The organism is Veillonella parvula (genome assembly GCF_032550495.1).
Lineage (GTDB): Bacteria > Bacillota > Negativicutes > Veillonellales > Veillonellaceae > Veillonella > Veillonella parvula_G.
Genome location: NZ_JAWFZJ010000001.1, coordinates 807,401 through 849,897, shown reverse-complemented (window position 1 = coordinate 849,897; position 42,497 = coordinate 807,401). Strand labels below are relative to the sequence as shown.

The 42,497-nt window shown below is 37.9% G+C and carries 35 protein-coding genes and 1 tRNA gene (1 of these 36 cut by a window edge); 28 read left to right on the top strand and 8 right to left on the bottom strand.

Annotated elements, in window-relative coordinates; genetic code table 11:
* Nucleotides 1–743 precede the first annotated feature (743 nt).
* Both E6X37_RS04150 and E6X37_RS04145 read right to left on the bottom strand, forming a co-directional pair.
* Nucleotides 744–953, bottom strand: coding sequence for a TOBE domain-containing protein (locus E6X37_RS04150; protein ID WP_004693239.1), 210 nt, complete (start codon nucleotides 951–953; stop codon nucleotides 744–746).
* 88 nt (nucleotides 954–1,041) lie between these two features.
* A tRNA-Gly gene (locus E6X37_RS04145) sits at nucleotides 1,042–1,115 on the bottom strand.
* A gap of 138 nt (nucleotides 1,116–1,253) precedes the next feature.
* Between E6X37_RS04145 and E6X37_RS04140 the strand changes: the two genes are divergently transcribed.
* From E6X37_RS04140 to E6X37_RS04045, 20 genes are all read left to right on the top strand, one after another.
* A complete protein-coding gene (locus E6X37_RS04140; protein ID WP_008600513.1) occupies nucleotides 1,254–2,585 on the top strand; it encodes a PepSY-associated TM helix domain-containing protein in 1,332 nt (443 codons plus the stop codon).
* A 97-nt stretch (nucleotides 2,586–2,682) separates the two neighbouring features.
* Complete coding sequence (gene nhaA / locus E6X37_RS04135) at nucleotides 2,683–3,840, top strand: Na+/H+ antiporter NhaA (RefSeq protein WP_004693243.1); 1,158 nt, start codon at nucleotides 2,683–2,685, stop codon at nucleotides 3,838–3,840.
* A gap of 35 nt (nucleotides 3,841–3,875) precedes the next feature.
* Nucleotides 3,876–5,048, top strand: a complete 1,173-nt coding sequence (gene nhaA / locus E6X37_RS04130) for a Na+/H+ antiporter NhaA (RefSeq protein WP_024060197.1) — start codon at nucleotides 3,876–3,878, stop codon at nucleotides 5,046–5,048.
* A 262-nt stretch (nucleotides 5,049–5,310) separates the two neighbouring features.
* Nucleotides 5,311–5,919, top strand: coding sequence for a peptidoglycan-binding protein (locus tag E6X37_RS04125; protein ID WP_024060198.1), 609 nt, complete (start codon nucleotides 5,311–5,313; stop codon nucleotides 5,917–5,919).
* A gap of 226 nt (nucleotides 5,920–6,145) precedes the next feature.
* Complete coding sequence (gene purR / locus E6X37_RS04120; protein ID WP_316584476.1) at nucleotides 6,146–6,964, top strand: pur operon repressor; 819 nt, start codon at nucleotides 6,146–6,148, stop codon at nucleotides 6,962–6,964.
* Nucleotides 6,965–7,095: 131 nt separating this feature from the next.
* Nucleotides 7,096–8,469 (top strand): bifunctional UDP-N-acetylglucosamine diphosphorylase/glucosamine-1-phosphate N-acetyltransferase GlmU, encoded by a 1,374-nt coding sequence (glmU, locus tag E6X37_RS04115; RefSeq protein ID WP_316584475.1) that lies wholly within the window; start codon nucleotides 7,096–7,098, stop codon nucleotides 8,467–8,469.
* Between the two features lie 127 nt (nucleotides 8,470–8,596).
* Nucleotides 8,597–9,550 carry a ribose-phosphate diphosphokinase gene (locus E6X37_RS04110; protein WP_287528690.1) on the top strand — a complete coding sequence of 318 codons (954 nt, stop codon included), beginning with the start codon at nucleotides 8,597–8,599 and terminating at the stop codon, nucleotides 9,548–9,550.
* 10 nt (nucleotides 9,551–9,560) lie between these two features.
* On the top strand, nucleotides 9,561–10,139 hold the full coding sequence (gene pth, locus E6X37_RS04105) for an aminoacyl-tRNA hydrolase (RefSeq protein WP_024060200.1): 579 nt from the start codon (nucleotides 9,561–9,563) through the stop codon (nucleotides 10,137–10,139).
* 57 nt (nucleotides 10,140–10,196) lie between these two features.
* Nucleotides 10,197–11,678, top strand: coding sequence for an aminotransferase class I/II-fold pyridoxal phosphate-dependent enzyme (locus E6X37_RS04100; protein ID WP_156697446.1), 1,482 nt, complete (start codon nucleotides 10,197–10,199; stop codon nucleotides 11,676–11,678).
* Nucleotides 11,679–11,680: 2 nt separating this feature from the next.
* Entirely contained in the window at nucleotides 11,681–12,367 is a 687-nt protein-coding gene (locus E6X37_RS04095; RefSeq protein WP_008600529.1) for a dTMP kinase, read from the top strand.
* Between the two features lie 75 nt (nucleotides 12,368–12,442).
* Entirely contained in the window at nucleotides 12,443–13,483 is a 1,041-nt protein-coding gene (locus E6X37_RS04090; protein WP_060919003.1) for a hypothetical protein, read from the top strand.
* Nucleotides 13,484–14,329, top strand: coding sequence for a PSP1 domain-containing protein (locus E6X37_RS04085; RefSeq protein ID WP_008713595.1), 846 nt, complete (start codon nucleotides 13,484–13,486; stop codon nucleotides 14,327–14,329). It begins immediately after the preceding gene.
* Complete coding sequence (locus E6X37_RS04080; protein ID WP_008713596.1) at nucleotides 14,322–15,047, top strand: tRNA1(Val) (adenine(37)-N6)-methyltransferase; 726 nt, start codon at nucleotides 14,322–14,324, stop codon at nucleotides 15,045–15,047. Before E6X37_RS04085 ends, E6X37_RS04080 begins: the two co-directional genes overlap by 8 nt.
* A complete protein-coding gene (gene rsmI / locus E6X37_RS04075) occupies nucleotides 15,037–15,885 on the top strand; it encodes a 16S rRNA (cytidine(1402)-2'-O)-methyltransferase (protein ID WP_008713597.1) in 849 nt (282 codons plus the stop codon). The genes E6X37_RS04080 and rsmI overlap by 11 nt, the downstream gene beginning before the upstream one ends.
* Before the next feature lie 34 nt (nucleotides 15,886–15,919).
* The gene (gene metG / locus E6X37_RS04070) at nucleotides 15,920–17,866 is read left to right on the top strand and encodes a methionine--tRNA ligase (protein ID WP_316689543.1); all 1,947 of its coding nucleotides are present in this window, start codon (nucleotides 15,920–15,922) and stop codon (nucleotides 17,864–17,866) included.
* Nucleotides 17,866–18,636 (top strand): TatD family hydrolase, encoded by a 771-nt coding sequence (locus E6X37_RS04065; protein WP_060919002.1) that lies wholly within the window; start codon nucleotides 17,866–17,868, stop codon nucleotides 18,634–18,636. The genes metG and E6X37_RS04065 overlap by 1 nt, the downstream gene beginning before the upstream one ends.
* Before the next feature lie 214 nt (nucleotides 18,637–18,850).
* Nucleotides 18,851–20,398, top strand: a complete 1,548-nt coding sequence (gene ppx / locus E6X37_RS04060) for an exopolyphosphatase (protein ID WP_105086592.1) — start codon at nucleotides 18,851–18,853, stop codon at nucleotides 20,396–20,398.
* The gene (locus E6X37_RS04055; protein WP_101928137.1) at nucleotides 20,398–21,963 is read left to right on the top strand and encodes a Ppx/GppA phosphatase family protein; all 1,566 of its coding nucleotides are present in this window, start codon (nucleotides 20,398–20,400) and stop codon (nucleotides 21,961–21,963) included. The genes ppx and E6X37_RS04055 overlap by 1 nt, the downstream gene beginning before the upstream one ends.
* Nucleotides 21,953–24,070, top strand: a complete 2,118-nt coding sequence (ppk1, locus tag E6X37_RS04050; protein WP_156697447.1) for a polyphosphate kinase 1 — start codon at nucleotides 21,953–21,955, stop codon at nucleotides 24,068–24,070. Before E6X37_RS04055 ends, ppk1 begins: the two co-directional genes overlap by 11 nt.
* 425 nt (nucleotides 24,071–24,495) lie before the next feature.
* Nucleotides 24,496–25,473 carry a 3D domain-containing protein gene (locus E6X37_RS04045; protein ID WP_004693280.1) on the top strand — a complete coding sequence of 326 codons (978 nt, stop codon included), beginning with the start codon at nucleotides 24,496–24,498 and terminating at the stop codon, nucleotides 25,471–25,473.
* Between the two features lie 122 nt (nucleotides 25,474–25,595).
* Here the strand turns inward: E6X37_RS04045 and msrB are convergent, their stop codons facing one another.
* From msrB to E6X37_RS04030, 3 genes are all read right to left on the bottom strand, one after another.
* On the bottom strand, nucleotides 25,596–26,534 hold the full coding sequence (gene msrB / locus E6X37_RS04040; RefSeq protein ID WP_316689541.1) for a peptide-methionine (R)-S-oxide reductase MsrB: 939 nt from the start codon (nucleotides 26,532–26,534) through the stop codon (nucleotides 25,596–25,598).
* A complete protein-coding gene (locus tag E6X37_RS04035) occupies nucleotides 26,535–27,656 on the bottom strand; it encodes a 5-methyltetrahydropteroyltriglutamate--homocysteine S-methyltransferase (RefSeq protein WP_316689540.1) in 1,122 nt (373 codons plus the stop codon).
* A gap of 253 nt (nucleotides 27,657–27,909) precedes the next feature.
* On the bottom strand, nucleotides 27,910–28,848 hold the full coding sequence (locus tag E6X37_RS04030) for a LysR family transcriptional regulator (protein ID WP_316689538.1): 939 nt from the start codon (nucleotides 28,846–28,848) through the stop codon (nucleotides 27,910–27,912).
* Nucleotides 28,849–28,954: 106 nt separating this feature from the next.
* Here E6X37_RS04030 and rnmV point away from each other — a divergent pair, with 106 nt between their 5' ends.
* Nucleotides 28,955–29,482 (top strand): ribonuclease M5, encoded by a 528-nt coding sequence (rnmV, locus tag E6X37_RS04025; RefSeq protein ID WP_316689536.1) that lies wholly within the window; start codon nucleotides 28,955–28,957, stop codon nucleotides 29,480–29,482.
* Between the two features lie 13 nt (nucleotides 29,483–29,495).
* Nucleotides 29,496–30,350: a 16S rRNA (adenine(1518)-N(6)/adenine(1519)-N(6))-dimethyltransferase RsmA gene (gene rsmA / locus E6X37_RS04020; RefSeq protein WP_316689534.1), complete on the top strand. Its 855-nt coding sequence runs from the start codon at nucleotides 29,496–29,498 to the stop codon at nucleotides 30,348–30,350.
* Between the two features lie 90 nt (nucleotides 30,351–30,440).
* Here rsmA and E6X37_RS04015 read toward each other — a convergent pair whose 3' ends face one another.
* Both E6X37_RS04015 and E6X37_RS04010 read right to left on the bottom strand, forming a co-directional pair.
* The gene (locus E6X37_RS04015; protein ID WP_105086586.1) at nucleotides 30,441–31,688 is read right to left on the bottom strand and encodes a sodium/glutamate symporter; all 1,248 of its coding nucleotides are present in this window, start codon (nucleotides 31,686–31,688) and stop codon (nucleotides 30,441–30,443) included.
* A gap of 445 nt (nucleotides 31,689–32,133) precedes the next feature.
* The gene (locus tag E6X37_RS04010) at nucleotides 32,134–33,729 is read right to left on the bottom strand and encodes a peptide chain release factor 3 (protein WP_316689533.1); all 1,596 of its coding nucleotides are present in this window, start codon (nucleotides 33,727–33,729) and stop codon (nucleotides 32,134–32,136) included.
* Between the two features lie 180 nt (nucleotides 33,730–33,909).
* Between E6X37_RS04010 and E6X37_RS04005 the strand changes: the two genes are divergently transcribed.
* Nucleotides 33,910–36,231, top strand: a complete 2,322-nt coding sequence (locus E6X37_RS04005; protein ID WP_316689531.1) for a DNA topoisomerase 3 — start codon at nucleotides 33,910–33,912, stop codon at nucleotides 36,229–36,231.
* 122 nt (nucleotides 36,232–36,353) lie between these two features.
* On the opposite strand, the gene E6X37_RS04000 is transcribed toward E6X37_RS04005, so the two are convergent.
* Entirely contained in the window at nucleotides 36,354–37,652 is a 1,299-nt protein-coding gene (locus E6X37_RS04000) for a DEAD/DEAH box helicase (RefSeq protein ID WP_024061223.1), read from the bottom strand.
* A 539-nt stretch (nucleotides 37,653–38,191) separates the two neighbouring features.
* On the opposite strand from E6X37_RS04000, the gene E6X37_RS03995 reads away from it, so the two are divergent.
* The 5 genes from E6X37_RS03995 to E6X37_RS03975 form a co-directional block, all read left to right on the top strand.
* Complete coding sequence (locus E6X37_RS03995; RefSeq protein WP_004697076.1) at nucleotides 38,192–38,425, top strand: FeoA family protein; 234 nt, start codon at nucleotides 38,192–38,194, stop codon at nucleotides 38,423–38,425.
* 9 nt (nucleotides 38,426–38,434) lie between these two features.
* Nucleotides 38,435–40,807 carry a ferrous iron transport protein B gene (gene feoB / locus E6X37_RS03990; protein WP_005387093.1) on the top strand — a complete coding sequence of 791 codons (2,373 nt, stop codon included), beginning with the start codon at nucleotides 38,435–38,437 and terminating at the stop codon, nucleotides 40,805–40,807.
* Nucleotides 40,808–41,038: 231 nt separating this feature from the next.
* Nucleotides 41,039–41,245 carry a FeoB-associated Cys-rich membrane protein gene (locus E6X37_RS03985; RefSeq protein ID WP_004697259.1) on the top strand — a complete coding sequence of 69 codons (207 nt, stop codon included), beginning with the start codon at nucleotides 41,039–41,041 and terminating at the stop codon, nucleotides 41,243–41,245.
* A gap of 104 nt (nucleotides 41,246–41,349) precedes the next feature.
* Nucleotides 41,350–41,610, top strand: a complete 261-nt coding sequence (locus tag E6X37_RS03980) for a DUF6110 family protein (RefSeq protein ID WP_004697111.1) — start codon at nucleotides 41,350–41,352, stop codon at nucleotides 41,608–41,610.
* Between the two features lie 16 nt (nucleotides 41,611–41,626).
* Nucleotides 41,627–42,497, top strand: partial view of a heavy metal translocating P-type ATPase gene (locus E6X37_RS03975; protein WP_024061222.1) — the start only. It continues 1,268 nt past the right edge of the window; the window shows 871 of its 2,139 coding nt (coding positions 1–871); it begins with the start codon at nucleotides 41,627–41,629; its stop codon lies beyond the right edge, outside the window.

Genomic DNA, 42,497 nt, shown 5'->3' with positions numbered 1-42,497 from the left:
GCTCATAAACGCCGAAAGTACTTGGCTGGAGACGGCCTGGGAGGATAGGAAGCCGCTGATTGACTAAAAGAAAAAGGTCTACCTAAAGGTAGGCCTTTTTCTTTTTGCTAGTCTTCGACTAGCTAACCCTACTAGAGCAGCCTCCAGCCAAGGTTGTAGAGGTTGTATCTATGTACGTGTCCGTGTAAGACGACCCTGGGAAAAGCAGGGCAGTAGAAGATGGAGGAGTGAAACGACGACAGATTCACTGCATCGCTTTCTTCCGAACGTAAGATTTACCGAGCTGCGAAGCAGAGAAGGGAAATCCACAGTGAGGAAGCAAGTAGGGCAACCGAAGAGGTCTTAGAGCTAAGCGACGCAGCCGAACCATATGAGTGCTTCCGAACGTAAGATTTACCGAGCTGCGAAGCAGAGAAGGGAAATCCACAGTGAGGATTGATAGGAAGCCGCGGCTAATGGTAGTATCTAACTAATCCATACGGTAACGAGGCACAACGTGCCAATGTTACCGAACCGTAAAGCAGTTGAGCTACTTTAAATATATGTAAATAAACTTTATCTAATCGATACCGCGGTGCGCAGCACCAATGGTATCGAACCGTAAACTAGTTGAGCAACTCCATATTTATGTAAATAACAAGCCCCATGATCACAAAATCATAGAGCCTATATATTAATAACAACTTATTAGGAATTTAATATATATACAAAAAAAGAGCTGCCTAAGCAGCTCTAATTCTTTATTATTCTACACCAACCATTACGCTAGTGGATTTGATAACAGCGACAACTTCTTTGCCAACTGCTAAGCCTAATTCTTTAACGGATTGAATAGTAATGTCAGCAGTAACAATATTATTATTACCTACGTTGATTTTTACGATTGCATTTACAGCGCCTTCTTGGATCTCAACGATAGTACCTTTTAATTGATTTCTTGCACTTAATTTCATGGATATCTCCTTAAAAAACAATACAAAAAGTATATATATTATAATATTTTGCATATAATTTGTGATATACATTACATCACAAATTATATGGAGCGGGCGAAGGGAATCGAACCCTCCTCTCAAGCTTGGGAAGCTCGCATTCTACCGATGAACTACGCCCGCACGATGTAAATATTGTATCATATATTTACATATACATTCAAGTAATCATAGATATATCTATGATTATACCTATAGTAGTAAATGTATTGAATTACTTTCAATCTAGATGTATAAAATAATAGAAAAGGAGGAATTCGTATGTCAAAAGTATATAAAGTTCATAAATGGTTATCTATCATTTCCTTAATTTTCTTCTTAATGTTTTGTATTACAGGATTAGTACTCATGTTTCGAACTGAGTTAAATGCATGGGCTCAAGGTGGAACAATACATCATTCATCAGCTATAATGTCGATGAATGAACATGAAGAATCTATATTTAAGTATGCTGATCAGGGGGCACTACTTGTTAAACAGAAATATCCATCAAAAGATATTTTGAATATATCCCCTGCTATGGGGGCTACACATATTTTACGGTATCGTATTATTGAATCTACGGCTACGGTAGCACCTCCAGCTCGCATGGGAATGGGTGGGGATTATGTTTTATATAATCCTATATCTAAAGAACTGATTACTTCACATAATGAGCCTCCTGTACATCCTTGGATTCGTAGTATGTTACATACTCTTCATCAATTACATACACGATTAGATTTAGGTAAAATTGGCATATATATTGTAACATTCTTATCATTTTTATGTAGTCTCACTATTATTTCAGGGATTTTTTTATATGGTCCATTTCGTAAAAGTTATTCTAAAGCCTCTGTTTTATCTAAGAAAATGAAAATAGGTGTATTACATCGTGAATTCTCAATAGTTGCAACGGTCTGGGGATTTATATTATGTATAACAGGTGTATGGATTGGGGGCTTTTTTATTGCAAATGATAACTATAATGCCGATGTACTTCATAATGCTAAACAGGAACTTTCGATTGGACAATCTGAAATATTGCAACCATCAGAAGCAATTTCTCGTATAATGAAAGTATATCCAGATCGACAAGTTATTTCTATGGATTATCCATCTAAGTTTAACAATTACCATTATGCATTTTATTTAGGTGCAGAAAATGATGATGATCCAGCTATGTTTCTTGGACAGCCTGTATATGCTAACTTGTATGTCGATTCTAGTAATGATAGATTTTCTACTAAAGCAGTTCCATGGTATTTTACAGGTATGACGACTATGATTAACCTACATATTCATAATCATAATACGATGGCTCTGAAGATATTGTGGGCTATATGGGATATTGTTCTCATTATTGGTATCGTGACTGGACTTATGATGACTATTATTAGAAAGTATAAAAAATCAGATGTAATTCTATCTAAAGTATCGGTAGAGGAAAAGCATATTTGGCGTACACCATTATTTTGTAGTATATCTGTTCTTATAGGATTGCTTCTACCACTTTGGCAAAATCCTGTTATGAATACGATTGCTGCTATTTGTTTAACTGTATCACTTATTGTATTTTTTATCTCTTTACTTAAAGAAAGTAAACAATATTGATTATTTTCGAACTGAAATGATATAATAATAAATATAGTTGTTTTTATATACATAAAAATACGTATTATTATTTATGACTCAGAAAGTGGTAGTTATTATGAATTTTATAAAAGCATTTTTCCAGTCAGAGTCTGCTGGTGGGATATCCTTGCTGTCCGCTGCTATTTTAGGCGTTCTTGTGGCGAACTCACCGATTGCAGCACAGTATTTTGCAGTCATGCAAATACACCTTGGTCCAATGACTATACTGGAGTGGGTAAATGATGCCTTAATGGCTCTTTTTTTCCTTTATGTTGGTATAGAGATCAAGAAGGAAATGATTTCTGGGGAGCTTGATACGAAGGCGAAACGTGTGCTTCCCGTATTAGCCGCATTTGCAGGTGTTATTACGCCAGCTATTGTGTATTATTTTGCGGCTGGATATATGCCAGAATATAGACATGGTTGGGGGATTCCTACCGCTACAGATATCGCTTTTGCTATAGGCGTTATTACAATGCTTGGTAATAAGGTATCTACAGCGATGAAAGCCTTTCTAGCTGCATTAGCTATTATTGACGACTTGATTGCCATAGTCGTTATTGCTCTCTTTTATGGGGCAGGCGTTAATTTTATGGATTTAATAGCTGCTGCGGCTGTAACTGGTTTACTGATTTATACTAATAAGCAAGGCTATTTAAGACCACTTCCGTATTGTGTTCTAGGATTAGTTCTTTGGTATTTAGTTTTAAAATCTGGTGTGCATGCTACCATTGCTGGTGTTGTACTGGCTATGACAATTCCTTTTAAAGGTAAAGTTATAGATAAGGTAGTATATCCTATGGAAGAATGGGCCCATGCTTTACGCAATTGGGTAAACTTCTTAATTATACCATTATTTAGTTTTTTAAATGCTGGTGTATCCTTTGCTGATTTTTCCATAGATAATTTATTCCATCCTGTAATCATAGGTGTTTCATTCGGTTTAATCTTAGGAAAACAATTAGGTATATTCTCTGCCGTCTACATTTTGGTTCAATCTAAGGCAATTAAGATGCCTACAAAAACGACGTGGCCTGAAATTTATGGGACAGCTATTTTGTGTGGTATTGGCTTTACTATGAGCCTTTTTGTTGCTACACTGGCTTTCCCACCAGGTATAACACAAGAAATGGCTAAGGTAGGTATCTTTATAGGATCAATCACGGCAGGCTTGCTAGGTGCGATTGTCCTAATTTTAGCTTATCAAATACGCAAGATGCGTGGTAAAATTTAATAAAATAATCTTTTGTAAGTATAGAAAGGATTCAAATGGAACGCATTTTTGTTTTCTTACGTTCTCCAGGTGCAGCTACATCTGTACTCCTAGGAGCAACAGTACTCGCTTTAATTTTAGCGAACTCTCCATCATCTGAACAATACTTTCAAATCGTTAATCACCATATAGGTAATCTAACAATTTTAGAATGGGTTAATGATGCATTGATGGCAATCTTCTTCCTTTTTGTAGGTCTCGAAGTTAAGCGTGAATTAGTATCAGGTGAGCTTAATACTAATGCTAAGCGTGTGATGCCAGGCATTGCCGCATTATTTGGTGTTCTAACGCCCGCTTTTATCTACTACTTAATTGCAGGTTTTCATTCTGAATATATACATGGTTGGGCAATACCAACTGCTACGGATATTGCATTTTCCATCGGTATTATATCTGCATTAGGCTCTAGAGTACCGAATTCAATGAAAGTATTTCTAACAGCTCTTGCCGTTATAGATGATTTGATTGCTATCATCGTAATTGCAATCTTCTATGCGTCAAGTATTCACATGATGTATTTAGGTGCAGCTGTCGTAGTTGTAGCTGCTTTAATCTATTGTAATAAGCAAGGATATGTACGACCTTTACCATATATCATTCTAGGGTTTATCCTTTGGTATTGTGTATTAAAATCTGGTTTACATGCAACTATGGCTGGTGTAATCTTAGCTATGACAATTCCTTCAAAAGGCAAACGAGGCCGTAAGTATGTTCGCCCAATGCAACATTGGGAACATTTATTGTCCAATTGGGTTAGTTTTTTAATTGTACCAATATTTGCATTCTTTAATGCTGGTGTAGATTTACGTAATGTATCTGTTAATGACTTAACGCATCCTGTAGTGCTTGGTGTTGCATTAGGCCTTATTATAGGGAAACAAATAGGTATTTTTGGTGCAGTATTTGCGATGGTGAAATGTGGCCTTGTACCAATGCCGACAGAAGCTAATTGGAAGCATGTATATGGTACTGCGATTGTATGTGGTATAGGCTTTACAATGAGTATCTTCGTATCTATCTTGGCATTTGAACCCGGTCACGCTCAAGAAATGGCAAAAGGTGGCGTTATACTTGGCTCATTAATCTCTGCATTATTCGGCTACATCTTCTTAAGACTTGTTGGTGCAAACCGAAAAGAATGTCATATTGGTGTATACCATAACTGCTAAAATTGAATAAAACTATTAAATCTCCATTATAGACTGAAGAGTATTTCCGACTTTAGAAGTAATCTAAGCGAATATTCTTGCAGGATATAATGGAGATTTTCATTGGTATCTTATAATTTTATGATATATATGTAATACACCCTTAAAACTATACTATAACTATAATTTAATATATATGAATTATTGATATTAATAGAACTTTTATGGTTTATAGATTATTTAAAACTGTATAGTATACTACTTAATGTAAGGTGAGGTGTATATGATAAAAAAAATAATTATTGCATGTACGCTTGTTTGTATGATTGTAATGGTATCCTCTGTATCATTAGCAAAAACTATTGATCGGGGGCAACGAGGGCATCACGTTAGTAAGGTGCAAACCATGTTAAAGCATCAAGGTTTTTTACATGATTCTATAGATGGCATTTACGGTCATAATACAGAACAAGCTGTTCGAAAATTTCAAAAATCTAAAGGGCTCGCTGTAGATGGTCGTGTTGGTCCTGCTACGATGAATGCTTTAGAAAAGATGGAGACTCGTTATGGTGGACATGGCACAGAACGCGATCATAATGGAGTGCCTAATAAATACTCTAAAGTTTTAACGATGGAGGCTAGTGGCTATTCATCTCAAGATCCTGGCAACGGAAAATATACAGCTACAGGCAGTCGTCTACGGAAGGGACTTGTATCTGTAGACCCTAAATTAATTCCTTTGGGAACGCGATTATATATTGAAGGTTATGGCTATGCTGTAGCTGACGATGTAGGTGGTGCTATTAAAGGGCATCGCATTGATTTAGCCTTTGATTCTCGTGCAGAAGCATTGCAGTTTGGACGTCAATCTGTAAAGGTTTATATTTTATAATGATAACTCTCTAGTTTTATATGATTATATGATAGATGTATAGACTACAATCATATTCTTGTATAAAATGCTAGAGAGTTTTTCTTTTACCGAATTATAATGTATTCAAAACCTCGAATATTCGGAAAATATGGTATAATAAATAATAGATATATGATGATGACTCATGATGTTAAATTAATAAGCATACTTAATAGTTATATGATGAATGGTAAAGGATAATCCTATGGATAAAGTACGGCGCGTAGAACGAATGGTGGCAATGACAAAACTGTTAGTTGATTCACCGCAAAAATTGATTCCTTTAAATTACTTTTGCGACTTTTTTGGCATGGCTAAATCAACGGTTAGTGAAGATTTAACATGTGTAAGGCAGTCTATGGAACACTTTCAACTGGGGACCTTAGAAACGGTGGCCGGTGTAGCTGGTGGGGTACGATTTATTCCGCATCGCAAGGGAATACAAGCGAACGATATTCTACGCGATGTGCAAGCTCGTTTAATGGAGCCAGATCGCATCATTCCAGGTGGTTTTATTTATATGTCTGATATCTTATATGATTGGCATGTAATGACACGTCTGGGTGAGATTATTATGACTCGTTTTGTGGACCGTGAACCAGACTATATTTTGACTGTAGAAACAAAGGGGATTCCTTTGGCTGTAATGGTAGCGAGAGCTTTCAATAAACCACTTGTTATTGCTAGACGTGATAGTAAGGTAACAGAAGGTTCTGCTATTAGTATCAATTATGTAACAGGTTCCTCTGGGCGCATTCAAACTATGACTCTAACTAAACGGGCAATTCCTCCAAATGCGAAAGTGTTAATTATCGATGACTTTATGAAAGCTGGCGGTACTGCTAAGGGGCTTAAAGAATTAGTTCTTGAAATGAGTGGGGTCGTTGTTGGCACAGGTGTTCTTGTAGCTACAGCTGAACCAAGTCCGAAATTGATCGATGATTATGAATCACTATTTACTTTTTATGGTATCGATGAAAATACAAAGAAAATTAGTATAGAGCCTGTGTTAGATGAAGAGTAAATCATTAATATTAGGAAGATTATAGGCTGATATAATGGTTTATATTGAGTATTGACCTATGGGCTAAATAATGACGTAAAGAATATTTAAAATGGTATAGAGATATAAGAGATAACAGATAGGAGATTACTATGAATATTGCAAGCCTTATTTTAGCTGCTGGTAAGGGCACGCGTATGAAGTCTAAATTGCCAAAAGTGTTACACAAGGTCGGCGGTAAGGCGATGGTAGAACGCGTTCTTGAAACGGTTCAATCCATTGGTACCAATCGCGATGTTGTTATCGTTGGTTTTGGTGGCGATGCAGTACAAAATTACTTGGGAGAGCGTGCTGAATTTGTTCGTCAAGAAGAACAAAATGGTACAGGTCATGCAGTTAAGATGGCTCAACCAGTACTTGGTGATTATGATGGTACAATCTTATTGTTATGCGGTGATACTCCCCTGGTTACAAAAGAAAGTTTAGAAGCACTTTTAGAAGAACATAAAAATTCCGGTGCAGCAGCTACAATCTTAACTGCTCATATGCCGGATCCAACTGGTTATGGACGTATCATTCGTAATGAAGCGGGTTCTGTAGTTCGTATCGTAGAACAGAAAGATGGTAAACCTGAAGAATTAGCGGTTCAAGAAGTAAATACAGGTATGTACGCTTTTGATAGTAAAAAATTATGGCCTTGCTTAGATCAATTATCTGATGATAATGCCCAAGGTGAATTGTATATTACTGATGTAGTTGGTATTCTCGTAAATGGTGGCGACAAGGTAAGTGCATACATGACTAAGGATTTTGAAGAATCTTTAGGTGTAAACTCACGTTTGCAATTAGCAGAGGCTGAAGCTATATTAAAACATCGTAAAAATGTTGAGTTAATGACTGCTGGCGTAACAATTATTGATCCTGAAAATACCTATGTGGCTCCTGAGGTAACAGTAGGTGCAGATACAATTTTGCATCCTGGTACAATTCTTGAAGGTGATACCGTGATTGGTGAGCGTTGTGAAATTGGACCACACACTCGTTTGACGAATGTAAAAGTCGGCAATGATACGATTATCCACTTTACTTATGGTCATGACTGTGAAGTAAAAGACGGTGTAGATGTAGGTCCATATGTCCATTTGCGTCCAAATACAGTTTTAGGTAACAAGGTTCATGTAGGTAACTTTGTAGAAGTTAAAAACTCTAATGTTGGGGAAGGTACCAAGTTCCCACATCTCTCCTATATCGGTGATAGTGATGTTGGGGCCGGTGTTAATATTGGCTGTGGCACTATTACCGTGAATTATGATGGGAAAGTTAAGCATCGTACGACTATTGGTGATGGTGCATTTGTTGGTTGTAATAGTAACTTAGTTGCCCCTGTAACAGTAGGTAATTATAGCTATGTAGGTGCGGGCTCTACTATTACTAAAAATGTACCAGATAAGGCCTTGGCTGTAGGGCGCAGTAAGCAAATTGTGAAAGAAAATTGGGTAACAGAGGATACTTTCAAAAAGAAATAAAAAAAATCTCATATTTTTTAACACAATTAGGTCAAAATAGTATACAATAAAAAGGCAATAGTGTGTATCTGTAATGTATAGATTATGGATAAGTAACCAGTATAGGAGCAAATGAAAGGGTAACAAAATGGCATTTGAAGACGGCAAAAAACTCAAGATTTTCACAGGTAATGCAAATCCTGCATTGGCAAAGGAAATTTGTGATTATTTAGGGTTGCCTTTAGGTGAAGCATTTGTAGGTCGTTTTAACAATGGCGAAGTACAAATAATGATTGATGAAAGCGTACGTGGCAAAGATGTATTTATCATTCAACCAACTAGCTATCCTGTAAATGATAATTTAATGGAACTCATGGTTATGGCTGACGCGTTAAAACGCGCTTCTGCACGTCATATCACTGCAGTAGTTCCTTACTATGGCTATGCTCGCCAAGACCGTAAGACTCGCGGTCGTGAGCCGATTACAGCTAAGTTAGTAGCTAATTTGATGCAAACGGCAGGTATTACACGTCTTGTAACAATTGATTTGCATGCAGGCCAAATTCAAGGTTTCTTTGATGTGCCTGTAGATCATTTGTTTGGCGCATCTATTTTGGCTAAATATATTAATGAAAAAAATATGGAAGATGTTATCGTTGTATCTCCTGACCTTGGCGGTGTTACAAGAGCACGTGATTTGGCTGATCGCATTGGTGCACCGATTGCAATCATTGAGAAAAAACGCCCTGAACCAGGTGTGGCTAAAGTTATGAATCTCATCGGTGATGTGGCAGGTAAAAACTGTATTGTTATCGATGATATCGTAGATACGGCTGGATCCTTGGTTGAAGGTGCTAAAGCATTGGAAGAATTCGGTGCTAAATCCGTTACCGCCGCTGTTACACATGCAGTGTTGACAGATCCGGCAAGTGAACGAATTGCAAATTCCAATATTAAGGAACTTATCGTTACTAATACTATTCCATTGCCGGAAAATTGCAACTTACCAAATATTACGCAATTATCCGTAGCTCCATTGTTGGGTGAAGCAATTATGCGTATCTTCCATGAAGTATCTGTAAGTAATTTGTTTGATAAATAATAGGTGATTCTTGAAATTAGTAGTAGGCCTCGGTAACCCCGGCAAGCAATACGAAAAGACAAAACATAATATTGGATTTATGGTTATTGATGCCATAGCCGATAGTGTCCCTCACACGCCTTGGAGAGAGGAGCAACGTGCTGAGGTATGCAGTATTACCGTAGATGGTGAGAAAGTATTACTTGTAAAGCCGCAAACATTTATGAATCTAAGTGGTGAGTCTGTAGGACCGTTAATGCGGTACTACAAAATTGATCCATCTGATGTGTATTGTATCTATGATGACATGGATTTACCTATAGGTAAGTTGCGTATTCGACCAAATGGTAGTTCGGGTGGACACAATGGGATTAAATCTTTAATTTCCCATATAGGAACAGAAAATTTTCCTCGTTTCCGCGTAGGAATTGGACGTCCATTGCCACAATGGACTGTCATTGATCACGTTTTAGCACCATTTAGTGAAGAGTCGCAAGAGAAGGTACAAAAAGGTATTAAGGATACGGTAAAAGCCGTATTAGGCACCTTAGAGGTAGGTATGGATAAAGGCATGAATCAATTCAATCCTAAACGTCGTCCACAGCGATAAATACATGCATAAGGGCATGAGTCTCATTGAGATTCATGCCCTTTTTACGAGGTACATATGAGTAATCAAGAAAAAATGCCTTTTGTAGAGGCTTTAGAATCATATAAAGAACAACATTTCGTGCCCTTTCATACGCCAGGTCATAAGATAGGCGTTGAAGCACCTCAACTATTAAAGAATTGGATGGGGCCAGCGTTACCCTATGACTTAGGTGTTATGTATGCTTTAGATGATTTACATGAACCTGAACGGGAATTAAAAGAAGCGCAAGACTTAACAGCAGAGTTATATGGAGCTGATTGTTGTTGGTTTTCTATTAATGGTACTACAGCTTTGATTGAAGCCATGATTATGGGGACTGTAGGGCCTGATGAAATCATTATCATTCCTCGAGAAGCACATCGTTCCGTTATTAGTGGGCTTGTCCTCTCAGGAGCCAAACCAGTATATATGGACTGTGATTTTGATGAACGCTGGGGAATTCCACTAGGTGTATCATTAGAAAATGCTATCAAATCAATGGATGCACATCCAGAGGCAAAGGCGATTCTTTTAGTTTATCCAAACTATTATGGCGTGGGCATAGATATTGTTAATATCATACAAGAGGCTCATAAGCGGGGACTTATTGTACTTGTTGATGAAGCTCATGGGCCTCATTTGCCGTTCTCTGAAAGTTTACCTATAGAGGCTATAGAGGCTGGAGCAGATTTGGTGGCTCAAAGTACACATAAATCTGTTGGCTCTTTGACACAAACATCTTGGCTATTAGGGCAAGGTAAAAAAATTGATAAGCGGCGTATTACGCAAATGCATCAAATGCTACAAAGTACGAGTCCAAACTATATTTTCCTTGCTTCCTTAGATATGGCGCGCCATCAATTAGCCACAGCAGGTAATGATTTAGTAAGTCGTGCAGTAGAGTTGAGTATGTACTTACGTGAGGAACTCAATAAAATTTCTGGTATTGCTACTATGGAATATACAGATATTCAAGAGCGGGTAATAAATTATGATTGTACTAAGGTGCTGATTGATGCTAAAGAATTAGGGCTCACAGGCGTTGCTTTTGAACGGATGTTACGAGAACATCATATTGAGGTGGAGTTAGTACAAGCTCATCATGTGCTAGTGCTCATTACCATAGGTGATACAAACGAGTCTGTAACTGCTCTTATTAAGGCTGTACAAGCTGTAAGTGAAAAGGTGTTACGTGCATTTAAAGAATTTAATAAAACAGAGGAAGAGCAATTGCAAGACATTAGTAAAGATTCTGCGCTGCTGCCAGCGCCTATTGTGCGCATAACCCCTCGTAATGCTATGTATGCAAATCGTGAGCAAGTACCTTTAAAAGAAGCACTTCATCGCATTGCAGGGGAGACAATTGCTTATTATCCACCAGGTATTCCCTGTGTAGCAGTAGGTGAAGAGATTAGTGCCTCTGTGTTACAATATATAGAGAATCACAAGGCTCTAGGTTATGTACCTAATGGGTCTGATGATATGACATTGGAAACAATTTGGGTGTTACAGGAGTAATTATGGGGACTTTAATCATATTAGAAGGTGGAGACGGCAGCGGTAAGGCTACACAAACTAAACTCTTAGTAGAGCGCTTGACCAAAGAAGGGCATGCCGTTAAGTCTGTGAGCTTTCCAAACTATGATAGCGGCGCCGCTATGCCTATTAAAATGTATTTAGCTGGTGAATTTGGTAAGGATGTACATGATGTAAATCCTTATGTGGCAAGCTCTATGTACGCTATCGATCGATTTGCTTCCTTCAGAACTGACTGGGAACAGTTTTACAAAAATGGGGGTATCATCATTGCAGATCGTTATACAACGTCTAACATGGTGCACCAAATGGTAAAATACGATGATCCGAAGGAACGTACTGCATTTTTAGATTGGCTTGAAGATTTTGAGTTCCAAAAATTTGGCTTGCCTAAACCTGATGCGGTATGCCTTTTGGATATGCCCCTTGAAGTGAGCGAAGCCCTTATGGCGGAGCGCACTGGTAAAACAGGAGGCAATACTGGTGATATTCACGAAGGGAATCATGCATATTTAGTAGCCGTTCACGGTGCGTATGAAGAATTAGTAAAGCGTTATCAATGGCACCGCATACCTTGTGCTGATAAAGCTAAGTCTAGTCAGTATACATTGCGTACTATTGAAGAAATTCATAATGATGTATATAGTGTAGTAGAAAATCTACTACCTTAGAAAAAGGCGACTCTTTTAAAAGTCGCCTTTTTCCTATATAATATTAATATTGAGCATGTATTGATAGGAGGCGCTATGACATATTTTGATTCTATAATTGGTCAAGATTCGATTAAGGCACACCTATCTGAACTTGTAAGTCGTAATGCATTACCTCATAGTCTCTTGTTTTATGGCGAATCTGGTCTTGGCAAGCTAGATATGGCCATTGGCCTAGCATCTTTATTACTAGGGCGTCAAGTATTCTCTCAACCTAAGGGGGAATCTTATTTAGCAGAGGTTAAGGAAGCCCGTTTAGCAAATGGGGATACGGAAAAACGTATCGAAGCCGAAGGATTACCTATCTATATGGATAAGGGTGATGCCTTTTGGATTCGCCCTATGAAAACAACCTTAAAGGTAGAGCAGTGGTATTCATTATTACAAGATCATCTGTCTGTGGCGGGCAATGGGAACCGCGTTGTCATTGTGGAGGACTTTCACACAGCCAATGCAGTTATGGCAAATGCTATGCTAAAAACCATTGAAGAACCACCCGAACAGGTGTACTTCATCATTATTACGAACAAGATTAACACCGTATTGCCTACCATCATTTCTAGATGTATGGGAGTTGGTTTTAACAGTGTTGATGTAGATACGATTCGCACCGCTCTTATAGCGCGTGGAATTACCGGTGATATAGAACAGGCTTTATTAGCTGGTCATGGTAATCCACAATTGGTGGAAAAACTGGCGACACAAGGTCGCATTGAAATGCTAGAGTTAGCCGTTAAGGTGATGGACATATTAGCTTTTGAAACGCGATGGTTTTCTATGATTTCCTTAGCTTGTGAAAGCTTATCTCGTGAAAGCCTAACGGAATTGATGCACTGGCTACGCCTTGTAAGTAGAGATATGATGGCTCTTAAAATGGGGGCTCAAGACACGCAATTACAAGTACCTATATACAAAACTCAATTATTACGATTATTACCGCGCTGGTCTATGCAAGCATTGGCTAAGGTTATTACCGAAACATTGCAAGCAGAACGGGCTTTGTGCTTACATATAAAAACCGCTCTCGTGGTGGACGGTCTTAGTATCGCCCTTCATGATGCTCGGGAGGAGGATTAAATGCTAACCATAGTTGGCGTACGCTTTAAAAAGGCGGGAAAGATTTATTATTTTCAGCCTGAACAATTAGAACTATCCGTTGGGGATGGAGTTATCGTTGAAACAGCACGTGGTGTAGAATATGGCACAGTTGTGATTGGACCTAAAGAGGTCTATGAAGATTCTGTTGTTGCCCCTGTTAAGCCTGTTATTAGACAGGCGACGTCTAAGGATTTGAAACAAATCGAGAAGAATAAAGAGCGCGAAGAAAAAGCCTTTGAAATTTGTCTCGAAAAAATTGAAAAACGCAAGTTACCGATGAAACTTATTAATGTGGAATACACATTTGATATGAATAAGATTATATTCTTCTTTACTGCAGATGGCCGTATTGACTTCCGTGAGCTCGTTAAAGATTTGGCAACTATATTTAGAACGCGCATCGAGTTACGCCAAGTAGGTGTCCGTGATGAGGCTAAAGTACTAAATGGTATCGGTGCTTGTGGTCGACCTTTGTGTTGTTCAAATTTCTTAGGTGACTTTACGCCTGTATCGATTCGCATGGCAAAGGATCAAAATTTAAGCTTAAATCCTACGAAGATTTCCGGTGTATGCGGTCGATTGATGTGTTGTCTTAACTACGAAGATGATTTATATAAAAAAGGTGGCGACCTATATGTGAAGAAGGAACGCACTCAATCTCCTCAAGATATAGCACCTCCTGGCATTGGTAAGGAGGTTGTTACCGATGAAGGTATTGGTAAAGTTTTAAAGGTAAATCATCATAAACATACTGTAAAGGTACAGCTCGAAGCGGGCCGTACTATCGATTTGAAATGGTCCGAGGTGGCATTGCCTGATGAATGATCAAGAACGACTTGATGATTTAATTATCGATGGCTTACAGATTTATCAGCGTTCTGATATGTTTCGCTTTTCCTTTGACGCCATAGCACTCATTCATTTTTGTCGTTTTAATGGTCGTCATACCTATGTTGATCTTGGAACGGGGTCAGGGGTTATGCCGCTTATAGGTACGTCATTAGGGGCAGGTCATATTACAGGTATAGAAATTAATGAAACTCTCGTTGAGTTGGCTAAGCGTAGCGTAGAACATAATCGTAAACAAGATGTGGTAAATATGTTATGTGGTGATTATCGGCATATGACATATCGAGATATACAAGATAAGCCTTTTGATGGTGTTATTGTTAATCCCCCTTTTTATGATTGTGAAAGCGGTGCAAAGCCTACATCTGAAGAGCGTACTTTAGCACTTCATGATGGACATACAACTTTATGTGATGTTCTGAAAGCGGTACAGTCTTTTATTAAATGTAAAGGTCGCTTGTGGATGATTTATAGTGCTAGTCGGTTGCAATATGTATTACATGAACTAGAAAGGTTTAACTTTCAAGCAAAACGAATTCGGTTTGTTCATGGTATGCTAGATAAACCAGCAAAATTAGTTTTGATAGAGTCTATTTTTCAAGGTCAGGCAGGTCTTGTACTTGAGCCACCACTCATCGTTTACAAAAAAACGAATGTGTACACGAAGGAGGTGTCCTCTTGGTATGAACGATAATGAATGGGGCGCATTATACTTGGTGCCTACACCGATTGGTAATTTAGAAGATATGACGTATCGATCTGTTCGTATTTTGGGTGAGGTAGATGCTATCGCGGCTGAGGATACACGTCATACGGGCATATTGTTAAAACATTTTGATATTAAAAAGCCTTTGATTTCTTATCATGAACATAATAAGGAGGAAAAAGGTGCTTATATTTTGGAGCTTTTGTTAGAAGGACAGTCGATTGCTTGCGTTAGTGATGCGGGTATGCCTGCTATTTCTGATCCAGGGGCAGACCTTGTAACAAAGGCCATTGAAGAAGGCATAGCTGTAGTTCCATTACCAGGAGCCAATGCGGCGTTAACAGCACTTATTGCATCAGGTTTAGATACTAAATCCTTTACCTTTGCAGGGTTCTTGCCTAAACGGGGAAAACATCGTATTGAAGAATTAAAAAGACTTTCACAAGTGACGGGAACCTTGCTGTTTTACGAAGCCCCGCATCGATTACAAGAGGTTTTACAAGATATGTATGAAGTCTTTGGTAATCGCTCTATAACGGTGGCAAGGGAATTGACGAAGAAGTTTGAAACCTTTGTACGCACCGATCTAGAAAGCCTTATAAAGGATTTAGAACAGCTCACCTATAAAGGTGAATTCGTCCTCATCGTAAGCGGTGCTGATACAGTGGAGTCCGATACTTGTGAAGTGTTGGATGAACCAGTATCTTATGAAGATGCTGTGCAAGCCCTTGTAGATACTGGGGTACCTAAAAAAGAAGCTATTCGCCAGGTGGCAAAGCGTTTTAACGTTTCCCGCCGGGATGTATATAATATTGTAGAACGTTAAACCTTCCCATTCGAAGGTTAGAAGGAGGCTCATCATGGGAGACACAAAGAAAACGTATTATATTACGACACCTATTTATTATCCAAGTGCTAAGTTGCACATTGGTCATACGTATTGTACATCTGTAGCCGATACAATTGCACGCTTTAAACGATTAGCAGGATATGATGTACGTTTTTTGACTGGTTCAGATGAACATGGCCAAAAAATCCAACGTGCTGCAGAAGCACAAGGCATTACTCCTCTTGAATATACTACAAATATTGTAAATGGTTTTAAAGCATTGTGGGAAAAAATGCATATTTCCAATGACGATTTTATTCGGACTACCGATAAACGTCATGAAAAGGTTGTTCAAGCGTTATTTACAAAAGCTTATGAGAAGGGCGATATTTACAAAGCCGAATATGAAGGCTGGTATTGTACACCGGACGAAACTTTTTGGACAGAGCAGAAGCTAGGACCTAATCATACTTGTCCGGATTGCGGTCGCCCTGTAGAGCGTGTTAAAGAGGAAAGTTATTTCTTCAAACTCGGTAAATATACGGATCAATGGCTTAAGTTTATTGAAGAGAATCCTGACTTTATTCAGCCTGAATCTCGTCGTAATGAGATGATTCAATTTGTAAAGCAAGGTCTAGAAGACTTGGCGGTGTCTCGTACATCCTTTGATTGGGGAATCAAGGTCCCATTTGATCCTAAACATGTAGTATATGTTTGGTTCGATGCATTAGTGAACTATATTAGTGCACTCTCTCCATTTGATGGTGATGGTGAACTATATAAAAAATACTGGCCTGCAGATCTCCATTTAGTGGGGAAGGAAATCGTACGTTTCCATACAATTATTTGGCCTATGATGCTCATGAGCCTTGAGTTGCCATTACCAAAAAAGGTATTTGGACACGGTTGGATGATTGTAGATGGTACAAAGATGAGTAAATCCTTGGGGAACGTAATCGATCCAATCCCATTGATTGATACATATGGTGCAGATTCTTTGCGTTATTACTTATTAAGCGAGATTACGTTAGGTAATGACGGTAACTTTACGTTACCTAACTTCGTTACAAAAATTAATGCAGATTTATCTAATGATTTAGGTAACTTATTAAACCGTACTATTGCGATGATTGAAAAATACCATGGTGGTGTGATTACAAAATGCGATGATATGGATGATTTGGATCGTGATGTATCTACATTAGCCGTTCAAACTGCAAAAGATTTTGAAGCGGCGATGGAAAATATGGAGCTTAATAAAGCTATCAAAACTGTATGGTCCTTTATTGGTCGCATGAATAAATACATTGATGAAACAATGCCTTGGGTATTGGCTAAATCTGAAGATGCTCATGATAAAGCGCGCTTGCAATCTGCTATGTATCACTTGGCAGAGGCATTGCGTATCATTGCCATCTTAGTAAGCCCTGTAATTCCTGTAGGAGCTCCAAAAATCTGGGAACAATTAGGGCTTACAGGTTTTGAAGCGGCTACGTTGGAAGATGCTAAAACTTGGGGATTATTGGCAACAGGTACTAAAGTTGTAAAAGGTGAGCCTATCTATCCACGTTTTGAAGTTCCTGAAATGGTAGATGTAGTTGTTACAGAAGAAGTTGAAGAAGCTGTAGATACATCTAATATTCCACCATTAAAAGAAAATATTACCTATGATGACTTTGAGAAACTCGATCTTCGTGTAGCTAAAGTTATAAGCTGTGAAAAGGTGCCTAAGTCCAAGAAGTTGTTGAAATTTGTATTGGATATCGGTATTGAAGAACGCACCGTATTAAGTGGTATTTCCCAATATTATGAACCGGAGACTATGGTTGGTAAAAAGGTAATCTATTTGTCTAACTTGGCTCCTAAAAAGATGATGGGCATTGAGTCTTATGGTATGATTTTGTCCGCCTCTGATTGGGAAGAACATTTAGAGGTAACAAATATCGAATCATTACCGGCAGGAAGTGTGGTTAAATAATGAAACTTTTTGATACACATGCTCATGTAAATGATGGGCGCTTTGATAATGATCGTAATGAGATGTTACAAGCCTGCTTTGATACAGGTGTAGAATATATTATGATTCCTGGTGTTGACAGAGGTACCGTTGAGTCTGGTTTAGCTTTGGCTAAACAGTACGATCAATTATATGCTGCTGTAGGGACTCATCCCCATGAATCAAAGGACTTTACAGAAGAAGACTACGAGTTTTATAAGGAACAAGCTCTTAACAATGATAAGGTACGTGCTATTGGTGAAATTGGACTAGATTATTACTATGATTTTTCTGACCGTGAAACACAAAAACGCGTATTTATTCGTCAGTTAGAGCTTGCTCGTGAAGTAGATCTCCCGATTATTATCCATGACCGCGATGCACATGGTGATATTATGAATATCTTGCGCAATGAAGGGAAGGATAACTGGGGCATTTTTCATTGCTATTCTGGTAGCTGGGAGATGGCAAAAGAAGCCATTAAAATGGGCTTTTATATTTCCTTTGCAGGTCCTGTAGTATTTCCTAAGTCTACAAATCTTAAGGAAGTAGCAAGACAAGTGCCATTAGAACGAATCCTCATTGAAACCGATTCACCGTATTTGACACCACCACCATTTAGAGGCCGTCGTAATGATCCAAGTAAAACTCAGTTTGTGGCAGAAGAAATTGCAAGCCTTAAAGGGCTCGATATAGATGAGTTTTGTGAAATTGCTTTTAATAATGGTAAACGAGTATTTGGTATCGAGTAAATGTAGAAACTAGTTCATAAGATTATTGGCTGATAAAATATCTGTTGGGCTTTAATTACTAAGTTTTTGCGTACAAAGTATTAAAATACATGATAAAACTAAATTAGAATTATAAATCATAAAACGCGGTTCTCCCTTAGCGGTGAGAATCGCGTTTTTCTATGGTATACTAAAGTATATTCAGACTGAACAGAAGTAAGATGAGGATAGCAACATGAAACGTATTGCATTTATAGATTTAGGCTCGAACTCAGTTCGTTTTGTCATATATGAAATTTCTAAGACTGGTAGTTATCGACTGATATATCAAGAGAAAGAAAGTGTACGTCTCAGTGAGAATATGTGGGGAACTCACGAACTGACCAAAGAAGCTATGGAACGCTCTTTGCGTGCTCTAAAAGGTTTTGTACACATGGCTGATGCAATGGAGGCAAATACGGTTAAAGCTGTTGCTACCGCAGCAGTACGTTTGGCTAAAAATGGGGATGCTTTTATTAAATCCGTAAAAGAACGAACGGGTTTGGATTTAGAATGTATTGCTGGTGAAGAAGAGGCTCGCCTGGGGTTTCTTGGCGTTATCAATACCATTGGACTTAAGGATTTTATTATTTTTGATTTAGGTGGTGCCAGTACCGAGATAACCCTTGTACGAAATCGTCATATTACAAAATCGGTGAGCTTGCCGATAGGGGCCCTTACCTTAACAGGCACCTATCAGAAGGGGGATGAATATACTCCTAAAGAACTTGATAAACTGACGAAAGTTGTAAAGAAAACGATTAAGGAACATACATGGCTTCGCAATGTGAAATTACCGCTTCTTGGTATCGGTGGCACTGCTCGTAATATTGCTAAAATGGATCAACGCAAGTTATCTTATCCTATTACAAAGCTACATAATTATGAAATTCCATATCATAGATTCCATGAAATTTTGGAAGAAGTAAAAGGCAAAACTCTAGAGGAGCGCAAAAAGATTAGTGGTTTATCATCGGAGCGCGCTGATATCATTATTGCAGGTCTCACTATCGTAGAAGAATTATTTAACTACGTAAATACTAAAACACTCGTTGTTGGTGGTTGTGGTTTGCGAGAAGGTTTATTTTACGACTATTATGGAGCGCACTACTTAGGTGGTAACTCTATTATTGATGATATTTTAGTACATTCTGCAGAGAATGTATTATTAGGTATGACTAAACATGAGTTAGTTCATGCTAAATATATTACAGATTTAGCTATTAAACTGTATGATGAATTAGAACCACTTCATAGAGCTGATAAAAATACAAGACGTTGTTTGATTGCGGCTAGCTTATTACATGATATTGGTAAACGGATTAATTATTATAGTCATGCCCGACATGGCTGTTATATGCTTGTCAATAGTAATTTATATGGGCTTTCCCATATTGAACAAGCTTTTAGCGCGTTCCTTGTTATGAACTCTCATGGTTTGACGCCAAAAGAGTATAAAAACTTCTTATACGGTAAATTGTTAGATCAAGAACAGCGTTTGTTGGGACAAAAAATATCTATTATTCTAGCCTTGGCTGAAGCTCTTGATGAAAGTCATGAACAATTCATTCGCCATTTATCCGTGAATCTAAAATATACTAGTGTACAATTAGTAGTAACCTATTTGAACGGTCGCGATATAAGTGTCACAAAAGCGGCTGTAGAGAAATTAGGAAAATCTTTTAAAAAAGAATTCAAGAAAACATTAGAAATAGAGTGGAAGGAAGCTCGTAAGGAGGCATAATGGCATTACCAAAAGCGTTACGATATGCAGTGCTACATGTAGGCTCCAGTAGCATGAGTATTACTATTTTAGAATACAAGGACATCGATGATGTACGCGTTATAGATTATGCAGCTAGGGAGGTAACCTTTGGGGAAGAATTATTCCAAACCTCTCGTTTAAGTTTTGAAACGATTGAGGAAATTTGTCATATATTAAAGGGATATAAACAATTAATGGCTGATTACGGTGTGAGTCGCTCTAGATTATATGGTACTACTGTAATACGTGAAGCCGCTAATCGTCGTAGTATTCTGGACCAAATTTATATTCAAACAGGTATGCGTGTTGAGGTTATCGACATGCCTAAAGAGGTGTATTACAAATATGCCTTACTATACTACAAGATGACTAATCAGTACCGCTTGACGGATCCTACAAAGGCAACATTATTCCTTGATATTACTTCTGGTGGTGTAGGTTTAACCGTTTGGCGTGGTGAAAGCTTATTATTCCAGCGCAATATGCATAGCGGGTCATTACGTGTTATGGAATCTTTTAATCGCAACCAACGTTCCTCTACATCGTTTCCAATGGCTATTACCGAGTATTTACATCGCATGATAGGCCCATTACGGGAGGAGCTTAAGACCTTCAATATTAATAGTGTTATTTTATCAGGCGATGAAGCTCAATATATGGCGCGTCTCATGGGAGATGGCAGTAATAAGGACGATATTATTACAATTGAACCAGAACGTTTTAAGGGCTTCATCAAATCCTTTGATGGTGTAACAGCCACTAAGTTGATCAATCGATATAAACTACCTGAATATAAGGCGAATATTTTGATGCCTACTATGATTTTATTTAATGAAATTATAACAGCTATAGAGCCTAAATCGTTGATTTTTAGTAGCTTCTCCTTCTCTCAAGGAATAAGCTGGTTCTATGGCGTTGAGGCGGAAAATAATCCCTTTATGTACCAATTGCGTGAGCAAAATGCTCAATTAGCTCGTGCTGTTGCCGCTAGATATCATACAGACAGCATTCATGATGCTGAGGTGGAACGTTTCAGTTCTTTATTTTGTAAAACATTACGCCATAAAGGTTTACCGGAGCGGTGGGGTTACTTATGCCGCATTGCAGCTATATTGTGTTCTGTAGGCAAGTTTGTTAATTTACGAAACCATGGAGAGCATGCGTATCATATTGTGATGGGCACAGATATTTTTGGGCTTTCAGAAGAAGAAAAACAAGTAGTTGCAAATGTCGTATTTTATCACTATAAGGGAACTCCATCTGATGATGATACATATTTTAATTCCTTAACAGAATTACAAAAGATTCAGGTTACAAAGTTAGTAGCTATCATTCGTGTGGCCTGTGCTCTCGACGCAGGGAGTAACCAAAAAATCTCAGATGTTATATTGGAAGAGCGCGATAATGTATTGTATGTATTCTGTCGCACTAATGAGGATATTTCTCTAGAATGGTGGACGTTTAATCGAGATGCTGAATATTTTACAGAAGTATTTGGTATGGAACTTATGCTTGTAAGAGGAGGTGACCGCCATGTTCAGTAATGCTAAATATTATTTTAATCGTGAATTATCTTGGCTAAAATTTAATCAGCGTGTACTATTAGAGTCCATAGATCCAAATACTCCGCTGTTGGAGCGGTTGCGTTTTATTGCTATTGCTAGTTCTAATTTAGATGAGTTTTTTATGATTCGAGTGGCTGGCTTACGTCATCAAGTTGTGAATGGCATTGTTAAATATGATGCAGCCCATATGGATGCAAAAGCACAATTAAAGGCGATTGATGAATCTGTACAACGTCTTGTTTCCATGCAAAGCACGTATTTAAATAATGTACTGACTGAACTAGAGGCTCATGGCTTTTTCTTTACCCATCCTGATACACTAGATGTAAAAACAAAAGCTTGGCTACGCCATTATTTTGAGGAACATATATACCCCGTAGTAACACCATTGGCTGTTGACTCGGGGCATCCATTTCCATTTTTAACAAATCATACCATTAATGCAATTGTACGTATCTTTCAAATACAAGAGGATGGGACTAAGGATTACAAGATTGCTATCTTGCCAATACCATCTGTATTAGATCGAATCATTGAAGTTCCAAGCCGTGGTAATAAGGAACATCGATTTGTTTATCTAGAAGATGTCATTACTTATTATGCAAATCAATTTTTCCAAGGTTATGGTATTGAAGATTATATGGTTTTCCGTATTACTCGTGATGCAGACCTTGAAATAGATGAGGAAGAAGCAACAGATTTGCTATCTGAAGTAGAGGCATCCTTGCGGCGTCGCCGTCGTGGTGATGCGGTACGTCTTGAAGTTTGTGGAGAGATAAAGGATCACTTATTAGACTTTGTCCTTACAAGTGTAGAATTAGAGCAAAAGGACGTATATCGCATTGATGGACATTTGGATTGCCGTATGTATTTTGATTTCTGTAATTATCCAGGTTATGATAAGCTCCGATATGAACCGTTTGATCCTAAGATTCCTAGTGAATTAGTTGATTATGAAGGTGATAGCTTATTTTCTATTATTGGTAAGCAAGATCTTTTTGTTCATCATCCCTTTGAATCTTTTGCAGTGGTTGAGCAATTTATTGCACAAGCAGCTATAGATCCTGATGTATTGGCCATTAAACAAACATTATATCGCGTTAGTGGGGATTCTCCGATTATTGCGTCCTTAATAAAAGCGGCAGATAATGGGAAACAAGTAACCGTCCTTATGGAGGTTAAGGCGCGGTTTGATGAAGAAAACAATATTCATATGGCTCGTCGACTCGAAAAAGCGGGATGTCATGTTATTTATGGTTTAAAAGGTCTTAAGACACACTCTAAAATTACTATGGTGGTACGCCGGGAAACGGATGGTATTAGGCGGTATGTCCATCTAGCAACGGGAAACTATAATGGTAAAACAGCTCGCATGTATACTGATTGTGGTATATTTACTTGTAATGATGAGTATGGTGATGATGCGTCACGTTTCTTTAACTTGATTTCTGGATATTCTGACCCACCAATTTGGAATAAGTTTATTGTAGCGCCTTTAAATTTACGTGAAAAAATTATGGAACTTATTGACCGTGAAATCGAGTTTGCTAAGAATGGGGAAGAAGCCTATATCATTGGTAAGATGAATTCTCTGCTCGATAAAAAGGTCATTGCTAAGTTGTATGAAGCTTCTTCTGCTGGAGTTCGTATCGATCTTATCGTGCGTGGTATTTGTACGCTTCGTCCTGGCATTGCCGGTGTTAGTGATAATATCACAGTACGCTCTATTGTGGGGCGTTTTCTTGAACATCATCGTTTGTTCTACTTCCGTAATGGAGGGAATGAAAGTCTGTACCTATCTAGTGCAGATTGGATGCCTCGAAATTTGAATGAACGTGTAGAGCTTATGATTCCGATTGAAGATAAACGCCATAAAGAACGGGTAAAAAGTATTTTAGATTTATATTTAGATGATACATTAAAAGCTCATTTTATGAGAGCAGATGGTTCGTATCATAAAATCAATGATCGAGAGAATCCTATATCTGCTCAAGAGGAGCTAATGAAAACTGCTATTGAGCATGAACACAGAGAGTCAATGACGGTCATTGAACGGTTACAACCGATGTTAAAAATAAATAGATGATGAAAAAACCTTAATATATTAGGTAATGAATTTTAATACAATTACATAACATATAAAAAGCCCATTATATGGGCTTTTTTACTTTCTTATACATTTAAAAATGAGGAGAAAATGAAGTTTTGAGTGTTCTAGAAAATATTGGTAACAATTGAAAAACACATAAAAATACAAATTTAGTAATAAAAAATCTGTATATACTATATGTGGTATTAGTGTTGTATATATGTACACAATTCGGAATATATTGTATAGTATTTAAAAATATAGATATGTACGCATACAGTGGACTTTTATTAAAAAATACAAAATACAATCTATTACGAATTCAGTATTTATAAAGGGTTTCGTCTTATTGTTAACTTATGGTGTTTGACAGGTTGTATCTATCTGTAGTAGAATAATACCATTACAGGAGGGATTACAACATGAGAATTCATAAGACACACAAGCGATATATTTCGTCTGTTGTTGCCGGATTGATTGTAACAGCTGTAACCATGACCGGTTTTTCTTATAATGATAAAACCGTTACCGTTATGGTAGATGGTGCAGCACACACTGTTAGAACGCATTTAAATTCTAACGAAGGCATTGTACGCGATGCTGGGGTTAAGTTAAATCCAAATGATAAAGTTATTTCTAGTTCATCTACAGTTCAAAATGGAACAACCTTAACGGTTGTTCGTGCTATTCCAGTTTATGTAACTGTAAATGGTAAAACAAGAGCTGTATTCACTACAGAAACAACTGCTCAAGGTGTTGCTAATGAGCTTGGTTTCAAAGCACCTAACTATGTAGTAGTGGGCGATGAAAATGGATCTGTTTTAAGTGGTACACGTATAACAATTGCTCAAGTAACAAGCCGCTCTCTATCTACAGTAGATCAAGAAGTTGCTGTTGAAGTGGTTCGTCAAAAAGATGATACTATGGCTAAGGGCGAAGAAGAGGTTGTTCAAGTTGGTCAACCTGGCTTAGAACGAGTACAACGTGAAACACTATATAGTAATGGTACAGTTATTAAAACTAATGATGTATCTAAAGTAACACAACGTGCAATGGTACCTACAATTATTAAAGAGGGCACTCGTGAGGTGACTACATCTCGTAATGTAGCAGGACGTGCATCTCGCGCTATCGTAATGGAAGCATCTGCTTATCTTGCTGGCGATGGTGATGGTGCTGGTATTACCGCTACGGGTCTACCTGCAGTACGTGGCATTGCCGCAGTAGACCCAGATGTTATTCCATTGGGTACACGTTTATTTATTCCTGGTTACGGTGAAGCTATTGCTGCCGATACAGGTGGTGCTATAGTAGGTAACAAAATCGACCTTGTAATGGACTCTTATGGGGAGGCTATGGACTTTGGTCGCCAAGACGTTACAGTGTACGTTTTGGACTAATATGATGATTTAGAGGGTATATCTATAAGATATATTCTCTTTTTATTGGACCTACTTAGCTCAGTAATATTCAATTATAATAGATATAGTAGAAGGACGCCTTATGATTAAGGCGTCCTTTTTTAGTCTTCAATATATGGAATTAGATATTCGTACTTTGTACCTTTTAATTCATCTTTAGGGATAAATCGTAAAGATGATCCATTGATACAGTAGCGAAGAGAGCCATTAGGACCATCTTCAAATACATGACCTAAATGAGCATTACCGATGCGGCTACGAACTTCTATGCGATTCATACCATGTGAGTTATCTTGGTAATACTTGATAACATCTTTAGCTATTGGTTTAGTAAAGCTAGGCCAGCCACAATGAGAATCGAATTTATGGGCTGATACAAATAGTGGCTCTCCAGTGGTGATATCTACGTAGAGACCCGCTTTAAACTCATCTGTTAGTTCATGGCTGAAAGGCGCATCTGTAGCAGAGTTTTGAGTTACTTCAAATTCTTGTGGCGCTAAAGCCTTTAAATCTTCCTGGGAAGGTTTAGCATATGCATTATCATCGATGAGTGGTTCATCAGATAGACCCAATGGAATGTGACAATAGCCATTAGGATTTTTGTCTAAGTAATCTTGATGGTATTCCTCAGCAGAGTAGTAGTTCTCTAAAGGTAATACTTCGATAGCAAATGGTTTGCCTTCAAAGGCTTGAGCACGTGCTAAGGTACTTTCAATAACGGCTTTATCGGTTGGATCAGTATAATAAATACCCGTACGATATTGAATGCCTACGTCACCACCTTGTTTATTGACACTAAAGGGATCAATAGCACGTAGAAAATATTGAATTAAGTGATTTAAAGATAATATATCAGCATCGTAAGTGACCTTGAGGGCTTCTACGTGCCCACTATTGTGGCATACATCTTCATAACTTGGATTTTCTGTAGGACCATTAGCATAACCTACTTCAGTAGTAAGGACACCGGAGATCTTTTTGATATACCCCTGAAGGCCCCAGAAGCAACCACCGCCTAAATAAATAGTATGTTCACTCATTTAATCACCCCAAACTTCATGAGCTATTTCTTTGACTAATGCGAGTTTAGCCCATTGTTCTTCCTCGGTCAATTGGTTGCCGATTTCACAGGATGCAAAGCCACATTGAGGGGATAAGCAAAGTCTTTCGAGAGGGATATATTTTGTTGCTTCTTTGATACGTTCTTTGATGACTTCTTTATCTTCTAACTCAGGGCGTTTAGATGTGATAAGGCCTAATACAACTTTTTTATTAGGAGAAACTTCACGCAATGGCTCAAAACCTCCAGAGCGATCATCATCAAATTCTAGGTAATAAGCGTCTACATTTTCCTTGGCAAATAGGATAGGGGCAATAGGTTCGTACCCACCACTAGCGGCCCATGTAGAGTTATAGTTACCACGACATACATGTGTAGTAAATGCTAAGTCGTGAGGGCGACCTTCAAGAGCTAAGTTATTCAAACGTAAATATTTAGCGGTTTCACCTTCAATGGTTACACTTTTATCCTTTTGACGACCTGTCCAGTAAGCATGGTCACAACACATACCCCAAGTACAATCATCAAATTGAATATTGCGGCAACCTGCATCGTAAAGGTCTTTAATTACTTGGCGATAAGCGGCAGCAATATCTTGAATCAATTCTTCTAAATCTGGATAGAAGGAACGTGTTGTAATACCATTGTCTTCACGGAATAATTCTGCTAAGAATTGTGATGGAGCAGGAATCGTTTGTCGAGCTGTAGTATGTTCATCTTCAAATTGCTTCACAAATTTAAAATGCTCTACAAATGGATGATTAGTACCGGTGATTTTACCTGTAAGAGCGAGGGAGCCGGGTGCAGTTTCTTGACCGACGAATTTATAACCGTGTTCCAATTCAATTTCTTTTACGCCGTTAAAGCCCCACATGAAGTCTAGATGCCAATAGGCACGACGGAATTCGCCATCTGTAATCACTGGTAGGCCAGCTGCTTTCTGTTTTTGAATGAGGTCTGTAATAAGACGATCTTCAACGGCTGTTAATTCTTCTCGAGTAATATTTCCCTTATTAAAAGCTTCGCGTGCTTCTTTTAATTCTGCTGGGCGTAGGAAGGAACCTACGATATCAAAGTGGAATGGTGCTGTATGTTTGGACATAATAATCCTCCTTATATAAACGATTAAACCGATAATTTTGATAGGTTAATTATAGCTAAGTATGATTATATATAAAAATATCAATATGTTTGAGTTGTGTATAGTTTGAAGTTATGTCTATGAGTGATTTTATGCTTTAAGTTATACCCAAGAAGGCACTCTCTAAAATAGAGAGTGCCTTCTTTATGGATTATCTGATACATCTAAATTGAACAATAGTGTTGTATCGCTCTATAAATAATATGATATATAATTATTTTTTGTTTTCCGGTAATTGAATATGTCTACCGTAATTACTAACGTATTGTTCTAGGGCGTGGATATATTCTTGACCTAAACGGCTACGTTGCATTTTATTATTAGTAATGTAGCCAATGTGCATTAAACCTTCTTCGGCAAGTGGAACGGAAATGATATTTTCACCATTTACCTCTTTATCGATTACACCACTAGATACAGTGTATCCATCAAGGCCAAGTAATAGGCTAAATAAAGATGCTCTATCGCGAACACGGATATGTTTTGGGCGCACTACGGTACTGAAGATTTCTTCAGAAAAGTAGAAGGAATTATGATCGCCTTGTTCAAAGGAAATATATGGATATTCCTCTAATTCGTCCATAGAGACTACATTTTTATTGGCTAATGGATGTGTTTTTCCGATGAAAATATGTGGGTGGGCCGTAAATAGTTCTGTAAAGGTTAATTCGTTAGTGTGAATTAATTTTTCCAATACAGGACGGTTGAAATCATTATAATAGAGTAAGCCAATTTCACTCTTCATATGAGCTACGTCATCGATGATTTCATAGGTTTGTGTTTCGCGTAAGGATACATCGTATTGATCGATTTCAGCGCCTTTTAAAAGCTCTACAAAGGCATTGACTGCAAAGGAGTAATGTTGAGTAGACACAGAAAATTGTTTTTTACCACCGCTTTGGCTCTTATATTGCTCCTCTAAAAGGGCTGCTTGTTCTAACACTTGGCGCGCATAGCCGAGGAAGCGTTCCCCTTCTTTAGATACAGTAATTCCTTTATTAGTACGATCGAAAATGGTAATACCCATTTCTTTCTCTAGTTCTTTAATAGCCTTGGTGAGACTCGGTTGAGATACAAATAATCTCTTGGCTGCCTCACTAATACTGCCTATATTGGCAATTGTTGTGACATACTTTAATTGTTGTAAGGTCATAATTGGCCTCCTTTTATATATTACACTATTAATACTACTCGATTATAAGTATTTAAGCAATGTTATATATATGTTACAATGTATTAATAGAATAAAAGGGGGATATATGTTAAAACAAGTCATTGTCGTAGAAGGAAAATCTGATATACAACGTATCGCTCAAGCTGTAGAGGCTGATTGCATTGCTACAGAAGGATTTACCCTCAGAAGAGGTGTTATCGATATGATTCGCGTTGCCTATGAAAAGCGTGGCATTATTATATTAACGGATCCTGATACGGCAGGGGAACGAATTCGACGTGTCTTGACGAAGAAATTCCCTAATGCACAACATGCTTTTGTCCCTCGCGACGAAGCGTTTGCAAATGATGATATTGGCATAGAACAAGCCTCTCCTGAGTCAATCAGAAAGGCTTTATCTACATTACATGTAGAGTCTTTAGAATCATCCAACGAATTTACTATGGCGGACTTAGTGCGTCACGGACTGTCTGGTATGCCTGATAGTGCGGCTCGTCGAGCAGTTATTGGTGCTAAATTAGGTATTGGATACGGTAATGGTAAACAATTTTTGTACCGTTTAAATCATTATGGTATAACTCGAGATGCTTATGAAGAGGCAGTAAATTGTTAAAATAGGAGTTAAGATGTTAGAATCAGTAATTGCAAGCCCAGAGGTTGTGCATTATATATGTAAGCGCTTTGATATTAAAATGAGCAAAAAGCTAGGGCAAAATTTTCTTATTAAGCGAGGCATAGTTGATGAAATTGTACATGCTGCAGAATTAACCGTAGGGGAACCTGTTCTAGAGGTCGGTCCTGGTATTGGTACGTTGACACAAGGTTTAGCGCAAAGTGGGGCAGATGTAACGGCTATCGAGCTGGATCGTCGCTTATTAGAGGTACTAGATACGACATTGGCATCTTATGACAATGTACGTATCATTCATGGTGATGTGTTAAAGCTTGATGTGCCAACGATTATGAATCACAAACCATTTAAAGTGGTTGCCAATTTGCCATACTATATTACAACACCTATTATTATGTCTTTGTTGGAAAGTAAATTACCTATTGAACGTCTCGTTGTGATGGTGCAAAAAGAGGTAGCTTTACGCATGGTAGCAAAGCCTGGCACAAAGGACTATGGTGCATTATCTATTGCTGTTCAGTATTATACGGAACCAGATATTGTTCTTGATGTACCGCCTAAATCCTTTTTACCAGCTCCAGCAGTAACTAGTTCTGTTATTCGTTGCGTATTGCGCGATAAACCACCTGTAGATGTGATTGATGAGAAACTATTTTTTCGCGTTGTGAAAGCTGGTTTTGCTCAACGCCGTAAAACATTCTCTAATACGATGAAGACAACGGGGTTAACAAGGGATAGAATTGAAGAGCTATTAGCAAAAGCGAATATTGATGGACAACGAAGAGGTGAGACCTTTACACTTCAAGAATTTGCCGATGTAGCCAACGCATGGGCAGCTTTAATCAAATAGTATAATACATAAAGAGCTTATTGGACTGATAAAATATCATTCCAGTAAGCTCTTTTTCATGAAAAAAGGACCCGAATGGGTCCTTTTTAGTTAGTAAAGAATACCAGCCATGGTTGTAATGAGGAAAGCATTTGCAAAGTCAATTAAGAATGCACCTACTAAGGAAACTACGAGCCAAGCACGAGGAGATGGGCCGTGTTTACTTGCTAAGGATAACATGTTAACTAATGCGTTTGGTGTAGCACCTAAACCGAAACCGATAGCTCCGGAACCAAGCATAACTGCATCGTAGTTGCGACCAAAGAGAAAGTAAATAAGGTATGCAAATACACAGATAAGTGCCATTTGTACAACTAAGATTGTAATAAGTGGTAAAGCAAGATCAATTAATTGAACTAACTTTAAGCTGTTGATAGCCATTGTTACGAATAAAGATAATGCTACATTAGATACCGCATCAAGAGCTGCATCGTTGATTTTGTATGCTTTAGTAAAATCACCAAAGTTACGAATTACTGCTGCACAAATCATAGCACCAATATATGCAGGTAGTGGAGTAAGAACAGATAATCCAGCACTTACGATGGTACCGATGCCTAATGCAAGGCCAATCCACATACAAATTGTTAAAAGATCTTGAGAGTTGAACTGTTTGCCACCACTTTCAACGTGATCTTCGATCATATCGATGCCTTCATCCTCCATTAACTCAGGATTTTCATAAGGTGTTTTAACTTTATGCATTTTAATAATGCGTTCACCTACAGGCGCACCGAGGATTGTACCAGCTACCATGCCAAATGTTGCAGCTGCAACTGCTGCGGAAGCGGTACCAGGGATACCAAGTAATTGTTCGTAATATGGACCGAAGGCACCAGCTGTACCAAGGCCACCAATCATAGATACAGAACCAGCCATGATGCCAATAATTGGCTCAATTCCTAATGCTTTAGCAATCATAATACCTGCAGTATTTTGTACTACAATCCACACTGCACATGCTAAGAAGAAGAAAATAATGAAGATACCACCTTTTTTGAGGACTTTTAAGGATGCCATTAAACCGATAGTGGTAAAGAAGGCAAGCATTAGAAATGTTTGCAAGGAACCTTCAAAGGTAATGTTTAAGATTTTATAATAAGACAAAATAGCAGTTAAAAATGCAAATGGAAGAGCGCCTACGGCTGGTGCAGGCATACACATACGTTGTAAGAACTTGGAATGCTTATTGATCCAAGTACCGATGAATAAGGTAATTACAGCAAGACCTACAGTTTGAATCATGGACAGTTTTAAGGTCCATACATTGTTGACTAGGGCTAAGTCAATAAGTGGCATAAAATCACTCCTTTAAAATAAAAAATAAATCTGAATTTTATGGTATCATGAATGGTCAAAAAATACTATAGAATATATAACGTATAAAAAGTTTACATTTTTATCTTTAAACACTCATAATAACACAAAAAAAACAATAATATTAATAAAGCTATTTTTATGATTATACATATAAATATAGAAAAGTAATAGTATATATTACTTATGTACATAATCATACTATATGTATTCGACTTAAATCTGTGATTTTCCTTCTTGTTATAAAAAAATAAACTGGAATATATTTTTTATATTTATAATTATATAAAATATACTCCAGTTTTAAAATTTAATATTTTTATGTTATTTCGTAAGGCTCTAAATTATAAATGCGATAAATTCGTTCTATAAATGCATGTTAAGATATAACTAAAATATATATACCTAGCAATAAGCTAATTAGAAGTTATAGCTCATGGTGTAATTTAGGGGTTGTTAAGAATGTTACATCCGGATTACGCTCTTGAACCCAACCCATTTGCCATTCGTTAGAGATAAGAACTACGGTGCGATCCCGATTATCTTTTACAATCATCGCATTATCTATACCTTTTAAGGCTGCAATATCAACTTCGCCATCAATCCAACGGGCTACACCATATGGCAATGTATGATTTAATAAATCTACACCATATTCATTTTTGAGGCGGTACTCAAGAACTTCAAATTGAAGCATACCTACGGCACCGACCACGAAGGAATCAAGGGCACCTGGTTGTTCAAAGATTTGAACAGCCCCTTCTTGAGCCAATTGAGTCATACCCTTTTGGAATTGCTTACGTTTCATAGTATCTTTCGGGGATACACGAGCAAAAAACTCAGGAGGAAAGACAGGGAAGTCGCCAAAGGTTACTTTATGCTTTTGTGCACAAAGCGTATCTCCTACGCCCATAGTACCGGCATCAAAGACACCGATAATATCGCCAGGGTATGCATCTTCTACGATGGTACGTTCCGTAGCCAAAAATTGTTGAGGCTGAGATAGGCGGATTGTTTTATTAGATTGACGATGTAATACGGACATACCTTTTTCGAATTTACCAGAGCAAATACGCATAAATACGATGCGGTCATGGTGATTTGGGTCCATATTAGCTTGGATTTTAAATACTAGAGCAGAGAAGTCTTCACTAGTAGGTTGCACTATTTCCTCTATCGCTTGTCGTGGAGCAGGGGATGGAGCTAGTTCCAAGAATTTTTCTAAGAATGGTTTTACCCCGAAGTTCGTCATAGCAGAACCGAAAAACATAGGTGTTAATTCACCAGCACGAACCTTATCAAAATCGAATGGATCGCCAGCAACGTCGAGCAACTCAATATCGTCGAGTAATGCTTGGTATACATCGTCACCTAATAACTCTTTCATACGAGGATCTGTTAATGAACCTTTTTCGGAAGCTAACTTTTCTTGACCATGAGTTTCGTCTTTTGCAAAGAGCTCGATAGTTTCGTGTTCTCTGTCGTAGACGCCTTTGTATTCGCCGTTGATACCGATAGGCCAGTTCATAGGACATGTATGAATACCGAGAACATTTTCGATTTCTTCCATTAGATCGAATGGGCTACGACCGAAATGGTCAATTTTGTTTACAAATGTAAAGATAGGAATACCGCGCTCTTTAGATACGGCAAATAGTTTCTTTGTTTGGGCCTCTACGCCTTTTGCTACGTCGATAAGCATGACAGCACTGTCAGCAGCCATCAATGTGCGGTATGTATCTTCAGAGAAGTCTTGGTGACCAGGAGTATCAAGGATGTTTACGCGACAACCATCGTAGTCAAATTGCAATACGGAACTCGTTACAGAGATACCACGTTGTTTCTCGATTTCCATCCAGTCGGATACGGCGTGTTTTGCAGTTTTACGAGACTTTACGGAGCCTGCTAAGTGAATAGCACCACCATATAATAGTAATTTTTCCGTTAATGTTGTTTTACCCGCATCCGGGTGAGATATGATAGCAAACGTACGACGACGTTGTACTTCTTCTAAAAATGTCATGATTCACCTCTATTAATATGTTTGTAAAAGCAGATAAATCTTTAGGTTCTACTTTCACAGTCTATATATCGTAAAAATTATACATGATTTTTCTAGTTATGACCACTAAATTGTAGTATAATGAGATTTCATAGAACGGCTTGGGGTTTAGCCGTTATCTTTAGGTTAAGGAGGGGGACCATGCGGTTATTTATTGCGGAAAAGCCATCCATGGCTCGCGAAATCAGTAAATGCTTGCCAGAAAATAAGAATATCCAAAAGAGGAATGGCTATTTTATCCAGGGTGACGATGTGGTGACCTGGGTAGTAGGTCATGTACTGCATCAGGCTGAGCCCGGAGATTACGATGATAAATATATCCGTTGGCGTCCTCAAGATTTGCCTATCGTGCCAGCTGAGTGGAAATTGCTTGTCACAGATAGCAGTCGTCAACAGTTTGAGATTGTAAAAGACCTTATCGACAAAGCTGATATCATCGTCAACGCAGGTGACCCGGATCGGGAAGGGCAACTCTTAGTTGACGAAGTTTTGTACTATGTAGGTAATACAAAACCAGTACAGCGTATTCTATTAAATGCCCTCGATGAAAAATCCATTCGTTCTGCACTTGATGATTTGAGAGATAACAAGGACTTTCACAATCTATATCAATCTGCATTGGCAAGAGCACGGGCAGACTGGCTCATTGGGATGAATTTATCTCGGGCATATACATTATCTGAACGTTATAAAGGTAATAAGGTAACATTGCCAATTGGTCGTGTAAAGACGCCAACATTAGCTCTTGTTGTACGTAGAGAACGAGAGTTAGCTGCATTTAAACCAGTAGACTATTTTACTGTAAAGGTATTATATAACCATCCTAATGGGGTGTTTTGGGCGACTTGGCAGCCTACAGACGAACAAAAGGGGCTTGACCCAGATGGACGACTCATTAATAAAGCTATTGCTGATGAATTAGTAGAACGTTTACAAGCTGGACCAGACGGTTTTATTAAAGGTGTTACAAAGTCTAAGAAAAAAGATGTACAACGATTGCCTTTATCCTTATCATCCTTACAAGTATTGGCAGGTAAAGCCTTTTCTTATGATCCACAGACTGTACTTGATACAGCGCAAAAATTATATGAAAAGAAATTAACTACCTATCCACGTTCTGATTGTGAATATTTACCACCCAATCAATATGATGATCGCAATACAATCCTCAACAATCTACAAAATGCAGGTGATGAGAGATTAGCACAGTGGGCTGCCGATGCAGATTGTTCTATTAAGAGCCGTGCTTGGAATGAAAAGAAAATTACTGCCCATCATGCTATTATTCCTACAACGGTGGCTTGTAATATAAATAGCTTGTCCCATGAGGAACGAAATATTTACTTCCTCATCAGTCAAGCTTATATTGCTCAATTTTATGGGGAGCATATTTATGAACAAACTAAAATTGTAGTAGAACAATGCAAGGAAGACTTTGTTGCTAATGGCCGTGTAGTTATCGAAGAAGGTTGGAAGTTGCTTTATAAGCGGCAAAAGTCTAAATCTACGACGGACAATGACGCGCCTGATCTAACCGATGAGCGTGGAGCTGAATCAGATCCTAAAAAAGAGGTTGTTGAAGAAGCGGACCACTTACCAGCGGTTAAAAAGAATGATACTGTATTATATACGGATTCATCTGTAGAGGCTAAACAAACAAAGCCACCATCCCGTTTTACGCCGTCCACATTACTACAAGCGATGAAGGAAATTCATAAATTCGTAAAAAATGAAGATTTGAAAAAACAATTAAAGGCTGTATCTGGTATTGGTACAGAAGCAACGCGGGCAAACATAATTGATGAGCTTATCAGTCGAGGCTTTATGAAAACGTCAGGGAAGAAGCAAGTCTTATCTCCAACGGAAACGGGCTATCTCTTAGTAGATGCTCTGCCAGAAGAGCTGCTTTATCCTGATGAAACAGCTGTTTGGGAAGAACGCTTAGCACTTATGAGCGAAGGCGAGGATACATTAGATTCCTTCTTAGCGGATCAAATTAATTTTTTACAATTATTAATTGATAAACTTGGTTTTGATAAAGTAGTAAACTCTGATCAAATGATGCCAAATGTGGTACGAACTATAACGAGTCAAAATCGTAAGCGCCCTATGGATAGTGAAAGCGTAGACTTGTCTTCCTTACCTGTATGTCCTAAATGTAAAAAAGGACGTTTGCAACAGCGGAATGGTAAATTTGGTGCCTTTTTAGGGTGCACGAATTATCCTAGGTGTAAACATACGCAGCCAGTAGAAGGGGATACTTCTAGTGTTGAAGGTAATATTGAAGTATCTGATGAAGATAAACAATATAAATGCCCTAGATGTAACGTAGGTTATTTTGTGAAACAAGAGGTGAGAGGTCGAACAAACTGGATTTGTAGTAATCGATCTCAATGTAAGACCCAATGTTCTGATGTAGATGGGGTACCGAGTATTTATGTTAACAAATCTAACATTACTTAGAAATGATTGTTTTTATTGTAAATAATAAAAAGACGCGTACAGCTTAGCTGTACGCGTCTTTTTTGAAAATGTTCTTGTAGAAGAAAAATTGTTTCATTTAGTTTAGGATATTAAGCCGAATTTTATCTGCGTTTGCCACGACGCCCCGTTTGGGAGGTAGAAGCACGGCGTTGGCGTGTATTGGAGCCTTTGTGGCCTCGTGCTTTGTGAGCTTTCGCCTTAGTGGATTGGTAAGTGCTTGTAACCTTAGGTTTACTAGCTGATTTTGTGCGTTTTGGCGCAGTACTGGCGTTGCCCTTAGTCTTAATCTGACCATCTTTTGTATATTTGGTAAGCGTAGCTTGAATAGCTCGTTCAATACGTCTTAACCAAGCCTCATCCTGTGGAGTTGCAAATGTTACAGCAATACCTGAGTTACCAGCACGACCTGTACGTCCAATTCGATGGATATAGTAATCTACATCGCGAGGTACGTCGTAATTATATACATGTGTGATACCTTCAATGTCGATACCGCGAGCCGCAATATCGGTAGCTACTAAGATTTGTGTTTTCGCTTTTGCAAAGTCTCGTAGAATTTGTGTGCGACGACCTTGTGTCAAGTCACCGTGCATTTCTGCAATATTAAGCCCTGCTGCGGTTAACTCGTAGGATAAACGAATGGCACCTTCCCGTTTATTACAGAATACAATTGCTAAGAATGGATTGTCATCTTCAATCATTTTGATGAGACGTTGTGTTTTTTCTTCAGGATTCATCATATACACTCGTTGATCAATTGATTCGAGCGTGATATGTTTGCCTTCTGCTGTTACAGAAATAGGTTTAGACATGTATGCCTTTGCGAGATTTCGGATTTTATCTGGAATTGTTGCAGAGAATAGCAACAGTTGCCTATTAGCGTCTGTTTGGCTAATGAGATTTTCAATATCTGGTAAGAAACCCATATGCAACATTTGGTCTGCTTCGTCTAGTACAACACGGCGAATACAATCTAAATGTAGGGAACCGCGTTTTGCGTGATCTAATAATCGACCAGGTGTACCTAGAATAACTTGAGGACGACGTCCCAGTTGCTGTAGTTGGGCTTCAATAGTTTTACCACCGATGAGAGGGAGGATATCTACATTTAAAATAGAACCTAGTTCCTTCGCTTCGTCGGAAATTTGTTTAATTAGTTCCCGTGTAGGTGCAATGATAAGCACTTGTTCTTGATGAACATCAGTATGTACACGTTGTAAAATTGGCAGTAAGAAGGCTAGTGTCTTCCCCGTGCCTGTTTGAGCTTTTGCTATGACATCATTCCCTTTAAAGACGACAGGAATGGATTGTTCTTGAATTGGCGTGGGCTCCTTGATACCTTGTTTTTGTAGGGCTATGATGAGCTCATCACAAACACCTAAAGATTTAAAAGATTTCATGGATTGTCCTTTCTATAATACATATTATATTAATTATACAGTATGCACATACTAGGGGCAAATGAATTGAACTTGGAAGATTTATAGTCTTAATATATTCTAGACTCAAAAAAATATTATAGTACTTTCGAATATATTTTTTTGATAATATATAGAAAAATATTGATATAATTAAGTGAAATGAGAAATGAAAACATTAAAATAACTACATTTAAACTATTTATAAACTGTTAATTGAGAATGTGTTAGCATTTGTAAATGATAATCTTTGTAGTGTTTATTGATTACTGTATCTAAATATATAGCCATGAAATATTAAATTTCAGCTAGTATTCAGTATTTTATTAGATAATCATATAAATAATCTCATATTAAATATGATAATAAAATATAGATATGAGATAAAAATAAACCATAAAAATGATAATAATTGTTGAAATTAATGCTTGATTTGATATAATAATTTAAGATATTAATACGCATTATTATTTGGTGTGTTTAATATGAGGTTGTTAGGTACAATAATTAGGAGGTGTCGTATGGCTATCAAAAAGTTAAAAGACATGAAACCAGGTGAGTCTGGTCTTATTGTTGCACTACATGGCAGTGGTAATGTTAAGCATCGTCTAATTGACATGGGTCTTGTAAATGGTACAAAAATCCATGTTATGAAGTTTGCCCCTTTGGGGGATCCGGTGGAAATCAAAGTAAAAAACTTTGAATTAGCACTTCGTACAAGCGAAGCTGGCATGATTGATGTAGAGGTTCAATAGGAGGTTCACATGGCAGAAAATGGGCAAATTCGCATTGCCTTAGCAGGTAACCCTAACTGTGGTAAAACTACAATGTTTAACAATATCACAGGGGCGAAGCAACACGTTGGTAACTATGCCGGCGTTACAGTAGAAAAAAAGGAAGGCCATACGAACTTTGATGGCCATGAGTTATTGTTTATTGACTTACCAGGTACATATAGCTTAACTGCACGTTCCTTGGATGAGTTAGTAGCGCGTAATGTTATCGTAAATGATAACCCAGATGTTATTGTTAATGTTCTTGATGCATCTAACTTGGAACGTAACTTATATTTAGCTGCACAATTATTGGAACTTGAAAAGCCAATGGTTATTGCTCTAAACATGGCTGACGTTGCTGAAGAAATGGGCATCAAATACGACCTAAAAAAAATGGCAGAAATGACAGGGGCTACAATTGTTAGCACAGTAGGTCGTACAAACATTGGTACAAAAGACTTGTTAGAAGCAATAATTAGTGTAGCTGCTTCTCAAAAAGCTCCTGGTGTAACAATTAACTATGGTGATTTGTTAGAAGGTAAAATTAGTGAGCTTGTAGAATTGCTAAAACAAGCGGGCACTGTTACATATCCACTTCGTTGGATTGCTGTTAAGTTGTTAGAAAAAGATGCTGACGTTATTGGCAAAGTTATGCGCTTTGATAATACGGAAGCTGTTATTCAAAAGGCTGAAGCTATTCGTGAAGAAATTAAGGATCAAGTTGATCTTGATATTGTCTTCCAAGAATATCGTCACCGCTTTGCAGTAGAAGTATATAATACATGTTTAACACAAGCGCCAACTCAATTGGAAACACGCTCTGACCGTTATGACAAAATCTTAACGCATCGAATTTGGGGCTTACCAATCTTCATGGTTGTTATGTACTTATTGTTTGCGTTCGTTAACTTCGTTGGTGGTATTCCTCAAGGTTGGATCGAGGATGGTTTCGCTGCATTACAAGCTTATGCGGTTCAGACTATTCCAGAGGGCCAATTACAGTCACTCGTATCTGATGGTATTATTGCCGGCGTAGGTGCGGTACTTTCATTCTTACCATTAATTTTATTACTCTTCCTTGGCATTTCTTTCTTGGAAGATACAGGTTATATGGCTCGTGCAGCCTTCGTTATTGACCGTGTAATGCGCGCATGTGGCTTACATGGTAAATCCTTTATTCCTTTATTATTGGGTTTCGGTTGTTCCGTACCATCCGTAATGGGTGCCCGTATCCTCGACAACTACAAGGATCGAATGGTTACGATTTTGATTACACCATTCATGAGTTGTTCTGCACGTTTGCCAGTGTATATCTTATTTGCAAATGCGTTCTTCCCAAATGGTTGGGATAGTACTTTAGTTGTATTCTCTGTATACTTCTTGGGTATCATCTTCGGTATTATCTTTGCAAAAATTTTCCGTAAGTTCTTATTTGCTGGTGAAGCAGAACCATTTGTAATGGAATTACCTCCATATCATTTGCCTACATTGAAAGCTACATGGATGCACATGTATGAACGTGCTAAATTGTACATCATTAAAGCCGGTACTTTCATTATGGCTGCTTCCATCTTGATTTGGTTCATCACTGCATATCCAATGGATGTAGAATACTCCAAAGATTATGATGCAGTGAAAGAACAAGTTGCTCAAGAGTATGAAGTAAAAGATGCAGCTACATTATCTCAATTCGGTATTGCTACAGATGACCAAAAAGATGCAGTTGATAAAATTGTTGAAGATATGAAATCTACTGTACAAGATGCTACTGATGCTGCTAAGCAAGCAGGAGAAGATGAACCTGAAGTAGCAGTAGAGGATGATTCTGAAGCACCTGAATTATTCAATGATATTAAAGATGAAAATAAAGACTTGTTCCCAGCAGCATGGGCAATGTATAAAAACAGTGCTAACTTAGATGCTGAAAATGACAAACTTGATAAAGAACAAGCTGCTGAAAAAATTGAACAATCCTATGCAGCATCCTTTGGTAAAGCAATCAACCCAGTACTTGAACCATTGGGCTTCGACTGGAAAATGGGCTTATCTCTCGTAGCTGGTTTAGCGGCTAAAGAGGTAGTAATTTCTACATTGGGTACAGTATATGCAGTAGGTGGTGATGATAAAAATCCAGCTCCATTGACTGATTACTTACAAAATGATCCAAACTTCTCACCATTGATTGCATTAACAATGATGTTGTTCGTATTAATTTACCCACCTTGTTTGGCAACATTAGCTGTTATCAAACGTGAAACAGGTTCTTGGAAATGGGTTGCATTCATGTTCTGCTATGAAAATACATTTGCATGGATTGCATGTTTCATCTTCTATAACATTGGTCGCGCATTAGGTTTCTAATCTAGAGTCGCTAAATAGGAGAGTTTAGCCACCTTTAGATTCTTTAAACAAAAATGAATTTAAAAATTGCGATTTTGTTATAAGTAATTTAAAAATAATACTTGATAATTATCAATATTCGTGGTTAAATGATAATGAGAAAAGGGAAATATCCTTTAGATATTGCTTTTATCTTGTTTATCACTAATACACATATTATAATTTAGTAGATATTGAGAAAGAGGCATAATAATGGATAATCTTGTTATAGGACTCATAGTTGTATTAGCATTAGCTTATATCGGTAATAAATTTTACAAACAAATGTCTGGTAAAGGTGGCTGTGGCTGTGGTGGCGGTAGCTCCAAGTCTGGCTCTAAAAAATCTTCTGGTTGCGGTGGTAACTGCAGCTGTGATGGTTCCAATAAAGCACTAGGCATTAAACGTACTGCTAAGTAAGCTAATACGAATTCTGAATTTGAATGAGGGGTCTCTATAATGGCTCCTCTTTTCAAATATAGTAATTAAATTTTTTATCATATTTAGTAGAAAGGAATATTATCATGTTCAACATCGATCAAAAAAATCTTAAAAACGCTAACTTATTCGCAGCAGGTCTTGCATTGGGTACTGTAGGTCTTAAAGTTTTAACTTCCAAAGACGCTAAAAAAGTATATGCTGGTATCGTAGCAGCTGGCCTTCGCGCTAAAGAAACTGTATTAGAAACAGCTGAAAAAGTACAAGCATCCGCATCTGATGTATTGGCAGAAGCTCAAGAAATCAACGAAGCACGCAACGAAGAAATCTTTGAAGAAAACAAATAATTAGAGGATTGCACATATGTTACAATTTTCTGTAGTAAAAAAACTCAGAAATCGCTTGCATGTTAAGGTAACTGGTCATCACTTTACAGAGGCTGAAGCAGCTTATGTAGAGGATACATTATTCCTTAATGATGCAATTGTAGATGTAACCTTCTACACTCGTAGCAGTCAAATCGCCATTAAACATACTGGCGATATTGATGCTGTGCGTGATGCAGTGCTAGGTCTACGCGATTTAGATTTGTCTGAAGCTCCTGCTTTGAACGAATATTCTCCTCGCTTGGTAAATAAAAAATACCGTGAAATGATGATCAACCGTACTGCACTTTACTTAGGTAAAAAAGCAGTGCTTCCTGCACCGATTGCGGCTGCATGGGCTTGGTTTGACGGTATTAAATTTATTGGTAAGGCTATTAAAACATTGTGGCAACGTAAGTTAACTGTCGAAGTACTTGATGGTGTAGCTATTGGTGCTGCTTTACTTCAAAAAGACTACCCAACAGCTAGTGCTGTTATGTACCTATTGGGTATTGGGGATATTTTGGAAGAATGGACTCACCGTAAATCCGTATTGAATCTTGCTCAAAGCATGTCCTTGAACGTAGATAAAGTATGGGTATTAGTTGACGATATCGAAGTGAGCAAGCCCGTTAACGAAGTTGTAGCAGGCGATCAAATTATCATTCGTCAAGGCGAAGTGATTCCATTGGATGGCGTCGTTATCGATGGTGTTGTTCTTGTTAATGAAAGCTCCATGACTGGTGAACCAGAAGCGGTTCGTCGCGATCAAGACAGTTCTGTATATGCAGGTACTGTTGTTGAAGACGGTAAAGCTATTGTAGAAGTACGTAGCACATCCAAAACATCTCGTTACGAAAAAATCGTTA

Excerpts from the sequence above, each read along its gene's own strand:
- E6X37_RS04150 (WP_004693239.1), bottom strand. The coding sequence starts at position 953 with ATGAAATTAAGTGCAAGAAATCAATTAAAAGGTACTATCGTTGAGATC.
- E6X37_RS04140 (WP_008600513.1), top strand. The coding sequence starts at position 1,254 with ATGTCAAAAGTATATAAAGTTCATAAATGGTTATCTATCATTTCCTTA.
- nhaA (WP_004693243.1), top strand. The coding sequence starts at position 2,683 with ATGAATTTTATAAAAGCATTTTTCCAGTCAGAGTCTGCTGGTGGGATA.
- nhaA (WP_024060197.1), top strand. The coding sequence starts at position 3,876 with ATGGAACGCATTTTTGTTTTCTTACGTTCTCCAGGTGCAGCTACATCT.
- E6X37_RS04125 (WP_024060198.1), top strand. The coding sequence starts at position 5,311 with ATGATAAAAAAAATAATTATTGCATGTACGCTTGTTTGTATGATTGTA.
- purR (WP_316584476.1), top strand. The coding sequence starts at position 6,146 with ATGGATAAAGTACGGCGCGTAGAACGAATGGTGGCAATGACAAAACTG.
- glmU (WP_316584475.1), top strand. The coding sequence starts at position 7,096 with ATGAATATTGCAAGCCTTATTTTAGCTGCTGGTAAGGGCACGCGTATG.
- E6X37_RS04110 (WP_287528690.1), top strand. The coding sequence starts at position 8,597 with ATGGCATTTGAAGACGGCAAAAAACTCAAGATTTTCACAGGTAATGCA.
- E6X37_RS04100 (WP_156697446.1), top strand. The coding sequence starts at position 10,197 with ATGAGTAATCAAGAAAAAATGCCTTTTGTAGAGGCTTTAGAATCATAT.
- E6X37_RS04095 (WP_008600529.1), top strand. The coding sequence starts at position 11,681 with ATGGGGACTTTAATCATATTAGAAGGTGGAGACGGCAGCGGTAAGGCT.
- E6X37_RS04090 (WP_060919003.1), top strand. The coding sequence starts at position 12,443 with ATGACATATTTTGATTCTATAATTGGTCAAGATTCGATTAAGGCACAC.
- E6X37_RS04085 (WP_008713595.1), top strand. The coding sequence starts at position 13,484 with ATGCTAACCATAGTTGGCGTACGCTTTAAAAAGGCGGGAAAGATTTAT.
- E6X37_RS04080 (WP_008713596.1), top strand. The coding sequence starts at position 14,322 with ATGAATGATCAAGAACGACTTGATGATTTAATTATCGATGGCTTACAG.
- rsmI (WP_008713597.1), top strand. The coding sequence starts at position 15,037 with ATGAACGATAATGAATGGGGCGCATTATACTTGGTGCCTACACCGATT.
- metG (WP_316689543.1), top strand. The coding sequence starts at position 15,920 with ATGGGAGACACAAAGAAAACGTATTATATTACGACACCTATTTATTAT.
- E6X37_RS04065 (WP_060919002.1), top strand. The coding sequence starts at position 17,866 with ATGAAACTTTTTGATACACATGCTCATGTAAATGATGGGCGCTTTGAT.
- ppx (WP_105086592.1), top strand. The coding sequence starts at position 18,851 with ATGAAACGTATTGCATTTATAGATTTAGGCTCGAACTCAGTTCGTTTT.
- E6X37_RS04055 (WP_101928137.1), top strand. The coding sequence starts at position 20,398 with ATGGCATTACCAAAAGCGTTACGATATGCAGTGCTACATGTAGGCTCC.
- ppk1 (WP_156697447.1), top strand. The coding sequence starts at position 21,953 with ATGTTCAGTAATGCTAAATATTATTTTAATCGTGAATTATCTTGGCTA.
- E6X37_RS04045 (WP_004693280.1), top strand. The coding sequence starts at position 24,496 with ATGAGAATTCATAAGACACACAAGCGATATATTTCGTCTGTTGTTGCC.
- msrB (WP_316689541.1), bottom strand. The coding sequence starts at position 26,534 with ATGAGTGAACATACTATTTATTTAGGCGGTGGTTGCTTCTGGGGCCTT.
- E6X37_RS04035 (WP_316689540.1), bottom strand. The coding sequence starts at position 27,656 with ATGTCCAAACATACAGCACCATTCCACTTTGATATCGTAGGTTCCTTC.
- E6X37_RS04030 (WP_316689538.1), bottom strand. The coding sequence starts at position 28,848 with ATGACCTTACAACAATTAAAGTATGTCACAACAATTGCCAATATAGGC.
- rnmV (WP_316689536.1), top strand. The coding sequence starts at position 28,955 with ATGTTAAAACAAGTCATTGTCGTAGAAGGAAAATCTGATATACAACGT.
- rsmA (WP_316689534.1), top strand. The coding sequence starts at position 29,496 with ATGTTAGAATCAGTAATTGCAAGCCCAGAGGTTGTGCATTATATATGT.
- E6X37_RS04015 (WP_105086586.1), bottom strand. The coding sequence starts at position 31,688 with ATGCCACTTATTGACTTAGCCCTAGTCAACAATGTATGGACCTTAAAA.
- E6X37_RS04010 (WP_316689533.1), bottom strand. The coding sequence starts at position 33,729 with ATGACATTTTTAGAAGAAGTACAACGTCGTCGTACGTTTGCTATCATA.
- E6X37_RS04005 (WP_316689531.1), top strand. The coding sequence starts at position 33,910 with ATGCGGTTATTTATTGCGGAAAAGCCATCCATGGCTCGCGAAATCAGT.
- E6X37_RS04000 (WP_024061223.1), bottom strand. The coding sequence starts at position 37,652 with ATGAAATCTTTTAAATCTTTAGGTGTTTGTGATGAGCTCATCATAGCC.
- E6X37_RS03995 (WP_004697076.1), top strand. The coding sequence starts at position 38,192 with ATGGCTATCAAAAAGTTAAAAGACATGAAACCAGGTGAGTCTGGTCTT.
- feoB (WP_005387093.1), top strand. The coding sequence starts at position 38,435 with ATGGCAGAAAATGGGCAAATTCGCATTGCCTTAGCAGGTAACCCTAAC.
- E6X37_RS03985 (WP_004697259.1), top strand. The coding sequence starts at position 41,039 with ATGGATAATCTTGTTATAGGACTCATAGTTGTATTAGCATTAGCTTAT.
- E6X37_RS03980 (WP_004697111.1), top strand. The coding sequence starts at position 41,350 with ATGTTCAACATCGATCAAAAAAATCTTAAAAACGCTAACTTATTCGCA.